This window comes from Clostridium sp. AM34-9AC (assembly GCF_003480225.1).
In the GTDB taxonomy this organism is placed as follows: Bacteria; Bacillota; Clostridia; order Lachnospirales; family Lachnospiraceae; genus Acetatifactor; species Acetatifactor acetigignens.
The window spans coordinates 1-47,422 of sequence record NZ_QUIU01000031.1 but is presented as its reverse complement, the minus strand read 5'-3'; the positions used below and the strand labels follow the sequence as shown (position 1 = coordinate 47,422).

Here is a 47,422-nt window from a genome sequence, read left to right as displayed (position 1 = left end):
CAAAAAGACTAATTAGCCAAGGCGCAGGATTTGACGTTTACGTTTTTTAGGGGCATTCCGTAGGAGCTTCTTAATCAAACCATGAATAGATAACACAGGCAGGTCTTTCGACCTGCCTGATCTGTTTTGCAACGAAATATTTTTTAATCTTCCGTATTAAAATAAGTGACGGGATTGTAATCGTTTATTCCATTTATAACAATAAACAATTATGGGACAATATTGGACAACTATGCATATCCACAGGGAGATTTTTAGAGTGAGGAATTCAGTGTCCTATACATATTACAAGAGAGTGATGCCCTTTTTTATAAAAACACATTATAAAAAAGGGCATTGATATTTTGGGTGTTTGTATTAATCGCTGGTGTCCATAGTTCTAAAACTGTTATAAATTTCATTAATTAATAATGTAATACTAATATATTGAGGAAAAATTTTATTTATTAAAAAATCTATGTTTTCTTTTTCGTTAAAAAGAGTACTTTCTGAAAAATATGTAATTTGAAAAAGTCCTTGTATTTCATCGTTAATGTATACCGGAATAGCAAAGTACATATTATATCTATTTTCATATCCTTTGCCATAAGTAAATAATTTGTTGATATCTTCTTTCTGACAATAAATAAATATATCTTTATTATTTACTTTCATAATTTTACTATCAAGATGATTATCTATATCAATGTTTCTTTTTACAATATTTTTGTGGAAAATATTGTTATCGCCTGCATATCCGATATTCATTATGAATTTTTGGTCAATTCTTTTAGAGTACGATACACAAAAACTTCCTTTGTCAAATTTGGCTATTGTGTTATAAAGTTCATTACACAATCTGTTTATACTATATTCAATTCCAGCGGTATCTATGTTCACTTTATAAATATTTTTTTGAACTTTTTCTAATTCTTTTATAATTGCATGATTAATACAGACTATGCTTGTTTGAACATTCTCATATATCTCATTCAACATTTCAATATTAGAAACATATTTCTTAATATTGCTATCTATTTTTTCATCATTATATATACTGTATATAACAAACAATATATAAATAATTCCAAAAATGATAAGGATATTAGATTTAATAGAAAAACCAGATTGATTTTTATCCCAATTTCCTAAAGATGAACAAACTGCTCCAATAATTATTGCAAACAATTGTATAACAATATTTTTGAGAATTAGGAACTTGGTTATAATATTCGAATAATTATTGTGATAAGATTTCTGCAACTTATCAAGTTCTGTTTTTGCATCATAAAATAATAAAATAGAAAAAATGACACTTAATGTAAAAATCATAATAATCTGCAATATATTATTTTTTCCAATATGTGTCAATGATCCCATATATGAGCATAAGGCGCCTATTATCAATGGAAATATATAATTCAAAATTTTTATTATTTTCATATAAATACTCCTTGAAAATATATAATTCAAAATGAAATATAGTTCTTTATAAGAAGCATTATACTAAATATTTTCGCTTTTTTCTATAAATTGAATATACTATCAGAAATTTTATTGGTACAAAACTTATAAATATGAAAGTACAAGATCAGAGATATACACAGTATGTACAGAGACACTATATTTCAATATGTAAAAAAACAATATGGAACAATTCCAGAATATCTGTGGAATGATTTACCAGATAGTGCAATACTTCGTAATGACAATGGAAAATGGTACGCAGTATTTATGAATTTGGAAGGCTTTAAAATCGGATTGGATACAAAAGATAGGGTTGATATTATGGTTGTAAAATGTAAGCCGGATATGATAAGTGTTATGACACACATGAAAGGCTTTCTGCCGGGATATTACATGGATAAAAGCAATTGGATGACAATTCTTCTGCAACAGCGGATTTTATGATTCATTCCACGCTTATGAATGAACAGTATTCACATCAGATTGAAAATTTTAAAAATACTGTGGATGTCAGAGTAAAAGAAATGCAGTGATGGATATGATAAATAGCCAAAAAACGTCCGCTAATAGGATTTACAACAGAATATAAAGCAGATAAAGACGAATGGTATCAGATGTGCCATTCGTTTTTTTAATAAAAGCACAAATTAACCTACTTACGAGCATAAAATGATGTGCGTTGGGTTGTTTTCTGGACTATGAGAATCAAAGTCCCATTGATATGATTAACATGGAAAAGAGGTGCAAAATCTTGGACACAGGAAGAAAAGATGCCAATATACAGATAGGAAAGAGACTAAGAGAGGCAAGACTGAATATGAACCTCGAAAAGTCAGAAATTGCGGATGTATTGGATGTTACAGTAGAACATTATCGAAAGCTTGAGGCGGGTATAACGGGAATATCTGTAGATAAAGTGTTGACACTCTATCATAAATATGGAATTGATCCTACATATCTGATAACAGGTGAGAGCAGTATGAAAGATTTTAATCTGGATTACTATGTTGCGAACAGCACAAAGGAGCAGAGAAATGATTTTTTTGACCGTGTGCTGGCTTATTTATCTAAGTTGATTAGATAAATTGAAGTGCTTCCTACTTCCAAGCCCGAAAAGGAGGAAGTGTTATGCTTAATATTGCGGTCTGTGATGACAGCAGAACAGATGTAGAAATGCTGGAAAGTGCTTTTGATAAGTTAGCGCAGTACCAGTTTTCTTATGAAGTGTATTTTACAGCGAAGGAGTTGCTGAAGCATGTTATAGATGATGGGGAAATGTATCATCTGTATATATTTGACATTGAAATGCCGGAGATGAATGGTTTGCAGCTTGCAAAAGAAATCCGGAAAATAGATGCCAAAGCATTGTTTGTATTCCTGACTGGATATACGCAGTATGTTATGGATGTTTTTGAGGTTATTACCTTTGACTATATTTCTAAACCGATTACAGTGGAAAAGCTGGAGTCCGTCCTTTTAAAAGCCATGCAGTATCTTCATATGATAAAGCGTGACTTTGTCTTTCAGTTCCGAAAAAATCAGTTTCGTATTAGCTGCGATGATATTGTGTATTTTGAGAAGAAAGGTCGTCAGGCAGTGATACATACGATCTCAGAAAATTTCAAGGCAAATATGACAACTGAAGAAATATGGAAACAGCTTGATGATAAGGTTTTTGCCCATATTCATGTATCATATATCATCAATCTTGGGCATATCAGGGCGATTGAGGGAGATGAAGTAGTGATGGACAATGAAGAAAGACTTCTGATTGCCCGTTCCCATAAGCAGAATTTAAAAGAAAAACATATGGAGTTTGTAAGGAGGATGGTTTAAGGATGGAATATGTGATACGCTTTGCCATCAGCCTGTTTGATCTGGCAGTGTTTATGTATTATTTTCATTCCAATAAGAAAATGAAACCAGTATCAAAGGTATGGATATTGGCTGGATTTACCATTGCTGCAATTATATGGACATTTGTCAGTAGCATAAAAAATCCGTATCTGAATCTTGCGACTCTTTTGATTGTGCTTATACTGTTATCATTTTATTATATATCAGGAATGTGGACGAGAATTATAAATATTGTGACATTCATGGGTATTGGAATGCTGTTTGAACCTGTAGCTTTGCTGTTACTCCATGCGATGAATTTTCATATGGGAGAAAGTTATAAATATTATTTTGTAATGGTAATATGCAGCTTTGTTCGTGGAAATGTGATGTGTATTCTGTCAAAATTGATTTCAAAGAAAGGGATGCAGATTGCTGATTTTCCGAAAGAAATTTTGGGTGTGCTTGTTATGGTATTTGCCTTTACGGTGTTGAACTGTTGCTTTGTTATTCTTTTGTCATTGGAAGCTGGCAGTGAAAAAAGCCTGCTTATGTGTGCCAGTATTGTAATTTCCATTGTCCTGACAGATTATTTTATGCTGTATATGATGGAACGCTTTAATTATCTTGTGCAAAAACAGTATGAGGATGCAATGTACAGGGAAGAAATGCACTATAAAGACATCTGTTATGAAGAAGCAGAAAAACAGAATAAGGAAGTGCAGAAGTTAAAGCACGATATGAAACATAAATTGCATGAACTGTATTATCTGGTGGAAAATAGTGATGGGCAGGAACTTTCAGAGAAAATCGGTGCGATGTGCAAGGAATTTGAGCAGATAGATGAAAAGCAGTATTCTGATAATCCAATCGTAGATTCTGTGCTCCGCATTAAATTTGGCAGGGCAAAGGCGAGGGGAATAAAAGTAGAAACATCTATTCGTATTCCAAAGCAGATGCAGCTTGATCACGGGGATATAGGTGTATTGTATGGAAATCTTGTGGATAATGCGGTAGAAGCCTGTAGCAAGGTGCCGGAGGGACAGCGTTTTGTAAAGATTGAAAATAAGTACCAGTCGGGGATTTTGCTTCTTGTAATAACAAACAGCAAAACAGGAAAGAAAAATAAAAGCCTGAAAACAACCAAGAAAGATAATATCAGACATGGGCATGGTGTTCAGAGTGTCCGTAAAGTGATAGAAAAATACAATGGAACGGTCAGTTTTACAGATAAAGGGGATATATTTGAGGTTTCAGCAATGCTCTATGGAATTGAAGTGAGGGAATAAATGCAAAGTGTTACACTTAAATGTCAATCTGTTACACTTTGACGGATTTTCCTGTAAAGTATGATATAGTGCATTCATCAAATGAAAAGGAGGACATACATATATGTCAAAATTAAGAAGATTGATGAACCGACTCAGTCATGGAGCATTAAGCAGCGTGGCAGCACTTGCCCTTACGGTAACTGCAACAAATATGAACCGTTGCTGCTGGTTTATTTTCGGACAGGACAAGTTACCGGATAATGCGAAAAAACTTAGAAAATTTTAAGGTGGTAACAGGGTATGATTGCTAAATTTGCAAAGAAGATAAATGAAATATTGATACAAAAGGGGATTGTTCAAAAAGAGGAGGCAGAACTGTACCAATATGGGATAGAAAATGGTATTGTTGTTGCAGGAAACCTTTTGGCTTCTGGAATATTTGGCATTGTGACGGGGAGACCGGGACTTGTTCTGGTCTTCCTGTTATTTTATGCCTCGTTGAGAAGCTATAGTGGGGGCAGCCACTGTAAGAGTAGAATCGGCTGTTTTTTGATTTCAATGGCAATTTTATTTATTCCGGTTTATACATATGAGCCTGTAATGAAAAATGTTCCTAATGCCTTGATTTTATTGATCGGAGTTCTTGCCGTGGTAATTATTATTGTCCTTGCCCCAGTGGAAAGTATCAATAAACCGCTTGATGAGGAAGAAAGAAGGTATTATGCAAGGGTAACACATTGCATAACGGCATTGCAGGTATGTGTTCTTATCATTTTGTTTTGTCTGGATCTGCAAGATTATTTTTATGCCGGGTATGTAAGTATAGTCCTGATAGCAGTATTTATGGTTATGGGAAAGATTGCAGTGAAACGATATGTGCAATAGCAAAATGTATTAAAAATAGGTATCGCCTACGGTTCTGATGAGCCAGCAGCACCCAGAAAAACACATTGAGCGTTTTGCATTTATGATGAATCAGTGTGACGAAAGAGAAATAGAATTTGCATTACATATGATTGAACAAATATTAAGAGGACAGGAAGATTATCTGAGTGAATAGACGGGTAGTTATCCTGTCCTTTGTCTATGACTCTTTTGCAAATTTTTCAGCGAGATGGTATATGATTTCTTCAATGGTGGGAGTTTCATTTTCACATGGAAAGTCTGTCCAGAAGCGTTGCATTTGTGGATCAGGGCTTTTTAAAGCAATAGAAACTGCCCACCCAATTTCCTGTTGGACTTCTTCTTTTGTGATTCCTTCTTTTTCGGCAATGATTTTCAAATATTTATCAACAGAGTATGTGTTTTTATCATTCATAGTGTTGTTGTGAATCCTTTCTGAAAAGGGTATCTGCGGGCAAATTGTCAGGTGATTGAATTGTCCCGGTTGAATACCATAAAAGTAAAACAGATAATCCGTTCTATATTACATAATAACCTTGAGAGCTGTTTTCTATGCAGATTATGGCTATTTTCTATTCTATCATATACATACAGTATGGTGCATACACGCACCATATCATTATAGGACACTCTTGCGTAGAATACAAGGAGGAGGTCTTTGTAATGATAGTATATGACAGGTTATGGATTACACTCAAGAAGAAAAATATTAGCCAGTATGCACTAATTAAAGATTATGGAATAGATAAAGCACAGTTACAGCGATTGCGAAAGAATATGGTCGTAAAAACGGTAATCCTAAACAGATTATGTTCCATACTTGATTGTAAGATAGAGGACATCATGGAGTTTGTGCCGGATGAGGATATTAAGTAAAGAGATATTTCCAAAATGTAATGAGAGTTTGGAAATATCTCTTTTTTTAATCCTCAAATATTTATATTCTTGGTATTAAGGTGTACAATATTCCACCTGAAATAGCTGGTTTAGTCACTCTGACAAAAGATTCGCTTACGGTACAATGAATACAGCTTAAGCAAATATATAAGGTGCCGGAAAAGAGTGGAAGGTGTACTACGATATTGTTAATAGTGGAGAAAGAATAAAAGAGTTGCGTGCGGCAAGAAGAATGACAAGACAGCAGCTTGCCGAGCAGATTGGATTGTCAGTGGATGCTCTGCGGAAAATTGAAGCTGGTGTAAATGGAGCAAAAATAGATACGCTGATTAGTATTGCTGAATTGTTTCATATAACATTGGATTATCTTGTGTGTGGGTGTGAAAGAAAGGCAGAAGTCGATGATCTGCTGGTTGGTCTGAAGGAGAAGGAAGTACAGTTTATCCGGAATATGGTATTAAATGCCGTTGACAATATGAAACTTCTGACAGAATAAAAAAGTCGGATTGCATTTTTGATGATGCAGTCCGGCTTTTTTTATAAGGATTTGGAACAGGTGGGAGTGTTACTCTTAGTTCAAAAGAGTGTCGGTTACTGTAGAAGATGCGTGGTGTCAGTTATACTCTGTTCAGGTTCTGAGAAAAGAACCGTTGAATATTGAAAACAGAATAGGACACGCATATCCCACGAGCTTATATCGCCTTGTCTATGACAGGGTGGCAGAATCCCATTTCGTGCGATGACTATCCTCAGAGCTGTAGCCGATTATGAGAAACGTAACAGCAGGAGCCTTTAAGGATAAGAGCAGAGGGTTGTGCCTACCGGGTTAGCAGCCGGAGGTAATGAGATAATAAGTGCACCTGAATTTCAGCGAAATGCATTTTCAGAGAGTGGCTACTTTCGTAAGTCCAGATGGGCAGGAAACTACGAAGTGTTTGTGGCTGGCAAAGGATATGTTACCCGATACGGGGAAGGTTGAGAAACCGGGAAGATAGTATTTTATCTTCCCACACAAACTGATTTATGATTACCGACAGAAAAGAAATGTTTAGGTGTGATGGTGTGGAGAGTACAGATAAGTCAGCTTATGTGAGGAGATAAAGTGCGCACAGTATCAAATCAATATTATTTATAAGGAGATTTTAAGATGGAAAGAGCAATTATATATTATGCAAAAACAGGATTAGAGGCTACAGATCATTTTGTGCCGAAGTTGCTTGAAAAGTATTGTCAGGATAATGGCTATGAAATTGTAGCTATGCTTTCAGAGCCTGCTTCTACAGAAGGAGTTTCATTTCCGATGAAATATGCGTTTATCGGTTTAAATATGGAGGAAGATGTTAATACAATCATAACACTTTCAAAGGATATGATTGGTGCAACAGATGAGACCGTCATTGATACACTTGGAAAACTCAGCGAATATGATATCTATGTGGAGGATATTAATGGAGAACTTATTTATAAATTGTTTTTAGAGGGCAAAGGATATACACCAATTGCAAAATATCTGAATGAGCAGGGAATAATGTCACCATTGATGTATTTAAAATCTCTTGGTTACCAGCTGAACGTAAAAACCAATGGTGTATGGACCAAAACAACAGTTAAGTCAATACTGACAAATCAGGCATATATTGGTTCGGCGGTGCATGGGAAAGTGGTAATTGAGAAATACAATAATATTCCACTCCATGCAACAGATCCAAGTGAATGGGTCATTGTTGAAAATACGCATGAGCCGCTTGTTGACAAAGAGACATTTGAAAAGGCACAGGAAAGAGTAAAGGAAATCTCGGATGCTTATTTTGCAAAAGAGTTTACAAAACACCCACCTAATGAAATGAATCTGCTAAAGGGAAAAATCGTATGCGGAGACTGTGGCAAGGGAATGAGACTTTCTCCAAGAACAACAAAATCGTATGTATATTTTTGTGGAACTTTTTCAGATGGTATTAATCCGGCATGTTCAAGACACAAAATTGATCAGGAGGAAGTCAACAAAGCTGTCTTTGCTCAGATTTCAAATCATATGCGTTGCTGTATTGACGCATTAAAAGTGATACGGGAATTAAATGCAAGAAGCAGCGGACTGAAAAAATACGATGTGTATGAAAAAGCCATTACCAGACAGCGCAGGGAACTGGAGAAAGTAAACCGCAAGTTCTCTGAGTTATATGGAGATTACTCAGAACATTTGATTAATGAGAGCGAATATCTGACATTAAAACAGCAGTATCTTCTAAAAAGCGAAGCTTTGAAGAAGGAGATTGATAATCTTTTAGTATCTCAGAACCTGTATTCAAAGAATTATAAGATTGATGAAGACTGGGAAAACCTTATCAATAAATATCTGAAATGCAGAAAGCTTAACAAAGAGCTGGCAGATGCATTTGTTGACAAGGTACAGGTGTTTGAAGATGGAAGAATTTCCGTAAATCTGGTTTATGATGATTGTCTGGAAGAACTGTTACAGGTAAAGAATAAGAGAGAAGGTGATTTGTATGAGTAAGATAACTGCTATGTATATTCGCCTTTCTATGGAAGATGAGGATGTATCATTAAATCAGAAGGAAGAGAGTAACAGTGTATCCAGTCAGAGGGAATTGTTAGAATCATTTATTGGCAATCATTCGGAGCTTAAGGATACGAAGGTACAGGAATACTGTGATGATGGATTTACCGGAACAAAATTTGAAAGACCGGGCTATATGAAGCTTATGGAGGATGTCCGAGCTGATAAAATATCCTGCATTGTTGTAAAGGATTTATCCAGACTCGGAAGGGATTATATTGAAGTCGGTAGTCTTCTGGAGCAGATACTTCCACTTTATCAGGTACGAGTTATTGCAGTTAATGACAATTATGACAGCGATAACTATGATGGTTCGACGGGCGGTATGAATGTTGCGTTTAAGAACTTAATCTATATGCTTTATAGCAGGGACTTGTCTAATAAAGTCAGTTCTGCAATGCACACAAGGATACTGAAAGGTGAGAACATCAGTGGTCAGTTAAGGTATGGATATGTCAAAGACCCAAATGATAAGCATAAGATTATTGTAGATCCGGAAGCAGCAGAAGTGGTTAAGCTGATATTTGAACTGACCGCACAGGGCAAAAGTAAAACGGAAGTGGCAAATTACCTAAATGCTCAGGGTATTGATACACCATCTGCATATAAAAAGAGAAAAGGAAGCAGAAACGTTTTTCATGCAGTTGAAGTAAAAAGTCTGTGGAGTACTTCTTCTATCCGGGATATATTAAACGATGAAGTTTATCTTGGAAAACTGATATGGAATAAAACTAAGAAGAGGATAGGCAGCAATAACACTTCAAGCTATGTTCCTAAAGACGAATGGATGGTGATAGAAAATTGCCATGAACCCATTATTACTCAGGAATTATTTGATATGGCACACGCTAATTCAAAAAAATGTGTTCGTTTAAAGCGTGGTAAGAGAAACTATAATCCGTTTTATTATTGTGGTGTGTGTGGCAGAGCCTTGGTACCCAGCAAAAGGGTAAAAGGTGACATTCTTCTTTGTTACTCGTCCAGAATTGAGGAAAATTCTCCATGCAAAAACAACAGGGTGGAAGTTGCCAAGGTTGAAGATGCAATCATGAAAATTGTAAATATGTATGCAACAGCTTATCTGGATGAGAAAGGAATAAAGAAAGCTGGTAAATCGAAAGAAGTATCTCCGGAAGAAAAGATTGCAACACTTGAAAAGAAGGTGAAGAGCCTCAGCAGTAAAAAGATGATGTTGTATTCTGATTATAAGGATGACAAGCTCACAAGAGAAGAGTATGTCAAGCGTTCAAAGGCGATGGTGGAGCAGATTGATGAATTGCATCAGGAAATCGAACAGCTTAAAACAGAAATACCGCCAGAAGATAATTCTTCTAGTAAGTTTGAGACACAGTTAGAAAGTATCATCAATATGGAATCTTTTGACAGAGAGAAAATCCAGAAGGTAATCAAAAAAGTGATTATCAATGGAGAGGACAATATAGAGATTGTATGGAATACAGATGATCCATTTTTCAAGTAAGATGGATGCTTATGGAGTTTGGAGTGTCGAGAAAATATGGCACTCCTTTCTTCTGCAGGCATAAGTATTGCTTTCAATATACAGCGATAGCAGGTATAATAGAAAGTGATATTTGAGGGTACAAAAAAATTAAATTTTTTTTGGTCTAGGGTTGACACGAGCAGGCAAAGGAATGCCGGAACTGGCATTGATTGTTCCGTTATGCCACATTCTGCAAATTAGTATTAATGAGTTCCTGTCAGGTGAACATTTGTTGGAAAACGGTTACACTGAAAAAGCTGAAGTCAATATGATGAATCTTTTACAGGAAACAGAGAATAGCAAAAAGAAAAGCCGAAGTTCATTATTGGCTTTTGGGATAACTGTGATAATTTTTTTATTCGTTGTTTTATATTCTGTTATTACCAATATGGGAATCAGTATGAATATGCTTTTTGTGGATATGCCTACATTATTGAGTATGTTTTTAGTTACTGCTTTATTTTTGCTGGGGACAAATTTGGGACTACCCTTTTTTGATTCCTTTCGGATTATTTTTGGAAAAAAGAAATCAGTATCAATAAAACAATTGTTTCAGGCAAAATCAGCGATAAATCTTGCGAAAATCACATTTTTGGGAATGGGATTCCTCGAAAGCTGTATCAGCTTTATGGCAATTCAACCTATGGGGGAAGGAACACTTCTTTTTGCAGGATTAAGTATTTCCATTTCAATTGCATTAAATGGAATTTTATATGGATTAATTGGTTTTCTGCTATTACTGCCAATTCAGGTAAGGTTAGAAATAATGTATATGCAGAAGCAGGAAGATAGTGAAAAGAAAACAGAGGATGATGCGGAATAAGTATTGTAAATATGCCCCACCAGCGGCTGCTGATAGGGCATTTGTTGTATAAGGTTCTTAGCTTTCGCTGTATTTCTCTTCGCAGTATTTGCAGCGGTAGATCTCTTTTTTCTCATCGGAGAGGACGAATACGTGGGGCAGTCCCTGCTCGATGGAAGTGATGCATCTGGGGTTGCGGCATTTGATGACGTTTTTGATCTGTTTGGGAAGTACCAGTTCTTTCTTCTCTACGATCTCACCATTTTTGATGACGTTGACGGTGATGTTGTGGTCGATGAATGCCAACACATCCAGATCCAGCATATTGATATCACATTCTACTTTCAGAATGTCTTTTTTGCCCATTTTTCCGCTGCGGGCGTTTTTAATGATAGCAACGGTGCAGTCTAACTTATCCAGCTGAAGGTGCTCATAGATCGAGAGGCTTTTTCCGGCTTTGATATGATCGAGGACGAAGCCCTCTTCGATTTTTCCTACATTTAACATATGAATAACCATGCCTTTCCTTAACCTGCGGATTTTCGGACATTTGAGCCCGGTGCAGGTACAAATACTTGTGAGTCACGTTCCTTTTATGGAAGATTCACATTTATTAATATTTTGCGGTTGTTCGATTCCGCACGCGGGTACACATGACGAAAAAAGTTTGCTGTCGAGTGTACAGATAATAAATGAATTCGTATGGAATGAAATTATGCCAGACCCAGCAAAGTCAGGATCAGGGCCATACGGACATAGACACCGAATTGAGCCTGCTTGAAGTAAGCGGCTCTGGGATCGTCATCGATCTCCACGGCGATCTCATTGACTCTGGGAAGGGGATGCAGTACCAGCATATCGGGTTTTGCCAGTTCCATCTTTTCCTTGGTCAGTACATAGAAATCTTTCAGACGGACGTAATCCTCTTCGTTGAAGAAACGCTCCTTCTGCACACGGGTCATGTATAAGAGATCCAGTTCCGGCATCACATCTTCCAGACGGATAACTTCCTGGAAAGGAATGCCTTTCTCACGGAGCATGTCGGTGACATAGTCAGGGATCTTCAGCTCTTCGGGAGAGATGAAGATGAATTTGATACCTTCGTAGCGCACCAGTGCGTTGATCAAGGAGTGTACGGTACGACCGAATTTCAGGTCACCGCACAGACCGATGGTAAAATTATTCAGATCGCCGTGGAGGCTGCGGATGGTCTGTAGGTCCGTCAGGGTCTGGGTGGGATGCTGATGGCCGCCGTCACCGGCATTGATCACGGGGATCAGGGATTTCTCTGCAGCTACCATGGGAGCACCTTCCTTGGGATGGCGCATAGCGCAGATGTCCGCATAACAGGAGATGATGCGGATGGTATCGGATACACTTTCTCCCTTAGAAGCAGAAGAGGAAGCCGCATCGGAGAAGCCGATGACTCTGCCGCCTAAACGGGTCATGGCGGATTCAAAGCTTAAACGTGTGCGGGTGCTGGGCTCATAGAAGCAGGTGGCGAGGATCTTGCCGTCGCATTTGTGGGCGTATTTGGCGGGATCCTTCTCAATGTCGTCTGCCAGAGCGAACAGCTTGTCGAGTTCCTCAACAGAGAAGTCAAGTGGGTTCATCAAGTGTCTCATTTTTTCATTTCCTCGTTTCTGCGCTGCTATTTTCGACACAGTGACCGTACGGAATAGGAGAATCCGTGTTCACTTGTGTATGCGACATCATAAGAATACAGCGCTTTTCTTATGATGCGGGTAGAAACAGGGCCCGCAGGAAGCAGACAGCTCATACCCTGACCAGAAAAAAGTCGAAGAGGAAAAACTCTTCGACTTTAAAATTACTGTTGATAAGATAACAGATCCGTTACGGGTTTCCGTTTGGGAGCAACGGGTGCTTCTGCGGGATAACCGATGGGGATCAGTGCGATCAGGTCCTGATTTTCAGGAATCTCAAGGAGATCAGCAGCTTCCTGCTGATCGAAAATACCCATGATCACGGTGCCAAGGCCCTGCTCGTAAGCAGCCAGACAAAATGCTTCGCTGGCAACACCGGCATCGAACATCTGCCATGCATCGCCTCTGGCGGTAGTGAAGGAGCCGTCTCTCTCGAAACCGCTTCTGCCCTTTATCACGGTTACTGCAACGACCATGGGAGCGTTCTCCATGATCTTGCCATTACCCGGGAAGGAGGAAGTACATGCTGCCAGTTTCGCTTTCTTTTCGCCTTCCACAGCGATATAACGAACGATTTGCGTATGCTTCCAGCTGGGAGCATAAGAAGCTGTCTCTACGATCTGAGCCAGAAGCTCATGAGATACCGGCTGATCCGTGTACTGACGGATACTTCTGCGGCCTGTGATACATTCTTTTGCGGTCATTGTTTATCCTCCTGTTTTTTTGCATTTGTAATATAATAGCATTTCTGAAGGGTAGAATCAAGCAGGAAAGAGTGAAAAAATATAGAAAATTTGTGTGGATATGACAGAAAGGTTTTGCATTCCCGGATAGGATATCATATAATGAGGCAAAGAGAACTATATCGATGAAGCCGGTTGTGTAAAAGACGGTTCTACTGTACGTTACAGCGGCTGTGGAATACCGGACCAGGCAATAAAAGGAGGGCACTATGTCAGTAGAATTTGTGGAAAAGAAGCGCTGGTTATTTTTAGGATTACCTTTTACTTTTACCAGGTATGTGATCAAAGAGGATATGATCACTGTGGATACAGGTGTGTTCACCAAGGTAGAGAATGACTGCTATATGTACAAGGTACAGGATGTGGAGCATACGGCAAGTATCTGGGAGAGAATGGTAGGACTTGGCACCATTGTCTGCTATACCGGTGATACTACGCATCCCAAACTGTTGATCGAGCATATCCGCAACTCCAAAGCGATCAAGGAATTTATTTTGAAGGAGTCGGAAGAAGCCAGATTGAAGCGCAGAACCGTGAACATGCTGGATATCGGTTCCGGAGAGATCGGGGATATTGACGATTTACAGTAATATTGAGAAACAAGTATACATGTGTAAAGTATACATGTGTATAAGAGACGGGGCTTTCCGGGGCCCTGTTTTTTCGGGAGAAGAGATTTATGGAACTTGATATGACGAAGGGCAGTCCTTCTAAGCTGATTACAAAATTTATCATTCCTATTATCATAGGTAATATTTTCCAACAGTTATACAGTATGGTGGATACCATTATCGTGGGTCGGTTCGTAGGTGTGGATGCATTGGCGGCAGTAGGAGCCACCGGGTCGGTAAGCTTCCTGATCCTGGGATTTACCCAGGGACTGACCACCGGATTTACTGTGCTGACGGCACAACGCTTCGGAGCCGGGGACCGGGAGGGTATGCGCAAAAGTATCGGAAGCGCAGCCATCCTGTCGGTGATCGTGACAATCGTGATGACGGCAGTCAGTATGGCCAGCATGGACAGGCTGCTTCGGGTGATGAATACTCCGGAAGATATTTTTGATATGACGAAGGAATATATTATGATCATCTGTGCGGGAATTGCCTGCAATGTATTGTATAACCTGTTGTCCAGTATCCTGCGTGCCATCGGCAACAGTGTGGTGCCGTTAGTATTGCTGGTGATCGCTTCGGTGACGAATATTGTCTTGGATTATGTACTGATCGTTTACGGTCATATGGGAGTGGGCGGTGCAGCTTATGCTACCATCATTTCTCAGGGATTGTCCGGTGTACTGTGTCTGATTTATATTATTAAGAGAGTACCTACACTGCATATCCGTCCGGAGCATTGCAGACTGGAAAGTCAGTGTGTGAAAAATCAGCTGACCGTGGGAATTCCCATGGCACTGCAGTTTTCCATTACAGCTATCGGTACTATTCTGGTACAGGCAGCACTGAATCTGCTGGGTTCTACCGTGGTGGCATCTTATTCTGTGTCCTGCAAGGTGGAACAGCTGGTGACACAGCCCTTTGCTGCAATGGGTGTGACTATGGCAACTTACTGTGCGCAGAACCGCGGCATCAATGATCTGAACCGGATTCGTAAGGGCGTGAAAGCTGCCAATATCATGTCCGGTGTCTATGCGGTGCTTGTCTACGGACTGGTATATATAGCACTTCCTTATATTGTACCGCTGTTCATCTCCGAACAGGTTGAGATGGTATGTGGATATGCCAGAACGTATATTACGATCTGCGGCATGTTCTTCATTCCGCTGGGAATGATATTTATCTTCCGAAATGCGCTGCAGGGCTGTGGCTTCGGCTTCATGCCCATGATGGGCGGTGTGGTGGAATTGTTGAGCCGTGGTATCGTGGCTTTTGCGGCAGCGCATCTGATGAGTTATGTGGGTGTGTGCTTTGCCAATGCCTCAGCCTGGCTGACCGCAGGTATTTTCCTCTGGATCGCTTATCATTTCCTTATGAAGAAGATGGTGAGGGACAAAAAGGGTCATGAGGAACGGATGCTGGCAGAAGCAATGCAGTAATGCAGTAAAACGGCTCAGGGCAGGATCTTTTCAAAAAACAGTCCTGCCAGGAACCACCAGGGAGCATAGTCCAGCCGGATGATCCGGTGGATGTGGAAACGGCTTTTACCGTAATCCCAGGGGCAGAGACCATGCTTCCACAATAGGCGCCCACTGAGATATTCCACGGTGAAGATCATAGCCATATAGAACAGCCCGCGCCCGGGACGACTGATATTCAGGTGCTCAAAAAGCCGTTTGAAGGGTGCAAGCAGGCAGGCGGAGCCGTAGATAGGGAACATCCACAGGGAAGTATTACCGGTAAGACGCAGATCCCTGCGCCGAAGGGAGTGCAGCGCTGTGAACAGGATTTCCATGCACCAGCCGCACAGCCCGCACAGGAGAAAGCTCCTGCCGAAGGTTTTAAAAGAGTTTGCGAAGGATTTTGTCATTTTCATGGACATAGTATATGAAATTTTCAGCATATGATACGGGAGAGATTGCTATGAACTATCAGGAAGCAATGGAATATATGGAAAAAGTGGGAACCTACGGCATCGTTCCGGGGCTGGACAGCATCCGGGAACTGTGCAGAAGACTGGGAAATCCGCAGGATGAATTAAAATTTGTGCATATTGCGGGAACCAACGGAAAAGGATCCACACTTGCCTATATTTCCAGCATCTTACAGGCGGCCGGATACCGTGTGGGAAAATATATATCACCTGTTATTATTGAATATTGTGAAAAAATCCAGATCGGAAAGCAGAAGATCACGCATAAGGATCTGTGTGAAGGACTGGAGATCATAAAAAAGCATTGTGCTGCTATGGTAAGTGACGGCTTCCATCATCCGACGCCTTTTGAGATTGAGACAGCGCTGGCTTTTTGGTATTTCCGGGAAAAACAGTGTGATATCGTCGTACTGGAGACCGGTATGGGCGGCAGGGAGGATGCTACAAATCTGATCACGACCACGCAGGTGGCGGTACTGGCTTCCATCGGTATGGATCATATGAAATTCTTAGGGAACAGTCTGGAGGAGATCGCAGCACACAAGACCGGAATCTGTAAGCCGGGATGTCAGGTGGTCTCCATGTGGCAAAAGGAAGCGGCACAAAAGGTTGTGGAGCAGACGGCGGCAGCGCTTGGCTGCATGCTGACCATCGCAGATGTGGCAAATGCAAAGCATGTGAAATACGGACTGAAAAAGCAGACCTTCGATTATGGAAATTATAAAAAGCTGGAGATCACCCTTGCGGGGAAATTCCAGGTAGCAAATGCTGTGCTGGCGGTAGAAGCGGTGCAGGCTCTGGGAAAATGCGGCTATGAGATCAAAGAGAGCGCTGTCCGGAAGGGCCTGCAGGAGACGACCTGGATCGGACGGCTGCAAATACTGGAAGAACACCCGTTATTTATAGTGGACGGCGCGCATAACGAGGATGCAGCCGCAAAACTTGCGGATTCCATAGAATTCTATTTTACAAACAAAAGAATTATCTATATAATGGGAATGTTAAAGGACAAGGAAGTGGACCGCGTGATCGCGCTGACGGAGAAGTATGCGGATCAGATTCTCACGGTGACACCTCCGGACAATCCCAGAGCCATGCATGCTTATGATCTGGCAACGGAGGTGGCAAAGGTACACCCCAATGTGACGGCGGTGGACAGCCTGGAAGAGGCAGTGGAGCTTAGTCACCTGCTGGCAGGACGGGATGATGTGATATTGTGCTTCGGCTCTCTCTCTTATCTGGGAAGAATCCTGAAGCTCATGGAGAAGAGACAGACAGCAGGGAATAAACGGAAAGCGAAGCGGTGAAAATGGTAGATCAGAAGAAAGTACAGGAAGCAATAAAGCTTTTACTGGAAGGAATCGGGGAAGATACCGATAGAGAAGGACTGAAGGAGACACCGGAGCGGATCGGCAGGATGTATGAAGAGATCTGCGGCGGTATGGATCAGGATGCGGGAGAGCATCTGTCGAAGGTCTTCTCCGTAGACAATAACGAGATGGTACTGGAGAAGGATATTACCTTCTATTCTATGTGCGAGCATCATCTGATGCCTTTTTACGGCAAAGCTCATGTTGCGTATATCCCCGATGGCAAGGTTGTGGGTCTGAGTAAGCTTGCCAGGACTGTGGAGGTATATGCCAGAAGATTACAGATCCAGGAGCGGATGACGGCGCAGATCGCCGATGATATCATGAAATATCTGGCACCTCAGGGAGTTATGGTAATGTTGGAAGCAGAGCATATGTGCATGACCATGCGCGGGATCAAAAAGCCCGGCAGCCAGACCATTACCATGGTGACAAGGGGAGTCTTTGCGGAGAATAAGGAATTGCAGGACAGATTCTTACAGCTGGTGAACCGATAGAAATTATGAAGACCGGAGGAAGCTGCGGAAAGACCGGATCGAAATGGGGGAACTCCTGTGGACAGAATTGATAAAATATTAAATCATGATTTATTTTTATACCATTTAGGAAAGAATAATGCGGCAGAAGCAGACAGACGCTTCTGCCGTCATAGTATGGTACATTTTCTGGATGTGGCCAGGATCGGGACGATCATAGCTCTGGAGGAAGGACTGGAACTGGACCGGGAGTGGATCTATGCGGCGGCATTGCTCCATGATTGCGGGAAGCATGAACAGTACGAGAACGGCACGCCTCATGAGCAGGCCAGTGCCCGGATCGCACCGGAGATCCTTAAGGACTGTGGGTTTGACGATAAAGAAACGGATGTTATTGTAACTGCAATCTCACGGCACAGAGATCCCGAGGCCGCGAAAGAGAAGAACCTAAACGGCGTTCTTTACCGGGCGGACAAGGCAAGCCGTGCCTGCTTCGCCTGCGATGCGGAGAAGGATTGCAACTGGAAAGACGGCAAGAAGAACCTGGCGATCAGGTACTGAGTGCAACAGGCTGAACCGAGAAATTCGCAAAGCTGTGCCCGGTAGGGGAACATATCCGAACAAAAAATAATACAAACATGAGGGAGAAAACAAATGAAGATTGGCAACAGAGAGTTTCAGACCAAAGGACATACTTATGTAATGGGGATCCTGAATGTGACCCCGGATTCTTTTTCCGACGGAGGAAAGTGGAATGACAGAGACCGGGCATTGAAGCATGTGGAAGAAATGATCGCTGAGGGGATGGATATTGTGGATATCGGCGGAGAATCCACCAGACCGTGGGGTTATACCCTGTTATCTGATGAGGAGGAGATTGCCAGAGTCGTACCCATGATCGAGTCGGTGAAGGCAAATTTTGACATTCCCATTTCCCTGGACACCTACAAAAGCGGTGTGGCAGAGGCGGGAATCCGTGCGGGGGCGAATCTCATCAATGATATCTGGGGCTTGAAATATGATAATCGTATGGCAGAGGTCATTGCGAAGAGCGGTCTGCCCTGTTGTCTGATGCATAACCGTAAAGAAGCGGATTATCGGGATTTCATGCAGGATGTGGCAGCGGATCTGGCGGACACGATCCATTTGGCGGAAGCGGCAGGCATCGCGGATGAGAAGATCATCTTAGACCCCGGGGTGGGCTTCGGCAAGACCTATGAGAACAATCTGGAGATCATCAACTGTCTGGAAGAACTGAATATGTTCGGTTATCCGTTGCTTTTAGGATGCAGCCGCAAATCCGTGATCGGACTGACACTGGATCTGCCGGTGACGGAGAGAGTGGAGGGAACGCTGGTGACTACCATGTTCGGCGTCCAAAAGGGATGTATGTTTGTCCGGGTGCATGATGTGAAAGAAAATGTCCGCACCATTAAAATGTGTGAGGCTATTTTAAACAGTGGAAAATAAAAAGCTCTGAAAAGGTATCGGGAAAGGCGGAGTCAGCAAATGAGAAATGAGAATCGGAAAGATCAGATCCGTATCGAAGAACTGGAAGTATATGCGCATCACGGCGTATATCCGGAAGAAAATGAAAAAGGACAGCATTTTTACGTGAATGCCACCCTGTATACAAACACCCGCCCGGCGGGAATAGCGGATGATCTGCGCCTTTCCACCAATTACGGAGAGGTCTGCCAGTTTATTACGGAGTTTATGCAGCAGCATACCTTTCAGCTGATCGAAACGGTGGTGGAGTGGACTGCCTATGAGGTATTGCAGCATTTCCCGCTGGTACAGGGACTGGATCTGGAGATCCGTAAACCTGAAGCGCCGATTCCACTGCCCTTTGGCAGCGTGTCTGTGGCAATCCACAGGGAATGGCATGAGGCCTATATTGCCGTAGGTTCCAATATGGGAGACAGCAGAGAGCATATCGCGAAGGCACTGGGCCAGCTGGAGAAGCATAAGGACATACAGGTCACGAAAGTATCGGGACTGCTGGAGACATTGCCTTACGGCGGTGTGGAACAGGACAATTTTGTAAACGGAATGTTTGAGATCCGGACATTGCTGACACCGGAAGAACTGTTGCGGGAACTGCATAAGATCGAGGCCTCGGAAGGACGGGAACGGAAGATCCACTGGGGCCCCCGGACACTGGATCTGGATATTATTTTCTATGATGACTTGATCTACAGCTCCGAGGATCTGGTGATCCCGCATGTAGATATGGAGAACCGTTATTTTGTACTGAAGCCATTAAGTGAGCTGGCACCGAATTTCCGTCATCCCATTACTCACAAGACCGTAGCACAGATACTGGCGGAGCTTCCCGTGGATCTCACGGAAGGAAGCGAAGCGTAAAGCGGGCACAGAGACCAATGAACAAACCGGTCACCAGACCGCTGAGAAGCAAAAACGGCAGATAGACAAGCACGGCGGGAACGGAAGTCAGCAGAAACGCCACTCCAATCTGCCCCAGATTGTGAAAAACAGCACCTGTCATGCTTGCGAGGAACAGGTAATTCCCATGCAACAGCAGCTTCACAAGCAACATGGCAAACAGGCAGAGTATACCGCCGGACAGGCTGTACAGGAGACTCATGGCCTGCCCGAAGAACATGGTCGCTAAAAGGATCCGCACCAGAAGCACGAAAAAGGCGTCTTTTGCGGAATATTTCCATAGAACAACAAGCGTTATTATATTGGAAAGCCCCAGCTTGATGCCCGGGATCGGGACAATGGGGGGCAGAGCACTTTCCACGGCATACAGCGCCAGTGCAATGGCCGCCAACAGAGAAAGCGTCGTCAGTTTTCTGGTAGTTACAGGTGGTTTCATAAAAATCTCCGTGTTTTCGTAATTCGTAAGATCTGCGGTGTTTTAGGGCCGTGGGATTTAATACCGTGGAGGTTTGGCATCAGGGGGTTAGCACCGGATGATTTCGAGTTGTGGATTAGGGCATCGTGTGGTTAGAATCATGCAGGCAAAAATGGTATTCTGTCAATAGGTCACGCCGTCCGGAACCGGTGCAGTGTCATCCGGAACGGAAACCTCTTCTCTGACCCGGATCACCAGCCGATTGGGCAGACAGGTGATGGGGAGCAGGGAGGTGCTGATAAATCCCTGATGCACGCAGATCTGATCCGGACAGGACGCAGAGACGATGGCAATGCTGCCCGGACGGACACAGACGGTATTCGTGGCACCGGCATTCCCGGAGACCTCAAAGGTATATTCGGCGGTCACCGTATCCAGACGGATGGTCTGCAATAATTCGCCGTTCTGATAGAGATCGGCATAGAGAGCCTGACCGTTTTCTACGGAACTGTGCGAGACTACATAGATCCGCACTACGCAAAGGACAGCTATTACAAGCAGAGCGGTGGTAAGGAGAACTGCTTTTTTTCGATCATTCATGGAAAGATTCATAGGAATAAGGAACTCCTTTCTGATGAGAACAGTATAGCAAAAGGAATGAAAAAAATGAAGAAGTATTTGAAAACGCCCCGGGTGTTGCGGCGGGCAACGTTACTGGCAATGCTCCCGGTGTTTTTTCTGGCGGGATGCGGGCAGAAAACGGAATGCGAAAAAAGCATAGATACCGCCATGGGAACCGTGATCTCCCAGACCGTTTATGTTACCGGAAATTCCGCAACCACAACAAATAGTGAAATAAATAAGAAAATAACAGATGTTCTTTTACAAAAACTAAACGATCTGGAACAAAAAGAACTTTCCTGGAGACTGGAAAGTGCGGAAGTGGCGCGGATCAATGCAGCCGCTGGAGAAGGGCAGACCTCCGTATCTCCTGTGATGGCTGAGTGGCTGGGAAGATGCCGGCAGATCTCAGAGGAGAGTGCCGGGGCCTTTGATGTCAGTATCGGCCGGCTCAGCCGTCTGTGGGACATTGATACCTGGGCGGCTGCCGGAGATTCCGGGGATTATGAACTGCCGAGGCAGGAAGAGATCGCGGAGGCTCTTGCCACCACAGGCTGGCAGAAAATTCAGTTGGAACAACAGGCGGACGGGGATTCGGTGAGCATTCCCGCAGAAATGCAGTTGGATCTGGGAGCTATGGGAAAAGGTGTGGCGCTGGATGAGATCCTTAAGATACTGGAAGCGCATCCGGAGGTAAGTGGTGCCGTGATTTCCGTGGGCGGCAGCATCCTGACTTACGGAAGCAAGCCGGAGGGCGGAGCCTGGCAGATCGCAGTGACAGATCCGCTAGATCCTTCGGAAAGTGTGGGCGTGCTGACACTGGACGGAGGGCACTGTGTATCCACATCGGGAGATTATGAACGCTATGTGGAAGTGGATGGTGTCAGATATCATCACATACTGGATCCACGGACCGGATCACCGGCCCACAGTGATGTGGCGGGGGTCACCATCGTGACGAAGGACGGATTCTTAAGTGATGCCCTGTCTACGGCCTGCTTTGTACTGGGACAGGAGGAAGGCCAGAAACTTCTGGAAAAGTATGATGCGGAAGGATTGTTCATCGACCATGAGGGAACGATCACCATGACAGAGGGCATGCAGCAATATTTTCATTTGTCGAATTCGCAGAAATAGTGTATAGTAAATATAGTTAACCGTAGATAACAGTCAGTGCAGAAAACCTCTGTTGAGAGAGGGATCACAGAGTAAATAATGGAGAAATAAAATGGAAGAGAAGAACAGTTATCTTTCCGCAGATCCGGAAACCATCCGGCAGATCGATGAGAAGATGCCGCCGGAGGAGGAGTTACAGGATCTGGCAGAATTTTTTAAAGTATTTGGAGATGCTACAAGACTGAAGATCTTGTCGGTGCTGCTGTGCTCCGAAATGTGTGTGTATGACATAGCCACTCTGCTTGGTATGTCACAGTCTGCCATTTCCCATCAGTTACGGGTATTGAAGCAGATGGATCTGGTGAAGAACCGCAGAGACGGCAAGACGATCTTTTATGCACTGGCGGATGACCATATCATCACGATTCTGAATCAGGGCCTGAACCATATCGAGGAAGGTTAAAATCAATTTGCAACGGGAACGAAAAATAAGAGCCGCAGGCGGAATGTCTGCGGCTCTTGCTATGTTATTATTCTGTAACTATTCAGAGCAGTATTCGCAAAATCGCATCTTCGATGCTTTCTTTTTGCTCATACAAGCTGCTTCGCCAAAGAAATATTAGCGGATGCTCTTACAAATGCAAGCATCCGACGAACATCCGCTGATATTTCATGGCTCTGAATCGTTACATTATTTTTTCAAAGCATCCAGCGAGGCCTGTCTGGCTGCGTCAAATCCGCTGTAGCTCTGACTGCCTAATGGAGAGTGATACCAGGAAGAGTCATCTCCGAACATCTGGAAATAGACATACTGGGATGTCATATTGATGGCAGTATAATTGCCTTCGGCAATGACCCAGGAGTCGCTTCCGTCATCCCGCATGCATTTCAGGCAGGCTTCTTCGCCGTTCACCTGATAGTACACATAACCGTAACCCACATTGAAGCAGTCGATTCGTTCGTTGGTCAGGACTTCGATCTCATTCCGGGACAGGGAGTAACGACACAGGCGGTAATCATTTTCCACATCCATATAGTAGACGTAATCCCCCTGTACGATGGGATACCACAGATTGCCGTCCCATACGGTGGAAACTCCGTCCGTTGCGGTATTCATGGCATAGAGATAATGGTTGTCCTGTGTACCGTTGTAATAAATGGTGCCGTTTACGGCGCTGGCGGGATTGATCTCGAAGCTGGCCAGCTCTGTCTTATCGGATTTATCGATCTTCATACGGTAAAATAATGGCCCGTTATCATCCACGGTCATAATATAGAGGTTGCTTCCCACCAGCTGTGCGGTGGAAATGGGATCTCTGGTAAGTCCTGTGACGTCGCTGCCGTTTAGCTTACAGCGGTTGAAGGAACGCACAGTTCGCAGAGCACCGATCCCGGCATCCCCGGAAGCTCCGGTCTGATAATAGTAGAGGAATTTACCGCCAGCCAGGATATTTTGTACGGAGGCATTCCCCAGTTTTTTGATGTCCTGTTCGGAAGGGTCCATGGAGTACAGGGTGTCGCTGTCATAGACATTGGCAAAATACACTTTTCCATCATACTCGCAGAAGTAGCCGGAATTGTTCAGATTTCCGGCGGTGTTCCCCACGGTCTCCGGGGGATTGTCAGGGATCCGGTCTCCCACGATGGCAAATGCACCGATGATGATCACGAACAGAAGAAAAGGAATCAGAATCAATAAGGCTTTTTTATCTTTCATAAGCAATCCTTCTTTATGTAAAATGAAATGTAAAGTTTTTGTAATATCTAATATTATACCTTGGTTCTTGCTTGCTAACAAGGAAAAAGTGAGATAGAATGTAACTATTCTGAATAGTTACATTTGGAGTCAGCGGATTCCGAATGTTTGAGAATTGCGGGAGCTGCTTTGCAGCGGAGCAATTCGTGGATATCAGTTAAGTTAAGGAGAACAGCATGGATTTATCACAGTTGAGACAACAGATCGACACCATTGACCGGCAGATCGTGGATCTCTATGAGAAGCGCATGGATGTCAGCAGACAGGTGGCGGAATATAAAATAGAGACCGGCAAAAAAGTATTTGACAAACAGAGAGAGCAGGAGAAGATCGCCGGAGTCAAGGCACTGACCCATAATGATTTCAACAGCCACGGCGTGGAGGAACTGTTTGAACAGATCATGTCCATGAGCAGAAAGCTCCAGTACCAGCTGCTGGCAGCCCATGGCAGTGAAGGCAGACTCCCCTTCATCGGTGTGGATGAACTGGAGACCGAGTGTGCCAGAGTGGTCTATCAGGGTGCGGAAGGTTCCTATTCCCAGGCAGCCATGCGGAAATTTTTTGGCGAGAATGTCAATGCATTCCATGTGGAATCCTTCCGGGATGCCATGAGTTCCATTGATGAAGGCAGTGCGGATTTTGCCGTACTTCCCATTGAAAATTCCACGGCGGGCATTGTCAATGAAATCTACGATCTGCTGGTGGAATTCGAAAACTACATCGTGGGAGAGCAGGTGATCCCCATTGAACACTGCCTGCTGGCACTGCCCGGCACGAAGATGGAAGAGATCAAAAGAGTCTATTCCCATCCCCAGTCCCTGATGCAGAGCGCCAGATACCTCTCCGAGCATGACTGGCAGCAGATCAGCATGCAGAACAACGCTTTCGCAGCACTGAAGGTGGCAAAGGACAAGGATCAGACTCAGGCGGCCATCGCCAGCGAATATGCGGGCCAGACCTACGGACTGGAGATTCTGGAAAAAGGGATCAACGATTCCGACAGCAACTCCACCCGTTTCATCATTGTGACGAACCAGAGGATCTTCCGCAAAAATGCCAACAAGATCAGCCTGTGTCTGGAAATCCCCCATGAGAGCGGATCCCTGTACCACATTCTGTCCCATTTTATCTACAACAATCTGAACATGACCAAGATCGAGAGCCGTCCCATTCCCGACCGGAATTGGGAGTATCGTTTCTTTATCGATTTTGAGGGGAACCTTGCGGACAGCGCAGTGAAGAACGCACTGCGGGGACTCAGAGAAGAAGCCCGCAGCATGAAGATACTGGGCAATTATTAAGCATAACAACTATTCAGAAACCCATTCGCAAAACCGCCTCTGCGAGGCTTACTTAAATAACATGCCTGCATGTTATTTGCTCATGTGGTTACTTCGCCCATTGGCTCTGAATAGTTAAAACATATAAAACAAGAAGGTTAGACATATGAGAGAAAAAGAACTGATCGTATACCGTGATTTCGAGGACGGAGAACTGCTGTATGACATGGCGTTCCTCATGTCCCATTACGATGACGAATATTACAACACGGAAGATATGGCGGCACTCTTTTACGAGTGCATTCATGATTTGATCGATCTGGCAGGTAATTACGGTTTCCACGGGAATCTGTGGCACTGCTATCTGGCCAATCTCCTGGTGAATAACGAGAACAGCTACAGCTGTGGCTGCGAGATCCGCGGAGAGATCGTCGGTTCCATCAACGATGCGGCACTGCATGACATCCGCATTTTCAAGGAATTCTATGACTTTGATTTTGCACCCATGATGGAGCAGCTTCATGTGCCGGAATTTTCCATCATTGAAAATTATGCCAGCAGCATGCAGGAGAGCAAGGTGTACAATAAGAGAATTTGTGCCCGCATCTGTGAACTGGCGGAAAAGTTCTGCGCAGACGGAACGGCCGAGGAGATGAAGGTTACACTGACCCAGTTCTATAAGGAATACGGTGTCGGCAAATTCGGCCTGCACAAGTCCTTTCGCATTACCCATGACGAGGAGGGTGTACATATCGTTCCAATTTTGAACATTGCCCATGTGAAACTGGATGATCTGGTAGGTTACGAGCTTCCCAAGAAAAAACTGGTAGACAATACCGAGGCTTTTGTAAACGGTAAAAAGGCCAACAACTGCCTGCTGTTCGGTGATGCGGGAACCGGTAAATCTTCCAGCATCAAAGCCATTGCCAATGAATATTATGACAGGGGTCTGCGTATTATCGAGGTCTACAAGCATCAGTTCCAGGATCTGAACACGGTCATCAGCCAGATCAAGAACCGCAATTACAAATTTATCATTTATATGGATGACCTGAGCTTCGAAGAGTTCGAGATCGAATACAAATACTTAAAGGCTGTCATCGAGGGTGGTCTGGAGAAAAAGCCGGAGAACGTCCTGATCTATGCTACTTCCAACCGTCGCCATCTCATCCGCGAGAACTACAGTGACAAGGAGGAGACCAGAGAGGATATGCACACCAGCGATACCGTACAGGAGAAGCTGTCGCTGGTATACCGTTTCGGCGTGACCATTTATTTCGGTGCTCCCAACAAAAAGGAATTCCAGAATATCGTGAAGACTCTGGCGGAGCGCTATCATGTGGAGATGCCGGAAGAGGAACTTTTACTGGAAGCCAACAAATGGGAACTGTCCCACGGCGGACTGTCCGGAAGAAGTGCCCAGCAGTTCATTGATTACCTGTTAGGAAAGTGAGGAACCTTATGAGTGTAAAAACCTTCGCAGCCATTGATGTGGGCAGCTTTGAACTCACCATGAAAATATTTGATCTCTCCGGGAAAAATACCATGCGGGAGATCGACTGTATCCGCCAGCGAATCGACCTGGGCTCGGACACCTATGCCCACGGGAAGATTAGCAATGAGAAAATAGATGACCTGTGTCATACTTTGAAAGAATTTGCACAGATCATGGCATCCTACAAGGTGACAGCTTACAAAGCCTACGGTACCAGTGCCATCCGGGAGACGGAAAATACCCTGATCCTACAGGATCAGATTGAACAGCGTACCGGCATCTGGGTGGAGACCTTAAGCAACTCCGAACAGCGTTTCCTGGATTACAAGTCCATTGCCTCCAAGGGAGAGACTTTCCGCAGAATCATTGAAGAAAAGACGGCGATCCTGGACATCGGCGGGGGTAGTATCCAGATTTCCCTGTTCGACAAGGATACACTGGTCTCCACGCAGAACCTGCGGCTGGGGGTACTGCGGCTGCAGGAACTGCTGAATCATCTGAACGCGGGCAGCACTCAGATGGAGCGTCTGGTGGACGAACTGGCTACGGCACAGCTGGATGATTACAAGAAGCTGTATCTCAAGGACCGCGAGATCAAAAATATCATCATCGTGGACGATTACCTGTCTCCCTGGGCGGTGCGCAAGGCTCACGAGCGGGGAGAAGTCAATGCCGTAGTGGATCGCAAGGCATTTTCCCAGCTGATGGAAGCCCTTCGTACCAAAGGCACCACGGAGTTGGCGAAGCGGATGGATATTGCGGAGGAGAAAGTGCCTCTGGTGTACATCAGTGCCATTCTGACCAGACGAATTGCAGAACTCATGGGCGCGGAACTGGTCTGGGCACCGGGCGTGACACTCTGCGACGGCATCGCCTATGAGTATGCGGAGCAGAACAAAATGTTCCGTGGCGAGCATGATTTTGCGGAGGATATTATCGCCTGCGCACTGAATATCAGCAAGCGCTACAATGGCAGCAGTAAGAGAGCGGATACCCTGGAACATATCACTACCACGATTTTTGACAGTATGAAAAAAGTGCATGGCATGGGGCAGAGAGAACGCCTGTATCTGCGGCTGGCCGCTATTTTGCACGACTGTGGAAAATATATCAGCCTGCTCAATGTCGGCGAGGCTTCCTATGACATCATCATGGCAACGGAAATGATCGGATTGTCTCATATGGAGCGGGAAATCGTGGCCAACGTGGTAAGGTTTAACCACAGCGATTTCGTCTATTATGGGCAGGCACAGGAGCGCCCTATGGGACTGGATAAGGCGAGCTACTTAACGGTTGCCAAACTGACTGCCATCTTACGTCTGGCCAACAGCCTTGACTGCAGCCACAAACAGAAAATGAAAGGTGTCAAGGCCGTTTTACAGGAGAATGAACTGATTCTGAAGGTGGACACCCAGGAAGATATTACGCTGGAAAAGGGATTCTTCCAGACCAGCACGGAATTTTTCAAGGAAGTATACAGCATTACCCCGGTGATCCGGCAGAAAAAGAAATTTTAAGGGAGGCAGCAGGGAAAAATGGAAATCGATTTTAAAGATCCGAAATATTATACCAACCGGGAACTGAGCTGGGTACTGTTCGACTATAGAGTGTTGAACGAGGCCAGAGACAAGAGCATCCCATTGTTCGAACGGTTGAAATTTTTAAGCATCACAGCATCGAACCTGGATGAATTTTTCATGATCCGCGTGGCATCTTTAAAGGATATGGAAAATGCGGGTTATACCAAAAAAGACATTGCGGGCATGACTCCCACGGAGCAGTTAAAAGCGCTGCATGTGGCGATCCATGAACTGGTGGATCTGCAATATTCCACCTATAACCGTTCTCTGCTCCCGCTTCTGGAGAAAAACGGGCTGCATATTGTCAGAGAGCATGAGCAGCTGACGGCGGAGGAAGCAACGTATGTGGATCAGTATTTTCAGGAAAATGTGTATCCTGTGCTGACCCCCATGGCCGTGGACTCTTCCAGACCGTTCCCTCTGATTCGCAACAAATCTCTGAACATCGGAGCCATGGTGCGGAAGAAAAACAGTGACGGGGAACTGGAATTCGCCACCGTGCAGGTGCCCAGTGTCCTGAGCCGTGTGGTACGGATCCCGTCTAAGGGCAAGGCCTGCAAGATCATTCTGTTAGAAGAGATCATTGAGCGGAACATGGATAAGCTGTTCCTGAATTATGATATTGTTTGTGCCCATCCTTTCCGTATCATGCGAAATGCGGATCTGAGCATTGATGAGGATGAGGCGGCAGACCTGTTAAAGGAGATCGAAAAGCAGTTAAAGAAGCGTCAGTGGGGCGAAGCCATCCGCCTGGAAGTGGAAAGCGGCATGGATAAGCGGCTGCTGAAGATCATTAAGAAGGAATTGAACATCGAGCCCGAGAATATTTATGAAATCGACGGACCGTTGGATCTGACTGTATTGATGAAGATCTACGGGCTGGAGGGCTTTGACCATTTAAAGACTCCCAAGTATGAGCCCCAGCAGTCACCGGAACTTCCCGCAGGCTGCAATATTTTCGAGGAGATCCGTAAGGGAGATATCCTCTTACATCATCCGTTCCAGAGCTTTACGCCGGTGGTGGATTTCATCCGTCAGGCGGCGAGAGATCCGGAAGTACTGGCTATCAAACAGACCTTGTATCGTGTCAGCGGCAATTCTCCCATTATTGCGGCATTGGCTCAGGCCGCCGAGAACGGCAAGCAGGTCACAGTACTGGTGGAACTGAAAGCCCGTTTCGATGAGGAAAATAATATCGTCTGGGCGAGAATGCTGGAAAAAGCAGGCTGTCATGTTATCTACGGACTGGTGGGATTAAAGACTCATTCCAAGATCACACTGGTGGTCCGCAGAGAAGAGGATGGCATCCGCAGATATGTCCATCTGGGTACCGGTAACTATAACGATGCTACGGCGAAGTTGTATACGGATGTGGGAATGTTGACCTGTGCGGAACGCATCGGAGAGGATGCCACGGCAGTGTTCAACATGCTGTCCGGGTATTCGGAGCCGTTGTTCTGGAACAAACTGGCATTGGCACCGTTATGGCTGAAGGATAAGTTCCTGCATCTGATCGAGCGGGAGAAAAATTATGCGCTGGAGGGCAAGAATGCCCATATCATTGCGAAGATGAACTCTCTCTGCGACAAGGATATTATCCGTGCCCTGTATGAGGCAAGTGCAGCAGGCGTGAAGATCGAACTGATCGTTCGAGGCATCTGCTGCCTGAAGGTGGGTATCCCGGGTGTCAGCGAGAATATCAGTGTCCGCTCCATCGTCGGTAATTTCCTGGAACATAGCCGTATTTTTTATTTTGCAAATGATGACCATTATGAGATCTATTGTGGAAGTGCCGACTGGATGCCCCGTAATCTGGAGCGTCGTGTGGAGATCCTCTTCCCGGTAGATCGCCCGGAGCTGAAGGAAGAGTTATTACATATTCTGAACAGTCAGCTGAAGGATAATGTGAAGGCTTCTATTTTACAGCCGGATGGCAGCTATGAGAAGCAGGACAAGAGAGGAAAGCAGCTGTTTAACTCTCAGGATGCTTTCTGCCTGGAGGCCATTCAAAAAGCAAAGGAGGCTGCGGGAGAGTCTGCCATCGAAAGCAGAACTTTTATCCCGGAGACACATCATGAATAAGAAGATCATACTGGCATCCGCCTCCCCCAGGAGGCGGGAGCTTCTGACACAGATCGGACTGGATTTCGATGTTGTGGTCAGCGAGACCGAGGAAAAGATCACCTCTACAGAGCCTGCGAAAGTGGTGGAAGAACTGTCCGCACAGAAGGCAGAAGCGGTGTGGGAGAAACTTGCGGAAAGTGGTGTCTGTGATCCGGAACAGAAAAGTGGAGAAACTACGATGACGGACACCCTTGTGCTGGGAGCCGATACTGTGGTCGCCTGCGACGGCAAGATTCTGGGTAAGCCTGCGGATTCGGAAGCTGCGGCAGCCATGCTTACTATGCTGCAGGGCAGAGGACATGAGGTATACACAGGCGTGACGATCCTCTATGAGGAAAACGGTGAGAGGAAGACGCTGACTTTCCATGAGAAGACCACAGTGCATTTTTATCCTATGACCGATGCACAGATCCGGGAATATGTGGCTACCGGGGATCCGATGGACAAGGCGGGAGCCTATGGTATTCAGGGATTCTGCGCCAGATATATCCGCGGTATCGAGGGCGATTACAACAATGTGGTAGGCCTTCCCGTGGGAAGAGTCTATCAGGAACTGCATGGATTGAGATTAGTGTAGGAGAACAGAATGAAGAAAGCAGCAATTTTTGACCTGGACGGAACCTTATCTGATTCTATTATGAGCATGAAATACAGCGGAGACAAGACCATGGCGGAATTCGGCTATGGACCTTTCTCGGTACAGGATTATAAATATTTTGTGGGAGACGGTGCCGCCAATCTGGTAAAGCGGGCACTGATCAAGGGTGGCGATACGGAACTTACCCATTTTGAAGCAGCCTATGCCAGATACAAGGAGATCTTCCAGGCGAACTGTATGTATCAGGTGAAGCCCTATGAGGGAATTCCGGAACTGCTGGAAGAGTTGAAGAAACGTGGAATGAAGATCGCCGTATTATCCAATAAGCCCCACCATGCCACCGTAGATGTCATTGAGAGTTTATTTGGTAAGGGCTATTTCGATGTAGTGCAGGGACAGGTGGACGGCGTGCCCATCAAGCCCGATCCCGCCGGAGTCTTCCGCATCTTAGACCAGTTCGGTTTCACCGCAGACGAAGTACTCTACATGGGAGATACCGCTACAGACATGAAGACCGGCAAGGCGGCAGGCGCCTTCACTGTAGGAGTCCTCTGGGGCTTCCGCAACCGCAAGGAACTGGAAGAAGGCCACGCCGATGCTATTATCGCCCACCCGTTGGAATTGTTGAAGTATTGCGAATAATTGAAAGTTAGTTAAATACATTGGCAAAATCCACGAACTCCCGGAGCATGCGATACACATGTCTCGATGTAAGGTCTCCGGATGTGAATTTTCTACGAAAAGTGATGAGTAGTTCTCGTCATGACGGGGCCGCCTACAGTCGACATCCATGTCGACAATCGGCTGACGCGGACATCGTGTCCGCTTTCCCCCTGCCTTTCAGCACTTTTCTAGAAAATATCAACATCCTTCGACAAACATCTTCGACATGGCACCGCATACGCCGGGAGTTCTGCGTTTTGGAAAGCTTTCAAAAAACCAGTAGCCCCGGCTGGGTATAAGAATAAGCAGTGCCGCGTTTCTTATACCCTGCCAAGGGCTACGGGGATTTGATAGCATTTCTTCACTAACTCTCTATTTACATCTATATAGAATTGCTAATTGACGTAATCTTATATCCATATTATTATGAAAATAAATAAGACATTTTTGTAAGAATTTGGAGGTAATAGCATGCGAGAGTATGATGATGCGGTACTGGAATGCTTCCTGGACAAACAGCTCCAGCTTTTTCCGGAAGCTGTAGCAGAGACACTGGATGAGGCAGAAGATTTTCTGGAAGAGTGCATGGCAGTCGTGGTAGATTCCGTGGAGGATGTCATTGAGTATTTTGATGAGGCCGGCATGGATGTGGACGGCGCTGTGGATGATGAGATTCTGGAGGCAGATGAAGTATTCGATATCGGAGACGGCAGATATCTGATCGTAGAAGCGTAGAACCGAAGATTATTGTACACAGAAACTGGAATGAACCGGAGCTCTCCGACATATATATGTTGGAGGGCTTCTTTGCGTAAGTCTCCTGTAAAAATCTCTTCCCCATTTGTAGGGAATGCGTTATAATGAAATAATGGACTTTTACAGAAAGGTATGGTAAGGAAAATGTTAGAAGGACAAAAATGTCTGGTCATCGGCTCCGGCATCAGCGGGATCGGTGCAGTGGCTTTATTGGAAAAATATCATGCAGACGTGGTTCTGTATGACAGCAGTGATAAATTGACAAAGGAAGATCTGGAGGCGAAGCTTCCCGGGGAAAGCAAGGCAGTCTGTATCGCCGGAGAACTGCCGGAGGAGGTAGAACTGAGCATTCAGGCAACCGTTTTAAGCCCCGGAGTACCTACGGATATTCCGCTGGTGAACCGTATGAGGGACCGTGGGGTACAGATTCTGGGAGAGATCGAACTGGGATTCCTTGCGGAGCAAGGCAGAGTGATCGCCATTACCGGCACTAACGGCAAGACTACAACCACCACACTGACCGGTGAGATCATGAAGGCACACTTCGGTAAGAATAAGACTTTCGTGGTGGGTAACATCGGTAATCCCTATACCCTGGAAGCGGATAAGACTTCAAAGGACAGTGTCACTGTGGGAGAGATCAGTTCTTTCCAGTTAGAGACCATACATACATTCCATCCGGTGGTATCGGCGATCCTGAATATCACACCGGATCACCTGAACAGACATCATACCATGGAGGCCTATGTGGCAGCCAAGGAAGCAGTGGCTTCCCACCAGACAAAAAATGATATCTGTGTATTGAATTATGACAATGATTACACCAGAGATTTCGCAGGAAGATGTCCTGCCACCCCGGTACTGTTCTCCTCCCATCACGAGCTGGAAAACGGTTACTTCCTGCGGGGAGACAAGATCATTAAGAGTGTGAACGGCGCAGAGACTGAACTAATGGATATTCACAAGGATATGAATCTGGTAGGCCTGTGCAATGTGGAAAATGTCATGGCAGCCATTGCTATTGCAGAGGGTATGCAGGTGCCCCTGGAGACGATTCTTACTGTGATCCGCAGTTTCCACGCAGTGGAGCACAGAATTGAGTTCGTAGCCACCAAGGGCGGTGTGGATTATTACAACGATTCCAAGGGAACCAATCCCGATGCCGCTATTCAGGGCATCAAAGCCATGAGCAAGCCCACGGTTCTCATCGGCGGCGGCTATGACAAGCAGAGTGAGTACGATGAGTGGATCGACAGCTTTGACGGCAAGGTAAAATGCCTTGTCCTCATCGGCCAGACCAGAGAGAAGATTGCCGAATGTGCCAGAAAGCATGGCTTTGACAAGATCCGTTTTGCGGACACTTATGAGGAATGCCTGAAGCTGTGTACCGAACTGGCCCAGCCGGGAGACGCTGTATTGTTGTCTCCGGCCTGTGCAAGCTGGGGCATGTTCCCGAACTATGAAGTCAGAGGACAGCTTTTCAAGGAATATGTACGCGGACTGGCGGAATAAGAAATCATAACAGAAGTAAGGAGTAAAAGCAGGCATGGCGGAAACGCGGGGAAGAAGACGTAAAAAGAAACAACAATCCGAATACTTTTTTGACTACAGCCTGCTTTTTATTGTGCTGTTTTTACTGGGCTTCGGGCTGATCATGATCTATTCGGCCAGCTCCTATGAGGCTTATGATTCCTATGGAGATGCCGCCTATTATATGAAGAAACAGCTGATCGCCAATATCATCGGTCTGGTCTTCATGATGGTCATTGCCAATATCCCGTATACCTTCTGGGAACGATTTGCCACCCTGGGATATGTGGTGTCCATGATCCTGATCTTCCTGGTAAAGACACCCCTGGGTATCACTTCCCACGGCGCTACCAGATGGATCGGTATCCCACATACAGGCTTCAACCTGCAGCCTGCGGAAGTAGCGAAATTGTGTATGATCCTGTTCCTGGCAAGTCTGGTATGCAAGATGGGAAAAAGCGTCCGTACCATGAAAGGCTTCTTTACCATGATGGCGGCACCCCTGCCGATCGCAGCATCGGTGTACCTCATTACGGATAATTTGAGTTCCGCCATTATTATTATGGGTATTGCGGTGCTGATGGTATTCGTGGCAAGCCCGGATTACAAGAAATTCATCATCATGGGAGGCAGCGTACTGGCGGCGGCTGGACTTTTGGTAGTCGCAGTCGTACAGTTGGGAGATAAGATCGGTGGCAAGTTCCGTCTGGCGAGAATCCAGGCGTGGCTGAATCCGGAAAGTCAGGCGCAGGATAAAGGTTTCCAGACCCTGCAGGCATTGTATGCCATCGGAAGCGGTGGCATCTGGGGCAAGGGACTGGGGCAGAGTATGCAGAAGTTAAGCTTCCTGCCCGAGGCGCAGAACGACATGATCTTCTCCATTATCTGCGAGGAACTGGGATTGTTCGGAGCGGTTGCCATTATTCTCATGTTCATTATGCTCTTATGGCGAATGATGGTCATTGCCAACAATGCACCGGACCTGTTCGGCGCCATGCTGGTGGTGGGCGTTATGGGACATATCGCGATCCAGGCGATCTTAAACATTGCCGTAGTTACCAACTCCATTCCCAACACCGGAATTTCCCTGCCGTTTATCAGTTACGGTGGTTCTTCGGCATTGTTTTTGCTGTCGGAGATCGGACTGGTATTAAGCGTGGCGCGCCGGATCCAGTTAAAAGAGCTGTAGAAAAATACATATTCAGAAGACATGGTACGAAACAGTGCTTTCCTACATAAGATAAGATTATCATAAAAACGGGGATGGTGCTGTATGAAAGGAATCCGCATGCAGGGAGGCATTCCGCTGCAGGGGAAGGTACGCATACAGGGATCAAAGAATGCGGCACTTCCGATCCTGGCGGCAACGCTTCTTACCAATGAAGTATCCTATATTCAGAACTGCCCACGTATTGCAGATGTACATCGTTTTGTGCATCTGCTTCGGGAACTGGGATGTCTGGTGCACTGGCAGGAAAAAGGGATCCGGGTACAGCCGGGAGAAAATGAAGAACTTCCCTGCGAGAGAGCGGAGGCCAGACGGATGCAGGGGGAAGCTATCACCGGAATGCGTTCATCTCTGTGCCTGTTGGGAGCATTGCTGGGAAGATGTGGTTATGTGACCATGGAGCATCCGGGTGGGTGCGTCATCGGAGAACGGCCGATCGATCTGCACATCAGGGCACTACAGCAGATGGGCGTCGAATTCCGGGAGGAAGAAGGGCTTCTGTCTGCACAGGTGAAGGATGGGAAAATGCACGGGGCAGAGATCACACTGGAGTTTCCCAGTGTGGGAGCTACGGAGAATATTTTGCTGGCTGCGGTGAAGGCGGATGGAGACACCAGGATACTGGGGGCCGCCAGAGAACCGGAAGTGACGGCATTGTGCGAATTTCTGACGGCATGTGGTGCACAGATTGAGGGGATTGGAGGATCGGAACTTCTGGTTCATGGTGACAGACCACTTCATAGTACACGGTACACAGTTCCGTCAGACCGGATTGTAGCCGGGACATATCTGTTCGCCTGTATCGGCTGTGGAGGCAGTGTACTTTTGACAGAGGCTCCCTGGGAGCAGATGGAAGCGGTGACCTTTGTGGCGGAAAAAATGGGTGCACAGTGTATCACCTCGGAGGAAGGTCTGTTCGTACAGTGTTCCAAAAGACCGCAGGCCATACCGTATTTACGGACCGGACCTTACCCGGGGTTTCCCACGGATCTGCAGTCGGTGGCAATGGCGGTGCTGACGAAAGCGGAAGGATGCAGCTGCATTGAAGAGAATATTTTCGAGAATCGTTTTCGTATTGCGGAACCGCTAAAGGGCATGGGAGCAGAGATTGTTCTGAAGGACGGAAGACATGCCGTGATCACCGGAGTGGAGCATTTACGGGGAAGCCGGATGGAAGCCTGTGAACTTCGCGGCGGTGCGGCACTGGTTCTGGCGGGGCTTGCGGCAGAAGGCGAGAGTTTCGTGACAGGACAGCACTTTATAGAACGCGGATATGAAAATATCTGCAGAGACTTGAGAGAATTAGGAGCACGGATCATCAGTGTATAGAGACCGAAGCAAAATTATCAGAAGAATAGTGATCATAGGCATCCTGCTGCTGGCACTGGGCGGTGGTGCGGTGGCATTGCACTCCGTGTATACGGTACGTACCGTGTATGTGGAGGGCAATGTGCATTATACCGAGGACGAGATCATGGAGATCGTGATGTCGGGACCTTTGGGAGATAATTCCCTGTATCTGTCTCTGAAATACCGTGACAGAGGGATTCAGGACATTCCCTTTGTGGATGTGATGAATGTATCGATTCTGGCACCCGACACGATCAAGATCACTGTATATGAAAAAGCACTGGCGGGATATGTGAAATATCTGGATACTTATATGTATTTTGATAAAGACGGCTATGTGGTGGAAAGTTCCGGGATCCGCACCCAGGGAATACCGCAGATCACGGGGCTTTCCTTCGACCATGTGGTGCTGGGAGAGCAGCTGCCGGTGGAGGATCCGCAGGTGTTTTCCAGGATCATGGATCTGACAAAGCTTTTGAACAAATATTCACTGGCTGCGGACAAGATCTATCTGCATTCTTCCGGTGACATTACGATCTACTTCGGACAGATCAAGGTGTCCATGGGCAGTGACAACAGCCATATAGAGGACAAGCTGCAGTTGTTGCCGGACTTCCTGGAGAAGTTACAGGGTAAAAGCGGAACCCTGCAAATGGAAAACTACGAGGAAGGAAAGGGTAAATTTACCTTCAAACCGGACGCGTGAAACATTTTGAAAAAATAGGTTGCTAAATTTGTAAAATGATTATATGATAGTCTATGTGAAGTTGAAAAAGGTTAAAAGGAGGAACTAACCTTGCTGGAGATTAAGACGAATGACGCGGATGTAGCTGCCAAGATCATCGTAGTCGGTGTAGGTGGCGCGGGTAACAACGCTGTAAATAGAATGATAGATGAGAAGATTGACGGAGTGGATTTTATCGGGGTGAATACCGATAAGCAGGCATTGCAGCTCTGCAAAGCTCCGAAACTGTTACAGATCGGTGAGAAGCTGACCAAGGGTCTTGGTGCGGGAGCCAAGCCTGAGATCGGTGAGAAAGCAGCCGAGGAGAGTGCAGAAGAGATTTCCGCAGCTCTGAAGGGTGCAGACATGGTATTCGTCACCTGTGGTATGGGCGGCGGTACCGGAACCGGAGCTGCTCCGGTAGTGGCCAAGCTTGCGAAGGATATGGGCATCTTAACCGTTGGTGTGGTAACGAAGCCTTTCCGTTTTGAAGCAAAAGCCCGTATGGTCAATGCATTAAACGGTATCGAGCGTATCAAGGAACACGTGGATACCCTGATCGTAATCCCCAATGATAAGCTGTTGGAGATCGTGGACAGACGTACCACCATGCCGGAAGCACTGAAGAAGGCGGATGAAGTACTGCAGCAGGCAGTACAGGGAATCACTGACCTGATCAATGTTCCCGCAGTTATCAATCTGGATTTCGCAGATGTACAGACGGTTATGAAGGACAAGGGTATTGCTCACATCGGTATCGGTGAAGGCAAGGGCGATGATAAGGCAATGGAAGCTGTGAAGATGGCAGTAGAGAGTCCCCTTCTGGAGACTACTATTTCCGGTGCAACCCATGTTATCATCAATATTTCCGGTGACATTACCCTGGCAGATGCTTCCGATGCGGCAAGCTATGTTCAGGAGCTGGCAGGAGACGATGTAAATATTATCTTCGGTGCCATGTATGATGAGTCCAAGTCCGACAGTTGCACCATTACGGTTATTGCTACCGGTCTGGAAGACAAGGCCAATAACGGTGTACAGAATCGTCTGGGAGGAGGCGCTGCATTCAGACAGCCTGCGTCCCATATGACACCGAATTCTCTGAAGGGAATGAATCTGCAGCCTACCGCTCCGACGACACCCCAGGGACAGGGAGGACAGGCTCCGAGACCCATACAGCCGGTGCCCGGTATTCATAAGCCTACAGATATCAGAAGCTCTGTAGAAGAGAAATCTCTGAAGATTCCTGATTTCTTACAGAGAAAGTAATACTTAGCATTTGTTTTTATAATAACGGAACATAATAAGAGCCACGACACAGAATACTGTGTAGTGGCTTGTTTTGTGTGGAGATTTTAGGAAAGCATATTAGTCCGCCGTTCTCTTTTTCCTGTGCAGAGAAATAATCCTCTCCCCCAGTACAAAGAACGCACCGATCGCACAAGGTAACAGCATGGTGGCGAAACGGTAGAGAAGCACGGCAGACAGGGCTTTGGCCTCCGGCAGGAGACGCCGGAACAGCAATGTAAAGACAGCCTCTACGGATCCGATCCCCGCCGGGGTGGGGATGACACCCGCCAGCGACTGGCTGAGAGAGGTCAGAGCAAAACATTGCAGGAAAGAAAAAGGCAGATCGCCGTATTCTCCCCCAAGAGAATTGCAGAACACGATCCAGGGGATGATATACCAGGTAGTGAACTTTAATACATTACACAGGAACAGGTGAAGCAGTAATATTGGATCCTGTAACAGAGACCGGCTTTCCGCCTGTAGCAGGGCAAGCTTATGTCCGGCACCGGTGAGTTTTTCCTCCCAGGAGGGATGCTTTGCACGGAACCGGTTGTCTAGCAGATTACAGGCAGTCTGCATCCAGGGTACGGTAGCGACAGCTAACAGAACTCCTGCAATCACACAGACTCCTGCAAATCCCAGCAGGATATAACATTGATAATCGGCAAATGAAGCATGAATAAATCCATAGGTTGCCAAAAACAATAGCAGACTATAGACTGCCATAGAGACCTTGTGGACAATATATTGGAAAAAGTACATACCGGTGGCATTGGGAACCGGGATTCCGGCTTTATTCAGATAATAGATCCCGGCTATGCCGGAGCCACTGCCCAGAGTGGCCGTCTTATAGAAAGAGCAGTAGAAAGCATTGCAGAATCCCTGTAAGCCGGTGTATTCCGGGTGTGTCTTATGCACGATCAGCCAGGTGATGTGCCCTTCACAGATATGGTAGAGGATCACGGTCACAAACAGGGACAAGACCACCTGTGGGGAGACACCGGCAAGCTCCGTCAGCATATCCCCCATGGAATCCCGGAAGCTGTAATACAGGATGCCTAATAACAGACAGATAAACAGAAGCTTTCCTGCGAATTTTAATCTCTTTTTGGTAGTATCCGACACGGATGTTTCCTCCTTTTTGAATCTTTTAGTATGTAAAAATCTATTTTGATTGTCTCTCTTTTGCTTGAAAATGGAAAGAAACAGATTCTGAAAAACGTAGTCTTTTCACCGCATAAGTTTATCTTTTTTTTAGAATAAGGTAAGAGAATATCCATTGATTGTGTGGAAAAAAGTGGCTATGATTGATTTATTACAACAGATTTGGACAATAATACAAGAATGAGAAAGGGAAAATGTATGCAGGAAGTCAAACAACCAAACAAAAAACCGTTCATATTCTATTATATGATTGCATTGATCGTGATTATCCTGATCAACAGTCTTCTGGTACCGCAGATCGTACAGAGAGCAGTGAAGGAAGTGGATTACAACACTTTTATGCAGATGACTTATGATAAACAGATCGATGAGGTACAGGTCCAGGACAATCAGATCGTATTCACGGCAAAAGATGACAAGACCATCTACAAGACCGGTCTGATGGATGATCCGGACAGAACGCAGAGACTGTATGACAGTGGGGCAAAATTCTCCAGTGAGATCGTGGAGGAAGCATCGCCGGTTTTAAGCTTTCTGATCAGCTGGCTGCTGCCTTTGATCATCATTATTGGCTTCGGACAATTGATGTACCGTCAGATGGCGAAAAAGGCCGGCGGCGATTCCATGATGTTCGGCATGGGCGGCATGGGCAAGAGCAATGCGAAGGTCTATGTGAAGTCTTCCAACGGTATCAAGTTCACCGATGTGGCAGGAGAGGACGAGGCGAAGGAAAATCTGACGGAAATCGTGGAATACCTGCATGATCCCGACAAATACAAAGAGATCGGTGCTTCCATGCCGAAGGGTATCCTCTTAGTAGGCCCTCCTGGAACCGGTAAGACGATGTTAGCCAAGGCAGTAGCCGGAGAAGCCAATGTTCCCTTTTTCTCCATGTCAGGTTCGGAATTCGTGGAGATGTTCGTAGGTATGGGTGCCTCCAAAGTAAGAGACCTGTTCAAACAGGCAAAGGAAAAGGCTCCCTGTATCGTATTTATCGATGAGATCGATGCCATCGGTAAAAAGCGTGACGGACAGGTGGGCGGTAACGATGAGAGAGAACAGACCCTGAACCAGCTGTTAACGGAGATGGATGGCTTTGAAGGCAACAACGGCGTTATCATTTTGGCGGCCACCAACCGTCCGGAGAGTCTGGATCCCGCATTGTTACGTCCCGGACGTTTTGACAGACGTGTGCCGGTAGAGCTTCCCGACCTGAAAGGAAGAGAAGAAATCCTGAAAGTGCATGCCCGTAAGATCAAAGTCGCAGATAATGTGGACTTCAACAAGATCGCCCGTATGGCTTCCGGAGCCTCCGGTGCAGAGCTTGCCAATATCGTCAATGAGGCAGCTCTTCGGGCAGTCAGAGATGGACGTAAGTTCGCAACCCAGGCAGACTTAGAAGAGAGTATTGAAGTAGTCATTGCCGGTTATCAGAAAAAGAATGCCATCCTTACAGATAAGGAAAAGCGGATCGTGGCATACCATGAGATCGGACACGCACTGGTGGCAGCGAAGCAGACCAATTCCGCACCGGTACAGAAGATCACTATTGTGCCCCGTACCTCCGGTGCACTGGGTTATACCATGCAGGTGGAAGAGGAAGGCAATCATTATCTGATGAGCAAGGAAGAGATGGAGAACAAGATCGCTACATTGACCGGCGGACGTGCCGCGGAAGAGATCGCCTTCGGTTCTGTGACCACAGGAGCTTCCAACGATATCGAGCAGGCAACCAAGCTTGCCAGAGGCATGATCACCCGCTACGGTATGAGCAAGGATTTTGACATGGTAGCCATGGAGACCGTGACGAACCAGTATCTGGGCGGCGATGCTTCCCTGACCTGCTCCATGGAGACACAGACTGCCATCGACAGAGAAGTCGTGGAACTGGTGAAGAAGCAGCATGAGAAGGCAGGACAGATCCTGCTGGAAAATCGTGCGAAGCTGGATGAACTGTCCCAGTACTTATATGAAAAAGAGACCATTACCGGAGAAGAATTTATGAAGATATTGAATTCCTAAATAGTTCCCGGAGAAGACGGAATCGGCGTTTGTGCCGGTTCCGTTTTTCGTTAAGAAAATCTTAATCATATGGTAAAGGCATCTTAACCCGTGCCTGCTGTTATCTTAAGAAAGAAACCGCTATACTTTTCCTGTAAGAAAAAGCTGTGAAAGAGCAAATTTGCAGATTACGGGAAGGGACTGGATATTAAGATGCGAAACAGAAACTACTTTAATAACAATAACATGCAAAAAGGAATCGCACTGGCGACCTGTATGGCGATCGTCATGGGACTGTTCACCGGGTGTGGGAATAAGAACGATCAGCAGATTGCAGCGTCACCTGATGAAGTGCAGAAAGGGCGATATGTAGAGACGGAACTCGCACTTCCGGAGGAATGGAAGGACAAAAATATCAGCCAGATCTTCCGTTCAGGTGATGAATTACATTTTCTTGTGGCAGAAGGCGTAGAAGGTCAGGTCTCTTTAGAGGAATGGATGCTGGGCGAAGGGGATACTTTGACGGAAGTGACGAAGGACTGGCTGAAGGCGCTTCCCGAGGGAAAGGGTCTGGAGAGCAGTGACAGTTTTACACTGTTGCAGGATGCGGAGGGGAATCAGTACCTGTACGGCAACTGTTACCGGGATGAGGAGAGCTCTTCCGCACATCTGTGGAAGGAAGCGGGCGGCAGTGCGCTGGATATTACACCACAGAAGTGGCTGGAGCCTATGGATATGGATGGCTATCGGTTCTATGATACGCCGCAGTATGTGGCACTGACAGAGGACGGATTGTTAGTGGGCTTGTCTTATTTTTCATTGGATGTTGTATTGGCACAGGATGGGAGCCTGGTGAGCAGCCAGGAGAGTGACAGCCTGACAGACAGCGGCAGTCTGGCGGATAATAAGTGGGTCAGTGCTGTGGGAGATACGTTGTATCTGGCACAGGCGGATGAACAGGGAAACGTGAACGGTCTGTTGCAGATGCAGCTGGACGGAAACAATGGGGCAAAATCTCAGGGAGAGATTCCTTTTTCCCAGGACAGCTACAGCTCTGCTTATTTCAGTGTGCTGGAAGACGGCACAGTCTATGCGGCGGATGCAGACGGATTCTTCCGCTGCGACGCAGGAGATACCAACTGGCAGAAGCTACTTCAGGGAATCGATACCGGTTTTTCTCTGTCGGATCAGTGGTGCAGGGATATTGTGGCGCTGTCGGACGACAGTGTATACGCGTGGTTTGGAAGCGAGAGCGGGGATAAAATAATGATTTACCGCTACGATCCCGATGCGGTGACAGAGGTGACCGAAGAACTGACACTGTATACCGTAGAGGAGAGCTTCTTTTTACAGCAGGCTGCGGTGCAGTATCATAAGCAGCATCCGGAGATACTGATCCATGTGGATGCGGCAATCTCCATGACGGATAAATACAGCGGAAATGCGGATTATCAGCAGATCTATCAGGATCTTAACACTTCCCTGACCTCCGGCAACGGACCGGATCTCATGGTGATGGATCATCTGAAACTGGACACATATGCCTCTAAGGGCTTGCTGTTTAATCTGCAAGAGATATTGCAGCCCATGGAAGAGGACGGAACCCTGCTTTCCAACATCACAACAGCCTATGAAGAGGCGGATGGAAGACGGTATGCGGTGCCGTTGCAATTCGGATTATTGTTAGCTGTCGGCAGGGATGTGCAGCCGGAGGAAATGAGCAGCATGGACGCTATTGCAAAGGCGGTATCCGGAAAGACGGAGAGTTATATGGGAGACCGTACCTGCGGCGAACTGGTGGAAGAGTTCTATCCCCTGATCGTGGATGATATTTTACAGAACCGTCAGGTAAATCGTGATACCTTACGCCCCTGGCTGGAAGATTTGAAGAAGATTGCGGATAACTGCGGTATCCTGCCTTCCAGAAAAGAAGGCCGTGCAGCGAATATCTGGGATCTGGGATCTGATGTGAAACTGGTACTTCAGGAGACTGACGGCTTTAATCAGGCAATGACACCCTATGCTGTGGCAGAACTGTTGAATGCCAATGTGGTATCCGTGGAAAATGCATTTTATCCGAAGATGGTCATTGGAATCAACAGCCGGAGTGAACACGTGGAGATCGCAAAGGATTTCCTGCGGTTTGCTCTGTCCGAAGAATTGCAGAGCGTGGATACCTATGAGGGATTCCCCGTCAATGCCAAAGCGCTGGAGACACAGGCTGCAGCAGACCGCAGCATGGCGGAAGCCTATACCACCTATGATATCGACGGCAGTACCGCAGAGTTCGCTATCAAAACCTACTCTGAGGAGACCGCAAAACAGCTGATGGATCTATGCAAGACTGCAACCCTGTGCCTCAAGGAAGACACTCAGATCGAGACTTCCCTGACCGAGAGCTTACAGGCATACCTAAACGGGCAGGCGAGTGTGGAGGAAGCCATGGATGCGGTGGAAGGAAGCCTGAAGATGTATCTGGCGGAGTAGCGCTCCGCCCTTAAAAAAGAGATGTGCCCTAACCGGCACACCTCTTTTTCAACATAATACCGCCTGACTGGCAACAGTGTCTGTGCAAGCGGTACGTTCCTTGCAATTTTCTATATTTGCTAGATTATTACCGCCGAAATTATTGCATTGGATTTTGAGGCGGTAATAGGACCAGGAAAAAAGTATATATCAGAAAGCATCCTCGTCAGCATTGTCATTCCAACCGGAAGTTATGTGAAGTTCACCGGTTTCCAGATTCATAGACATATTGTCACCCATACGCATATGAAGACATCAATAAGAAATTGTATTTCTGAATCGGATGACTTTGCCGTAACATGAACTACATTGGTGATGAATCCGTGGTATGGTTTTAAATATACAGGAGTTGTATAAGCCACGAACCCTGTTTGAGGATAAAAATAATAATTTTTCCATGCTTCATGTATATAATGGGAATTGCTATAGAAAGAACCGTTAGCACTTTCGTAAAAGGCCGTGAGGTTTTTTATACTGTTATTCGTTAACTGTAATAATTTTTTTAATATAGATTTATTGTATGTAATTACTTTTTCCAAAACATAAGGAGCATAGAAGTTTTTTGCGTACAATTTCGCATATCGTGTGACTGGCGTTCTACAGTCGATTCCCACAGGAAAGTAACTTGTAAACATAGGATAAAGCCGCTATAATTTTAAGTATAAGAAAGGCGGTGGAGAATTTTCTTATGCAGATTTATGTGGATGCGGATGCCTGTCCGGTGGTGGACATAGTGGAAAAAACAGCAATAAAATATCAGATTCCGGTAACACTTCTGTGTGATACTAACCATGTGCTGACTTCCGGTTACAGTGAGGTGATAGTCGTGGGAGCCGGCGCGGATGCAGTGGATTATAAATTGATCAGTCTCTGCCACAGGGGAGATATCGTGGTATCTCAGGATTATGGCGTGGCAGCTATGGCACTTGGTAAGGGAGCCTACGCAATCCACCAGTCCGGCAAATGGTACACGGATGAGAATATTGATCAGATGCTCATGGAAAGACATCTGAATAAAAAGGCAAGACGTGCTTCTCAGAAAAAACATTTCAAAGGTCCGAAGAAGCGGACAGGAGAGGATGACGAGAGGTTCGCACAATCCTTTGAACGGATGGTAAAAGCAGCACTGGAGGAATCAGAATGATACTTTTTTCAAAGAAAAGCGAAAAGAAGACTTACGACCGGAGCAATCAAAAACCTGTCATCAAAGCCAGCATCTGCAACGGCGAACAGGTGGCGGGATTCAAGGATATCCATACGGGAAAATTCGAAGAAGTCATGCTGATCCGCAGGGCAGAGGATCTTGAGACATTTAAGACGATGTATGGAATTGAGGAAGAGATTGCGAAGGAATACTGAGATGTCTAATGCCAACATAGATGAACTGAATGGACAGGCTGTACTGGATTTGATTATGGGGCGGTTAGGGCGGAAAGATTCTGCAGTGGAGCACTGGAAGGGGTCCTTCAGAACGGATCGATAACCAAATGGCTTAAAAGGCTGGAAAAATCGCCTGATGTAATTGAAGAAAGTGAGTAGTGCGGTGGTATAGAAGAGTAATTGATTTTATAGAGCGAGGAACAGACTATGAAAAGAAAAATTATTTTAGCACTGATGACAATATGTATTTTATCGTTTGCTTCCTGCGGAAAACAGGAAACTACAGCGACAGCAGAACCCATTCCCACTACTGTTGAATCTGCACAAGTAGAACTTACAGAAACAACCACGGAGACAATAGAAAGCACTGAGGTAGTAGAAGATAACACAAGTGAAGCAGAAGCGAAAGACGAATCAACAGAGGCAGAAAAGACCACAGAAGTAACCAACATAGAAGAAGCAGAGCCACTTTCAGAAAAAGACCTTGCATTTAGTTTTTTGGGATATGATACATATAATGAATATGTAGAGGCGGGAAATGATGAGGCTGCATACATGCTTGCCGATAATGCAAACATGATAGTATCAGGTGAATTTACAGATGATGGTAATGTAATAGAAAGTACAGTAAGAGGCATCAAACTTGGAGACAGTATAGACAAAGTAATTGAATTATATGGAGATACAAAGCAGCGTTCCGCAGATATTAAAGATGTATTCTCACATGATGGGTTAAAGGACTCCGGAGCATATAATTATTCCTTAAAAATTGATTCAACCAAAGACTACTTTTATGCATTTAGATTTAGAGTAGATCAAAATAATAATATAATTGCAGTTGTAATAGAACCTATTTCAATGAAGTATTGGTCAGAAGATTGAACTTAACTGAAAATGCTGAAGAGCCGACACAGATCCTTGGTAGATTATTCACAGAGAGAAGGCAGCTTGAAAGTAAACGTCAAATCCTGCGCCTTGGCTAATTAGTTTTTTTATGCCACACTCTAAATAACACGAAAAAACTATTAGTTTTTTAGAGGAGGCTAAAGCGCATGGATCAATTAACTCACACTGTCCGCCGGTCGAACTGGATAAACATCATTCGACAGTGCCAGGACAGACCGGCAGGCACTACGGCAAAGCAGTGGCTTGCTGAAAACGATATTTCTGAAAAATCTTACTATTACTGGCTCCGAAAGATCCGCCGGGAAGTCTGTGAACAGGAGGGACTTCAGGAAGCCACCAACCCGTCTGCCCTCTCTTTTGTAGAAATCCCGGTAAAAACTGCTCTGGACACAACACCGGTGCCAACCGTTCCGGCAGCAATGACTCCGGTTGCAGTGATCGGATCAGGCCGCCTGACGCTGGAATTATCAAACGATATTTCA

Annotated in this window: 48 protein-coding genes; 38 read left to right on the top strand and 10 right to left on the bottom strand. The window is 45.5% G+C overall.

What is annotated here, in order from left to right:
- Nucleotides 1–357 precede the first annotated feature (357 nt).
- Nucleotides 358–1,359: a hypothetical protein gene (locus DW835_RS15665; protein WP_182430334.1), complete on the bottom strand. Its 1,002-nt coding sequence runs from the start codon at nucleotides 1,357–1,359 to the stop codon at nucleotides 358–360.
- 228 nt (nucleotides 1,360–1,587) lie between these two features.
- Here DW835_RS15665 and DW835_RS15660 point away from each other — a divergent pair, with 228 nt between their 5' ends.
- From DW835_RS15660 to DW835_RS15630, 6 genes are all read left to right on the top strand, one after another.
- The gene (locus tag DW835_RS15660; RefSeq protein WP_227701398.1) at nucleotides 1,588–1,890 is read left to right on the top strand and encodes an MmcQ/YjbR family DNA-binding protein; all 303 of its coding nucleotides are present in this window, start codon (nucleotides 1,588–1,590) and stop codon (nucleotides 1,888–1,890) included.
- Nucleotides 1,891–2,197: 307 nt separating this feature from the next.
- A complete protein-coding gene (locus DW835_RS15650; protein ID WP_014081275.1) occupies nucleotides 2,198–2,530 on the top strand; it encodes a helix-turn-helix transcriptional regulator in 333 nt (110 codons plus the stop codon).
- Between the two features lie 44 nt (nucleotides 2,531–2,574).
- Nucleotides 2,575–3,282 carry a LytTR family DNA-binding domain-containing protein gene (locus tag DW835_RS15645; RefSeq protein WP_015567858.1) on the top strand — a complete coding sequence of 236 codons (708 nt, stop codon included), beginning with the start codon at nucleotides 2,575–2,577 and terminating at the stop codon, nucleotides 3,280–3,282.
- A 2-nt stretch (nucleotides 3,283–3,284) separates the two neighbouring features.
- On the top strand, nucleotides 3,285–4,571 hold the full coding sequence (locus tag DW835_RS15640; RefSeq protein ID WP_118504577.1) for a sensor histidine kinase: 1,287 nt from the start codon (nucleotides 3,285–3,287) through the stop codon (nucleotides 4,569–4,571).
- Nucleotides 4,572–4,674: 103 nt separating this feature from the next.
- Nucleotides 4,675–4,839, top strand: coding sequence for a cyclic lactone autoinducer peptide (locus tag DW835_RS15635; protein WP_006859755.1), 165 nt, complete (start codon nucleotides 4,675–4,677; stop codon nucleotides 4,837–4,839).
- A 14-nt stretch (nucleotides 4,840–4,853) separates the two neighbouring features.
- The gene (locus tag DW835_RS15630; protein WP_118375753.1) at nucleotides 4,854–5,438 is read left to right on the top strand and encodes an accessory gene regulator B family protein; all 585 of its coding nucleotides are present in this window, start codon (nucleotides 4,854–4,856) and stop codon (nucleotides 5,436–5,438) included.
- 199 nt (nucleotides 5,439–5,637) lie between these two features.
- Here DW835_RS15630 and DW835_RS15620 read toward each other — a convergent pair whose 3' ends face one another.
- Entirely contained in the window at nucleotides 5,638–5,871 is a 234-nt protein-coding gene (locus DW835_RS15620; RefSeq protein WP_055067726.1) for a hypothetical protein, read from the bottom strand.
- A gap of 248 nt (nucleotides 5,872–6,119) precedes the next feature.
- On the opposite strand from DW835_RS15620, the gene DW835_RS15615 reads away from it, so the two are divergent.
- From DW835_RS15615 to DW835_RS15595, 5 genes are all read left to right on the top strand, one after another.
- Nucleotides 6,120–6,332 (top strand): helix-turn-helix transcriptional regulator, encoded by a 213-nt coding sequence (locus DW835_RS15615; protein ID WP_014081251.1) that lies wholly within the window; start codon nucleotides 6,120–6,122, stop codon nucleotides 6,330–6,332.
- 193 nt (nucleotides 6,333–6,525) lie between these two features.
- Nucleotides 6,526–6,849, top strand: coding sequence for a helix-turn-helix transcriptional regulator (locus DW835_RS15610; RefSeq protein WP_005602820.1), 324 nt, complete (start codon nucleotides 6,526–6,528; stop codon nucleotides 6,847–6,849).
- A gap of 651 nt (nucleotides 6,850–7,500) precedes the next feature.
- Nucleotides 7,501–8,865 carry a recombinase family protein gene (locus tag DW835_RS15605; protein ID WP_118505498.1) on the top strand — a complete coding sequence of 455 codons (1,365 nt, stop codon included), beginning with the start codon at nucleotides 7,501–7,503 and terminating at the stop codon, nucleotides 8,863–8,865.
- On the top strand, nucleotides 8,858–10,408 hold the full coding sequence (locus tag DW835_RS15600) for a recombinase family protein (protein ID WP_118505500.1): 1,551 nt from the start codon (nucleotides 8,858–8,860) through the stop codon (nucleotides 10,406–10,408). The genes DW835_RS15605 and DW835_RS15600 overlap by 8 nt, the downstream gene beginning before the upstream one ends.
- 172 nt (nucleotides 10,409–10,580) lie before the next feature.
- Nucleotides 10,581–11,252: a hypothetical protein gene (locus tag DW835_RS15595; RefSeq protein WP_118731400.1), complete on the top strand. Its 672-nt coding sequence runs from the start codon at nucleotides 10,581–10,583 to the stop codon at nucleotides 11,250–11,252.
- Nucleotides 11,253–11,309: 57 nt separating this feature from the next.
- On the opposite strand, the gene DW835_RS15590 is transcribed toward DW835_RS15595, so the two are convergent.
- The 3 genes from DW835_RS15590 to DW835_RS15580 all read right to left on the bottom strand — a co-directional run bounded on the left by DW835_RS15590 (nucleotide 11,310) and on the right by DW835_RS15580 (nucleotide 13,599).
- Nucleotides 11,310–11,738, bottom strand: coding sequence for an aspartate carbamoyltransferase regulatory subunit (locus DW835_RS15590; protein ID WP_118731399.1), 429 nt, complete (start codon nucleotides 11,736–11,738; stop codon nucleotides 11,310–11,312).
- Between the two features lie 206 nt (nucleotides 11,739–11,944).
- Nucleotides 11,945–12,856: an aspartate carbamoyltransferase gene (gene pyrB / locus DW835_RS15585; RefSeq protein WP_118731398.1), complete on the bottom strand. Its 912-nt coding sequence runs from the start codon at nucleotides 12,854–12,856 to the stop codon at nucleotides 11,945–11,947.
- Nucleotides 12,857–13,059: 203 nt separating this feature from the next.
- Nucleotides 13,060–13,599 (bottom strand): nitroreductase family protein, encoded by a 540-nt coding sequence (locus DW835_RS15580; protein WP_022154718.1) that lies wholly within the window; start codon nucleotides 13,597–13,599, stop codon nucleotides 13,060–13,062.
- A gap of 248 nt (nucleotides 13,600–13,847) precedes the next feature.
- Between DW835_RS15580 and DW835_RS15575 the strand changes: the two genes are divergently transcribed.
- Together DW835_RS15575 and DW835_RS15570 are read left to right on the top strand one after the other, a co-directional pair.
- A complete protein-coding gene (locus DW835_RS15575; protein WP_117465828.1) occupies nucleotides 13,848–14,228 on the top strand; it encodes a PH domain-containing protein in 381 nt (126 codons plus the stop codon).
- A gap of 89 nt (nucleotides 14,229–14,317) precedes the next feature.
- Entirely contained in the window at nucleotides 14,318–15,691 is a 1,374-nt protein-coding gene (locus DW835_RS15570) for an MATE family efflux transporter (RefSeq protein ID WP_117465829.1), read from the top strand.
- A 14-nt stretch (nucleotides 15,692–15,705) separates the two neighbouring features.
- Here DW835_RS15570 and DW835_RS15565 read toward each other — a convergent pair whose 3' ends face one another.
- Nucleotides 15,706–16,128 (bottom strand): putative ABC transporter permease, encoded by a 423-nt coding sequence (locus DW835_RS15565; RefSeq protein ID WP_243037213.1) that lies wholly within the window; start codon nucleotides 16,126–16,128, stop codon nucleotides 15,706–15,708.
- 47 nt (nucleotides 16,129–16,175) lie between these two features.
- Between DW835_RS15565 and DW835_RS15560 the strand changes: the two genes are divergently transcribed.
- The 5 genes from DW835_RS15560 to folK all read left to right on the top strand — a co-directional run bounded on the left by DW835_RS15560 (nucleotide 16,176) and on the right by folK (nucleotide 20,398).
- Entirely contained in the window at nucleotides 16,176–17,492 is a 1,317-nt protein-coding gene (locus DW835_RS15560) for a folylpolyglutamate synthase/dihydrofolate synthase family protein (protein WP_117465848.1), read from the top strand.
- Nucleotides 17,493–17,494: 2 nt separating this feature from the next.
- Nucleotides 17,495–18,052 (top strand): GTP cyclohydrolase I FolE, encoded by a 558-nt coding sequence (gene folE, locus DW835_RS15555; protein WP_117465830.1) that lies wholly within the window; start codon nucleotides 17,495–17,497, stop codon nucleotides 18,050–18,052.
- 57 nt (nucleotides 18,053–18,109) lie between these two features.
- Complete coding sequence (locus tag DW835_RS15550) at nucleotides 18,110–18,592, top strand: HD domain-containing protein (protein ID WP_117465831.1); 483 nt, start codon at nucleotides 18,110–18,112, stop codon at nucleotides 18,590–18,592.
- A gap of 93 nt (nucleotides 18,593–18,685) precedes the next feature.
- Nucleotides 18,686–19,501 carry a dihydropteroate synthase gene (gene folP, locus DW835_RS15545; protein WP_117568923.1) on the top strand — a complete coding sequence of 272 codons (816 nt, stop codon included), beginning with the start codon at nucleotides 18,686–18,688 and terminating at the stop codon, nucleotides 19,499–19,501.
- Nucleotides 19,502–19,540: 39 nt separating this feature from the next.
- A complete protein-coding gene (gene folK, locus DW835_RS15540; protein WP_118505508.1) occupies nucleotides 19,541–20,398 on the top strand; it encodes a 2-amino-4-hydroxy-6-hydroxymethyldihydropteridine diphosphokinase in 858 nt (285 codons plus the stop codon).
- Here the strand turns inward: folK and DW835_RS15535 are convergent.
- Together DW835_RS15535 and DW835_RS15530 are read right to left on the bottom strand one after the other, a co-directional pair.
- A complete protein-coding gene (locus DW835_RS15535; RefSeq protein WP_117465832.1) occupies nucleotides 20,376–20,873 on the bottom strand; it encodes a Gx transporter family protein in 498 nt (165 codons plus the stop codon). The genes folK and DW835_RS15535 overlap by 23 nt on opposite strands.
- 162 nt (nucleotides 20,874–21,035) lie before the next feature.
- On the bottom strand, nucleotides 21,036–21,452 hold the full coding sequence (locus DW835_RS15530; RefSeq protein WP_182430333.1) for a NusG domain II-containing protein: 417 nt from the start codon (nucleotides 21,450–21,452) through the stop codon (nucleotides 21,036–21,038).
- 57 nt (nucleotides 21,453–21,509) lie between these two features.
- Between DW835_RS15530 and DW835_RS15525 the strand changes: the two genes are divergently transcribed.
- Both DW835_RS15525 and DW835_RS15520 read left to right on the top strand, forming a co-directional pair.
- On the top strand, nucleotides 21,510–22,610 hold the full coding sequence (locus DW835_RS15525) for an FAD:protein FMN transferase (protein WP_118668759.1): 1,101 nt from the start codon (nucleotides 21,510–21,512) through the stop codon (nucleotides 22,608–22,610).
- A 91-nt stretch (nucleotides 22,611–22,701) separates the two neighbouring features.
- The gene (locus DW835_RS15520; RefSeq protein ID WP_022154707.1) at nucleotides 22,702–23,052 is read left to right on the top strand and encodes a metalloregulator ArsR/SmtB family transcription factor; all 351 of its coding nucleotides are present in this window, start codon (nucleotides 22,702–22,704) and stop codon (nucleotides 23,050–23,052) included.
- A 228-nt stretch (nucleotides 23,053–23,280) separates the two neighbouring features.
- Here the strand turns inward: DW835_RS15520 and DW835_RS15515 are convergent, their stop codons facing one another.
- A complete protein-coding gene (locus DW835_RS15515) occupies nucleotides 23,281–24,306 on the bottom strand; it encodes a DUF5050 domain-containing protein (RefSeq protein WP_118668758.1) in 1,026 nt (341 codons plus the stop codon).
- A gap of 215 nt (nucleotides 24,307–24,521) precedes the next feature.
- Here DW835_RS15515 and pheA point away from each other — a divergent pair, with 215 nt between their 5' ends.
- The 12 genes from pheA to ftsZ all read left to right on the top strand — a co-directional run bounded on the left by pheA (nucleotide 24,522) and on the right by ftsZ (nucleotide 38,942).
- Entirely contained in the window at nucleotides 24,522–25,646 is a 1,125-nt protein-coding gene (gene pheA / locus DW835_RS15510) for a prephenate dehydratase (RefSeq protein WP_118668757.1), read from the top strand.
- A gap of 145 nt (nucleotides 25,647–25,791) precedes the next feature.
- Nucleotides 25,792–27,078 carry an ATP-binding protein gene (locus tag DW835_RS15505; RefSeq protein WP_118668756.1) on the top strand — a complete coding sequence of 429 codons (1,287 nt, stop codon included), beginning with the start codon at nucleotides 25,792–25,794 and terminating at the stop codon, nucleotides 27,076–27,078.
- An 8-nt stretch (nucleotides 27,079–27,086) separates the two neighbouring features.
- Nucleotides 27,087–28,637: an HD domain-containing protein gene (locus DW835_RS15500; RefSeq protein WP_118668755.1), complete on the top strand. Its 1,551-nt coding sequence runs from the start codon at nucleotides 27,087–27,089 to the stop codon at nucleotides 28,635–28,637.
- An 18-nt stretch (nucleotides 28,638–28,655) separates the two neighbouring features.
- Complete coding sequence (locus tag DW835_RS15495) at nucleotides 28,656–30,782, top strand: RNA degradosome polyphosphate kinase (protein WP_117465837.1); 2,127 nt, start codon at nucleotides 28,656–28,658, stop codon at nucleotides 30,780–30,782.
- Nucleotides 30,775–31,401, top strand: a complete 627-nt coding sequence (locus tag DW835_RS15490; protein ID WP_118505514.1) for a Maf family protein — start codon at nucleotides 30,775–30,777, stop codon at nucleotides 31,399–31,401. Before DW835_RS15495 ends, DW835_RS15490 begins: the two co-directional genes overlap by 8 nt.
- A gap of 9 nt (nucleotides 31,402–31,410) precedes the next feature.
- Nucleotides 31,411–32,064 carry an HAD family hydrolase gene (locus DW835_RS15485; protein ID WP_118505516.1) on the top strand — a complete coding sequence of 218 codons (654 nt, stop codon included), beginning with the start codon at nucleotides 31,411–31,413 and terminating at the stop codon, nucleotides 32,062–32,064.
- A gap of 492 nt (nucleotides 32,065–32,556) precedes the next feature.
- The gene (locus tag DW835_RS15480) at nucleotides 32,557–32,820 is read left to right on the top strand and encodes a hypothetical protein (RefSeq protein ID WP_022312581.1); all 264 of its coding nucleotides are present in this window, start codon (nucleotides 32,557–32,559) and stop codon (nucleotides 32,818–32,820) included.
- 165 nt (nucleotides 32,821–32,985) lie between these two features.
- On the top strand, nucleotides 32,986–34,353 hold the full coding sequence (gene murD, locus DW835_RS15475; protein ID WP_118669740.1) for a UDP-N-acetylmuramoyl-L-alanine--D-glutamate ligase: 1,368 nt from the start codon (nucleotides 32,986–32,988) through the stop codon (nucleotides 34,351–34,353).
- Nucleotides 34,354–34,387: 34 nt separating this feature from the next.
- Entirely contained in the window at nucleotides 34,388–35,560 is a 1,173-nt protein-coding gene (locus DW835_RS15470) for a putative peptidoglycan glycosyltransferase FtsW (protein ID WP_118539812.1), read from the top strand.
- 84 nt (nucleotides 35,561–35,644) lie between these two features.
- Nucleotides 35,645–36,928 carry a UDP-N-acetylglucosamine 1-carboxyvinyltransferase gene (murA, locus tag DW835_RS15465; RefSeq protein ID WP_118669739.1) on the top strand — a complete coding sequence of 428 codons (1,284 nt, stop codon included), beginning with the start codon at nucleotides 35,645–35,647 and terminating at the stop codon, nucleotides 36,926–36,928.
- Nucleotides 36,929–36,956: 28 nt separating this feature from the next.
- Complete coding sequence (locus DW835_RS15460; RefSeq protein ID WP_243001505.1) at nucleotides 36,957–37,655, top strand: FtsQ-type POTRA domain-containing protein; 699 nt, start codon at nucleotides 36,957–36,959, stop codon at nucleotides 37,653–37,655.
- 90 nt (nucleotides 37,656–37,745) lie between these two features.
- Entirely contained in the window at nucleotides 37,746–38,942 is a 1,197-nt protein-coding gene (ftsZ, locus tag DW835_RS15455) for a cell division protein FtsZ (RefSeq protein WP_118669738.1), read from the top strand.
- Between the two features lie 99 nt (nucleotides 38,943–39,041).
- Here the strand turns inward: ftsZ and DW835_RS15450 are convergent, their stop codons facing one another.
- The gene (locus DW835_RS15450; RefSeq protein WP_118669737.1) at nucleotides 39,042–40,088 is read right to left on the bottom strand and encodes a lysylphosphatidylglycerol synthase domain-containing protein; all 1,047 of its coding nucleotides are present in this window, start codon (nucleotides 40,086–40,088) and stop codon (nucleotides 39,042–39,044) included.
- Between the two features lie 237 nt (nucleotides 40,089–40,325).
- Here DW835_RS15450 and ftsH point away from each other — a divergent pair, with 237 nt between their 5' ends.
- The 6 genes from ftsH to DW835_RS15420 all read left to right on the top strand — a co-directional run.
- On the top strand, nucleotides 40,326–42,149 hold the full coding sequence (gene ftsH / locus DW835_RS15445) for an ATP-dependent zinc metalloprotease FtsH (protein WP_118669736.1): 1,824 nt from the start codon (nucleotides 40,326–40,328) through the stop codon (nucleotides 42,147–42,149).
- Between the two features lie 225 nt (nucleotides 42,150–42,374).
- Nucleotides 42,375–44,615: an extracellular solute-binding protein gene (locus DW835_RS15440; RefSeq protein WP_182430331.1), complete on the top strand. Its 2,241-nt coding sequence runs from the start codon at nucleotides 42,375–42,377 to the stop codon at nucleotides 44,613–44,615.
- 727 nt (nucleotides 44,616–45,342) lie between these two features.
- A complete protein-coding gene (locus tag DW835_RS15435) occupies nucleotides 45,343–45,798 on the top strand; it encodes a YaiI/YqxD family protein (protein ID WP_118669734.1) in 456 nt (151 codons plus the stop codon).
- Nucleotides 45,795–46,013: an aspartate dehydrogenase gene (locus DW835_RS15430; RefSeq protein ID WP_117466856.1), complete on the top strand. Its 219-nt coding sequence runs from the start codon at nucleotides 45,795–45,797 to the stop codon at nucleotides 46,011–46,013. The genes DW835_RS15435 and DW835_RS15430 overlap by 4 nt, the downstream gene beginning before the upstream one ends.
- A gap of 228 nt (nucleotides 46,014–46,241) precedes the next feature.
- A complete protein-coding gene (locus DW835_RS15425; protein ID WP_118669733.1) occupies nucleotides 46,242–46,916 on the top strand; it encodes a hypothetical protein in 675 nt (224 codons plus the stop codon).
- Between the two features lie 170 nt (nucleotides 46,917–47,086).
- Nucleotides 47,087–47,422 (top strand): hypothetical protein (locus DW835_RS15420; RefSeq protein WP_118731397.1); only part of this gene is annotated, 336 nt, incomplete at its 3' end.

What these genes read in the sequence shown, in the direction of transcription:
- DW835_RS15645 (WP_015567858.1), top strand. Translation starts at nt 2,575, where the DNA reads ATGCTTAATATTGCGGTCTGTGATGACAGCAGAACAGATGTAGAAATG.
- DW835_RS15600 (WP_118505500.1), top strand. Translation starts at nt 8,858, where the DNA reads ATGAGTAAGATAACTGCTATGTATATTCGCCTTTCTATGGAAGATGAG.
- DW835_RS15535 (WP_117465832.1), bottom strand. Translation starts at nt 20,873, where the DNA reads ATGAAACCACCTGTAACTACCAGAAAACTGACGACGCTTTCTCTGTTG.
- DW835_RS15435 (WP_118669734.1), top strand. Translation starts at nt 45,343, where the DNA reads ATGCAGATTTATGTGGATGCGGATGCCTGTCCGGTGGTGGACATAGTG.
- DW835_RS15425 (WP_118669733.1), top strand. Translation starts at nt 46,242, where the DNA reads ATGAAAAGAAAAATTATTTTAGCACTGATGACAATATGTATTTTATCG.
- DW835_RS15480 (WP_022312581.1), top strand. Translation starts at nt 32,557, where the DNA reads ATGCGAGAGTATGATGATGCGGTACTGGAATGCTTCCTGGACAAACAG.
- pyrB (WP_118731398.1), bottom strand. Translation starts at nt 12,856, where the DNA reads ATGAGACACTTGATGAACCCACTTGACTTCTCTGTTGAGGAACTCGAC.
- DW835_RS15520 (WP_022154707.1), top strand. Translation starts at nt 22,702, where the DNA reads ATGGAAGAGAAGAACAGTTATCTTTCCGCAGATCCGGAAACCATCCGG.
- DW835_RS15560 (WP_117465848.1), top strand. Translation starts at nt 16,176, where the DNA reads ATGAACTATCAGGAAGCAATGGAATATATGGAAAAAGTGGGAACCTAC.
- DW835_RS15500 (WP_118668755.1), top strand. Translation starts at nt 27,087, where the DNA reads ATGAGTGTAAAAACCTTCGCAGCCATTGATGTGGGCAGCTTTGAACTC.
- DW835_RS15575 (WP_117465828.1), top strand. Translation starts at nt 13,848, where the DNA reads ATGTCAGTAGAATTTGTGGAAAAGAAGCGCTGGTTATTTTTAGGATTA.
- DW835_RS15605 (WP_118505498.1), top strand. Translation starts at nt 7,501, where the DNA reads ATGGAAAGAGCAATTATATATTATGCAAAAACAGGATTAGAGGCTACA.
- DW835_RS15635 (WP_006859755.1), top strand. Translation starts at nt 4,675, where the DNA reads ATGTCAAAATTAAGAAGATTGATGAACCGACTCAGTCATGGAGCATTA.
- murA (WP_118669739.1), top strand. Translation starts at nt 35,645, where the DNA reads ATGAAAGGAATCCGCATGCAGGGAGGCATTCCGCTGCAGGGGAAGGTA.
- DW835_RS15565 (WP_243037213.1), bottom strand. Translation starts at nt 16,128, where the DNA reads ATGAAAATGACAAAATCCTTCGCAAACTCTTTTAAAACCTTCGGCAGG.
- DW835_RS15615 (WP_014081251.1), top strand. Translation starts at nt 6,120, where the DNA reads ATGATAGTATATGACAGGTTATGGATTACACTCAAGAAGAAAAATATT.
- DW835_RS15470 (WP_118539812.1), top strand. Translation starts at nt 34,388, where the DNA reads ATGGCGGAAACGCGGGGAAGAAGACGTAAAAAGAAACAACAATCCGAA.
- DW835_RS15485 (WP_118505516.1), top strand. Translation starts at nt 31,411, where the DNA reads ATGAAGAAAGCAGCAATTTTTGACCTGGACGGAACCTTATCTGATTCT.
- folE (WP_117465830.1), top strand. Translation starts at nt 17,495, where the DNA reads ATGGTAGATCAGAAGAAAGTACAGGAAGCAATAAAGCTTTTACTGGAA.
- ftsH (WP_118669736.1), top strand. Translation starts at nt 40,326, where the DNA reads ATGCAGGAAGTCAAACAACCAAACAAAAAACCGTTCATATTCTATTAT.
- DW835_RS15430 (WP_117466856.1), top strand. Translation starts at nt 45,795, where the DNA reads ATGATACTTTTTTCAAAGAAAAGCGAAAAGAAGACTTACGACCGGAGC.
- DW835_RS15640 (WP_118504577.1), top strand. Translation starts at nt 3,285, where the DNA reads ATGGAATATGTGATACGCTTTGCCATCAGCCTGTTTGATCTGGCAGTG.
- DW835_RS15595 (WP_118731400.1), top strand. Translation starts at nt 10,581, where the DNA reads ATGCCGGAACTGGCATTGATTGTTCCGTTATGCCACATTCTGCAAATT.
- DW835_RS15515 (WP_118668758.1), bottom strand. Translation starts at nt 24,306, where the DNA reads ATGAAAGATAAAAAAGCCTTATTGATTCTGATTCCTTTTCTTCTGTTC.
- DW835_RS15525 (WP_118668759.1), top strand. Translation starts at nt 21,510, where the DNA reads ATGAAAAAAATGAAGAAGTATTTGAAAACGCCCCGGGTGTTGCGGCGG.
- murD (WP_118669740.1), top strand. Translation starts at nt 32,986, where the DNA reads ATGTTAGAAGGACAAAAATGTCTGGTCATCGGCTCCGGCATCAGCGGG.
- DW835_RS15505 (WP_118668756.1), top strand. Translation starts at nt 25,792, where the DNA reads ATGAGAGAAAAAGAACTGATCGTATACCGTGATTTCGAGGACGGAGAA.
- pheA (WP_118668757.1), top strand. Translation starts at nt 24,522, where the DNA reads ATGGATTTATCACAGTTGAGACAACAGATCGACACCATTGACCGGCAG.
- DW835_RS15590 (WP_118731399.1), bottom strand. Translation starts at nt 11,738, where the DNA reads ATGTTAAATGTAGGAAAAATCGAAGAGGGCTTCGTCCTCGATCATATC.
- DW835_RS15630 (WP_118375753.1), top strand. Translation starts at nt 4,854, where the DNA reads ATGATTGCTAAATTTGCAAAGAAGATAAATGAAATATTGATACAAAAG.
- DW835_RS15660 (WP_227701398.1), top strand. Translation starts at nt 1,588, where the DNA reads ATGTACAGAGACACTATATTTCAATATGTAAAAAAACAATATGGAACA.
- DW835_RS15490 (WP_118505514.1), top strand. Translation starts at nt 30,775, where the DNA reads ATGAATAAGAAGATCATACTGGCATCCGCCTCCCCCAGGAGGCGGGAG.
- DW835_RS15580 (WP_022154718.1), bottom strand. Translation starts at nt 13,599, where the DNA reads ATGACCGCAAAAGAATGTATCACAGGCCGCAGAAGTATCCGTCAGTAC.
- folP (WP_117568923.1), top strand. Translation starts at nt 18,686, where the DNA reads ATGAAGATTGGCAACAGAGAGTTTCAGACCAAAGGACATACTTATGTA.
- DW835_RS15620 (WP_055067726.1), bottom strand. Translation starts at nt 5,871, where the DNA reads ATGAATGATAAAAACACATACTCTGTTGATAAATATTTGAAAATCATT.
- DW835_RS15570 (WP_117465829.1), top strand. Translation starts at nt 14,318, where the DNA reads ATGGAACTTGATATGACGAAGGGCAGTCCTTCTAAGCTGATTACAAAA.
- folK (WP_118505508.1), top strand. Translation starts at nt 19,541, where the DNA reads ATGAGAAATGAGAATCGGAAAGATCAGATCCGTATCGAAGAACTGGAA.
- DW835_RS15440 (WP_182430331.1), top strand. Translation starts at nt 42,375, where the DNA reads ATGCAAAAAGGAATCGCACTGGCGACCTGTATGGCGATCGTCATGGGA.
- DW835_RS15665 (WP_182430334.1), bottom strand. Translation starts at nt 1,359, where the DNA reads ATGGGATCATTGACACATATTGGAAAAAATAATATATTGCAGATTATT.
- DW835_RS15495 (WP_117465837.1), top strand. Translation starts at nt 28,656, where the DNA reads ATGGAAATCGATTTTAAAGATCCGAAATATTATACCAACCGGGAACTG.
- DW835_RS15530 (WP_182430333.1), bottom strand. Translation starts at nt 21,452, where the DNA reads ATGAATGATCGAAAAAAAGCAGTTCTCCTTACCACCGCTCTGCTTGTA.